The sequence below is a fragment of the Ruthenibacterium intestinale genome, from assembly GCF_040096265.1.
Lineage (GTDB): Bacteria > Bacillota > Clostridia > Oscillospirales > Ruminococcaceae > Ruthenibacterium > Ruthenibacterium komagatae.
Map to the genome: position 1 here is coordinate 1 of NZ_JBBMFA010000069.1, position 57,671 is coordinate 57,671.

General features: G+C 52.0%; 52 protein-coding genes (1 of these 52 running past the window's edge). 40 read left to right on the forward strand and 12 right to left on the reverse strand.

The annotated features are described in order from the left end of the window. Positions 1-149: 149 nt before the first annotated feature. From WMO24_RS04945 to hpf, 26 genes are all read left to right on the forward strand, one after another. Entirely contained in the window at positions 150-755 is a 606-nt protein-coding gene (locus WMO24_RS04945) for a stage II sporulation protein R (protein ID WP_349215212.1), read from the forward strand. 158 nt (positions 756-913) lie between these two features. Then, on the forward strand, positions 914-1,942 hold the full coding sequence (gene gap, locus WMO24_RS04950) for a type I glyceraldehyde-3-phosphate dehydrogenase (protein WP_349215213.1): 1,029 nt from the start codon (positions 914-916) through the stop codon (positions 1,940-1,942). Positions 1,943-2,314: 372 nt separating this feature from the next. Continuing rightward, the gene (codB, locus tag WMO24_RS04955) at positions 2,315-3,547 is read left to right on the forward strand and encodes a cytosine permease (protein ID WP_349215214.1); all 1,233 of its coding nucleotides are present in this window, start codon (positions 2,315-2,317) and stop codon (positions 3,545-3,547) included. A gap of 42 nt (positions 3,548-3,589) precedes the next feature. Continuing rightward, positions 3,590-4,825 carry a cytosine deaminase gene (codA, locus tag WMO24_RS04960; RefSeq protein WP_349215215.1) on the forward strand — a complete coding sequence of 412 codons (1,236 nt, stop codon included), beginning with the start codon at positions 3,590-3,592 and terminating at the stop codon, positions 4,823-4,825. A 117-nt stretch (positions 4,826-4,942) separates the two neighbouring features. Further along, positions 4,943-5,293, forward strand: coding sequence for a hypothetical protein (locus tag WMO24_RS04965; RefSeq protein WP_349215216.1), 351 nt, complete (start codon positions 4,943-4,945; stop codon positions 5,291-5,293). Positions 5,294-5,307: 14 nt separating this feature from the next. Next, positions 5,308-6,453, forward strand: coding sequence for a 2-C-methyl-D-erythritol 2,4-cyclodiphosphate synthase (gene ispF / locus WMO24_RS04970; RefSeq protein ID WP_349215217.1), 1,146 nt, complete (start codon positions 5,308-5,310; stop codon positions 6,451-6,453). A 78-nt stretch (positions 6,454-6,531) separates the two neighbouring features. Next, the gene (gene cdaA, locus WMO24_RS04975; protein WP_349215218.1) at positions 6,532-7,395 is read left to right on the forward strand and encodes a diadenylate cyclase CdaA; all 864 of its coding nucleotides are present in this window, start codon (positions 6,532-6,534) and stop codon (positions 7,393-7,395) included. Next, positions 7,385-8,668: a CdaR family protein gene (locus tag WMO24_RS04980; RefSeq protein WP_349215219.1), complete on the forward strand. Its 1,284-nt coding sequence runs from the start codon at positions 7,385-7,387 to the stop codon at positions 8,666-8,668. Before cdaA ends, WMO24_RS04980 begins: the two co-directional genes overlap by 11 nt. 5 nt (positions 8,669-8,673) lie before the next feature. Beyond that, positions 8,674-10,263 carry an NAD(P)/FAD-dependent oxidoreductase gene (locus WMO24_RS04985; protein ID WP_349215220.1) on the forward strand — a complete coding sequence of 530 codons (1,590 nt, stop codon included), beginning with the start codon at positions 8,674-8,676 and terminating at the stop codon, positions 10,261-10,263. 13 nt (positions 10,264-10,276) lie between these two features. Beyond that, positions 10,277-11,428: a 5-bromo-4-chloroindolyl phosphate hydrolysis family protein gene (locus WMO24_RS04990; protein ID WP_349215221.1), complete on the forward strand. Its 1,152-nt coding sequence runs from the start codon at positions 10,277-10,279 to the stop codon at positions 11,426-11,428. Positions 11,429-11,441: 13 nt separating this feature from the next. Beyond that, on the forward strand, positions 11,442-12,539 hold the full coding sequence (locus WMO24_RS04995; protein ID WP_349215222.1) for a 5-bromo-4-chloroindolyl phosphate hydrolysis family protein: 1,098 nt from the start codon (positions 11,442-11,444) through the stop codon (positions 12,537-12,539). Between the two features lie 16 nt (positions 12,540-12,555). Next, on the forward strand, positions 12,556-14,586 hold the full coding sequence (gene recJ / locus WMO24_RS05000; RefSeq protein WP_349215223.1) for a single-stranded-DNA-specific exonuclease RecJ: 2,031 nt from the start codon (positions 12,556-12,558) through the stop codon (positions 14,584-14,586). 6 nt (positions 14,587-14,592) lie between these two features. Beyond that, positions 14,593-16,764, forward strand: a complete 2,172-nt coding sequence (locus WMO24_RS05005) for a RelA/SpoT family protein (protein ID WP_349215224.1) — start codon at positions 14,593-14,595, stop codon at positions 16,762-16,764. Positions 16,765-16,781: 17 nt separating this feature from the next. Then, positions 16,782-17,237, forward strand: coding sequence for a D-aminoacyl-tRNA deacylase (dtd, locus tag WMO24_RS05010; protein WP_349215225.1), 456 nt, complete (start codon positions 16,782-16,784; stop codon positions 17,235-17,237). Positions 17,238-17,249: 12 nt separating this feature from the next. Next, positions 17,250-17,864, forward strand: coding sequence for an MBL fold metallo-hydrolase (locus WMO24_RS05015; protein WP_349215226.1), 615 nt, complete (start codon positions 17,250-17,252; stop codon positions 17,862-17,864). Then, positions 17,861-19,321 carry a coproporphyrinogen dehydrogenase HemZ gene (hemZ, locus tag WMO24_RS05020; protein WP_349215227.1) on the forward strand — a complete coding sequence of 487 codons (1,461 nt, stop codon included), beginning with the start codon at positions 17,861-17,863 and terminating at the stop codon, positions 19,319-19,321. Before WMO24_RS05015 ends, hemZ begins: the two co-directional genes overlap by 4 nt. After that, complete coding sequence (locus WMO24_RS05025; protein WP_349215228.1) at positions 19,281-20,225, forward strand: nucleoside kinase; 945 nt, start codon at positions 19,281-19,283, stop codon at positions 20,223-20,225. The genes hemZ and WMO24_RS05025 overlap by 41 nt, the downstream gene beginning before the upstream one ends. A 21-nt stretch (positions 20,226-20,246) precedes the next feature. Beyond that, on the forward strand, positions 20,247-20,621 hold the full coding sequence (locus WMO24_RS05030) for a zinc ribbon domain-containing protein (protein ID WP_349215229.1): 375 nt from the start codon (positions 20,247-20,249) through the stop codon (positions 20,619-20,621). Positions 20,622-20,837: 216 nt separating this feature from the next. Beyond that, positions 20,838-21,530 (forward strand): nucleoside triphosphate pyrophosphohydrolase, encoded by a 693-nt coding sequence (gene mazG, locus WMO24_RS05035; RefSeq protein ID WP_349215230.1) that lies wholly within the window; start codon positions 20,838-20,840, stop codon positions 21,528-21,530. A 130-nt stretch (positions 21,531-21,660) separates the two neighbouring features. Beyond that, on the forward strand, positions 21,661-21,939 hold the full coding sequence (locus WMO24_RS05040) for an HU family DNA-binding protein (RefSeq protein ID WP_349215231.1): 279 nt from the start codon (positions 21,661-21,663) through the stop codon (positions 21,937-21,939). Positions 21,940-22,019: 80 nt separating this feature from the next. Further along, positions 22,020-22,265, forward strand: coding sequence for an RNA-binding S4 domain-containing protein (locus WMO24_RS05045; RefSeq protein WP_349215232.1), 246 nt, complete (start codon positions 22,020-22,022; stop codon positions 22,263-22,265). A 90-nt stretch (positions 22,266-22,355) separates the two neighbouring features. Beyond that, positions 22,356-22,643, forward strand: a complete 288-nt coding sequence (locus WMO24_RS05050) for a YabP/YqfC family sporulation protein (RefSeq protein ID WP_349215233.1) — start codon at positions 22,356-22,358, stop codon at positions 22,641-22,643. Further along, a complete protein-coding gene (locus tag WMO24_RS05055; RefSeq protein ID WP_349215234.1) occupies positions 22,643-23,128 on the forward strand; it encodes a hypothetical protein in 486 nt (161 codons plus the stop codon). The genes WMO24_RS05050 and WMO24_RS05055 overlap by 1 nt, the downstream gene beginning before the upstream one ends. 48 nt (positions 23,129-23,176) lie before the next feature. Continuing rightward, a complete protein-coding gene (locus tag WMO24_RS05060) occupies positions 23,177-23,479 on the forward strand; it encodes an FtsB family cell division protein (RefSeq protein WP_349215235.1) in 303 nt (100 codons plus the stop codon). A gap of 70 nt (positions 23,480-23,549) precedes the next feature. Next, on the forward strand, positions 23,550-23,969 hold the full coding sequence (locus WMO24_RS05065) for a S1 RNA-binding domain-containing protein (RefSeq protein ID WP_349215236.1): 420 nt from the start codon (positions 23,550-23,552) through the stop codon (positions 23,967-23,969). 205 nt (positions 23,970-24,174) lie between these two features. Then, the gene (hpf, locus tag WMO24_RS05070; protein ID WP_349215237.1) at positions 24,175-24,699 is read left to right on the forward strand and encodes a ribosome hibernation-promoting factor, HPF/YfiA family; all 525 of its coding nucleotides are present in this window, start codon (positions 24,175-24,177) and stop codon (positions 24,697-24,699) included. 37 nt (positions 24,700-24,736) lie between these two features. Here the strand turns inward: hpf and WMO24_RS05075 are convergent, their stop codons facing one another. Then, positions 24,737-25,141 (reverse strand): hypothetical protein, encoded by a 405-nt coding sequence (locus WMO24_RS05075; protein WP_349215238.1) that lies wholly within the window; start codon positions 25,139-25,141, stop codon positions 24,737-24,739. A 136-nt stretch (positions 25,142-25,277) separates the two neighbouring features. On the opposite strand from WMO24_RS05075, the gene WMO24_RS05080 reads away from it, so the two are divergent. Both WMO24_RS05080 and WMO24_RS05085 read left to right on the forward strand, forming a co-directional pair. Further along, a complete protein-coding gene (locus WMO24_RS05080; protein WP_349215239.1) occupies positions 25,278-26,387 on the forward strand; it encodes a THUMP domain-containing class I SAM-dependent RNA methyltransferase in 1,110 nt (369 codons plus the stop codon). A gap of 12 nt (positions 26,388-26,399) precedes the next feature. Next, positions 26,400-26,993 (forward strand): hypothetical protein, encoded by a 594-nt coding sequence (locus tag WMO24_RS05085; RefSeq protein ID WP_349215240.1) that lies wholly within the window; start codon positions 26,400-26,402, stop codon positions 26,991-26,993. Between the two features lie 42 nt (positions 26,994-27,035). On the opposite strand, the gene htpG is transcribed toward WMO24_RS05085, so the two are convergent. Then, a complete protein-coding gene (gene htpG, locus WMO24_RS05090; protein ID WP_349215241.1) occupies positions 27,036-28,949 on the reverse strand; it encodes a molecular chaperone HtpG in 1,914 nt (637 codons plus the stop codon). A gap of 222 nt (positions 28,950-29,171) precedes the next feature. Between htpG and WMO24_RS05095 the strand changes: the two genes are divergently transcribed. From WMO24_RS05095 to WMO24_RS05115, 5 genes are all read left to right on the forward strand, one after another. Further along, positions 29,172-31,124: a M15 family metallopeptidase gene (locus WMO24_RS05095; RefSeq protein ID WP_349215242.1), complete on the forward strand. Its 1,953-nt coding sequence runs from the start codon at positions 29,172-29,174 to the stop codon at positions 31,122-31,124. A gap of 194 nt (positions 31,125-31,318) precedes the next feature. Next, positions 31,319-35,401, forward strand: a complete 4,083-nt coding sequence (locus WMO24_RS05100) for an efflux RND transporter permease subunit (RefSeq protein ID WP_349215243.1) — start codon at positions 31,319-31,321, stop codon at positions 35,399-35,401. Positions 35,402-35,403: 2 nt separating this feature from the next. Beyond that, positions 35,404-35,988 (forward strand): TetR/AcrR family transcriptional regulator, encoded by a 585-nt coding sequence (locus WMO24_RS05105; protein WP_349215244.1) that lies wholly within the window; start codon positions 35,404-35,406, stop codon positions 35,986-35,988. Positions 35,989-36,144: 156 nt separating this feature from the next. After that, complete coding sequence (locus WMO24_RS05110) at positions 36,145-36,894, forward strand: RICIN domain-containing protein (protein ID WP_349215245.1); 750 nt, start codon at positions 36,145-36,147, stop codon at positions 36,892-36,894. Between the two features lie 147 nt (positions 36,895-37,041). Further along, the gene (locus WMO24_RS05115; RefSeq protein WP_349215246.1) at positions 37,042-38,820 is read left to right on the forward strand and encodes a GtrA family protein; all 1,779 of its coding nucleotides are present in this window, start codon (positions 37,042-37,044) and stop codon (positions 38,818-38,820) included. A gap of 34 nt (positions 38,821-38,854) precedes the next feature. On the opposite strand, the gene WMO24_RS05120 is transcribed toward WMO24_RS05115, so the two are convergent. Together WMO24_RS05120 and WMO24_RS05125 are read right to left on the reverse strand one after the other, a co-directional pair. Further along, positions 38,855-39,319: a methylated-DNA--[protein]-cysteine S-methyltransferase gene (locus WMO24_RS05120; RefSeq protein WP_349215247.1), complete on the reverse strand. Its 465-nt coding sequence runs from the start codon at positions 39,317-39,319 to the stop codon at positions 38,855-38,857. After that, positions 39,319-41,409, reverse strand: a complete 2,091-nt coding sequence (locus tag WMO24_RS05125) for a glutamine synthetase III family protein (protein ID WP_349215248.1) — start codon at positions 41,407-41,409, stop codon at positions 39,319-39,321. Before WMO24_RS05125 ends, WMO24_RS05120 begins: the two co-directional genes overlap by 1 nt. 189 nt (positions 41,410-41,598) lie before the next feature. Here WMO24_RS05125 and WMO24_RS05130 point away from each other — a divergent pair, with 189 nt between their 5' ends. The 7 genes from WMO24_RS05130 to trxB all read left to right on the forward strand — a co-directional run bounded on the left by WMO24_RS05130 (position 41,599) and on the right by trxB (position 49,852). Further along, positions 41,599-43,578 (forward strand): LTA synthase family protein, encoded by a 1,980-nt coding sequence (locus WMO24_RS05130; protein WP_349215249.1) that lies wholly within the window; start codon positions 41,599-41,601, stop codon positions 43,576-43,578. Positions 43,579-43,646: 68 nt separating this feature from the next. Next, on the forward strand, positions 43,647-45,041 hold the full coding sequence (gene murD, locus WMO24_RS05135; protein ID WP_349215250.1) for a UDP-N-acetylmuramoyl-L-alanine--D-glutamate ligase: 1,395 nt from the start codon (positions 43,647-43,649) through the stop codon (positions 45,039-45,041). Further along, entirely contained in the window at positions 45,038-45,763 is a 726-nt protein-coding gene (locus WMO24_RS05140; protein WP_349215251.1) for a GNAT family N-acetyltransferase, read from the forward strand. Before murD ends, WMO24_RS05140 begins: the two co-directional genes overlap by 4 nt. Positions 45,764-45,774: 11 nt before the next feature. Continuing rightward, positions 45,775-47,055 carry a methionine gamma-lyase family protein gene (locus WMO24_RS05145; RefSeq protein WP_349215252.1) on the forward strand — a complete coding sequence of 427 codons (1,281 nt, stop codon included), beginning with the start codon at positions 45,775-45,777 and terminating at the stop codon, positions 47,053-47,055. A 12-nt stretch (positions 47,056-47,067) separates the two neighbouring features. After that, positions 47,068-48,465, forward strand: coding sequence for a cysteine--tRNA ligase (gene cysS, locus WMO24_RS05150; protein ID WP_349215253.1), 1,398 nt, complete (start codon positions 47,068-47,070; stop codon positions 48,463-48,465). Between the two features lie 132 nt (positions 48,466-48,597). Then, positions 48,598-48,912, forward strand: coding sequence for a thioredoxin family protein (locus WMO24_RS05155; RefSeq protein ID WP_349215254.1), 315 nt, complete (start codon positions 48,598-48,600; stop codon positions 48,910-48,912). A gap of 13 nt (positions 48,913-48,925) precedes the next feature. Continuing rightward, the gene (gene trxB, locus WMO24_RS05160) at positions 48,926-49,852 is read left to right on the forward strand and encodes a thioredoxin-disulfide reductase (RefSeq protein ID WP_349215255.1); all 927 of its coding nucleotides are present in this window, start codon (positions 48,926-48,928) and stop codon (positions 49,850-49,852) included. A 51-nt stretch (positions 49,853-49,903) separates the two neighbouring features. Here the strand turns inward: trxB and WMO24_RS05165 are convergent, their stop codons facing one another. The 8 genes in view from WMO24_RS05165 to WMO24_RS05200 are tightly spaced (at most 38 nt apart) and all read right to left on the reverse strand, a layout consistent with a single transcriptional unit that may run on beyond the window. Beyond that, on the reverse strand, positions 49,904-51,133 hold the full coding sequence (locus tag WMO24_RS05165; protein ID WP_349215256.1) for a hypothetical protein: 1,230 nt from the start codon (positions 51,131-51,133) through the stop codon (positions 49,904-49,906). A 15-nt stretch (positions 51,134-51,148) separates the two neighbouring features. Next, the gene (locus tag WMO24_RS05170; RefSeq protein ID WP_349215257.1) at positions 51,149-52,624 is read right to left on the reverse strand and encodes an MBOAT family O-acyltransferase; all 1,476 of its coding nucleotides are present in this window, start codon (positions 52,622-52,624) and stop codon (positions 51,149-51,151) included. A 38-nt stretch (positions 52,625-52,662) separates the two neighbouring features. Next, positions 52,663-53,064 carry a DUF2304 domain-containing protein gene (locus WMO24_RS05175; RefSeq protein ID WP_349215258.1) on the reverse strand — a complete coding sequence of 134 codons (402 nt, stop codon included), beginning with the start codon at positions 53,062-53,064 and terminating at the stop codon, positions 52,663-52,665. Beyond that, positions 53,061-53,789 carry a glycosyltransferase family 2 protein gene (locus tag WMO24_RS05180; RefSeq protein ID WP_349215259.1) on the reverse strand — a complete coding sequence of 243 codons (729 nt, stop codon included), beginning with the start codon at positions 53,787-53,789 and terminating at the stop codon, positions 53,061-53,063. The genes WMO24_RS05175 and WMO24_RS05180 overlap by 4 nt, the downstream gene beginning before the upstream one ends. Then, the gene (locus WMO24_RS05185) at positions 53,786-55,018 is read right to left on the reverse strand and encodes a glycosyltransferase family 4 protein (protein WP_349215260.1); all 1,233 of its coding nucleotides are present in this window, start codon (positions 55,016-55,018) and stop codon (positions 53,786-53,788) included. The genes WMO24_RS05180 and WMO24_RS05185 overlap by 4 nt, the downstream gene beginning before the upstream one ends. A gap of 34 nt (positions 55,019-55,052) precedes the next feature. Then, positions 55,053-56,180, reverse strand: coding sequence for a non-hydrolyzing UDP-N-acetylglucosamine 2-epimerase (gene wecB, locus WMO24_RS05190; protein WP_349215261.1), 1,128 nt, complete (start codon positions 56,178-56,180; stop codon positions 55,053-55,055). 14 nt (positions 56,181-56,194) lie between these two features. Continuing rightward, positions 56,195-57,331 carry a polysaccharide biosynthesis C-terminal domain-containing protein gene (locus WMO24_RS05195; protein WP_349215262.1) on the reverse strand — a complete coding sequence of 379 codons (1,137 nt, stop codon included), beginning with the start codon at positions 57,329-57,331 and terminating at the stop codon, positions 56,195-56,197. Further along, positions 57,321-57,671 carry the final stretch of a polysaccharide biosynthesis protein gene (locus tag WMO24_RS05200; protein WP_349215263.1) on the reverse strand. 696 nt of this gene lie beyond the right edge of the window, so only the last 351 of its 1,047 coding nucleotides appear in the window; the start codon falls outside the window, past its right edge; it ends in the stop codon at positions 57,321-57,323. The genes WMO24_RS05195 and WMO24_RS05200 overlap by 11 nt, the downstream gene beginning before the upstream one ends.

Below are 57,671 nucleotides of genomic sequence, written 5' to 3' on the forward strand. Positions count from 1 at the left end.
CCTTTAGGCGTGGCTAGTATTTTAGGGCTTTGCCCGCTTCTGAAGAACCACCAGCTTCGCTGGTGGGTTACTATTTGAAAACTTTTTTGACCGGGAATATTTTCCAAAAGAGCGGGGCACACTCAAAGGCAGAACAGGAGTGTGCAAAGATGAGAAAATGGAAGCGATGGGAAATTTCATTGGCGGTTGGTATGATGCTGGCGATTCTGTGGACCCTGTTTTCGCCTTTTGAAAAAGCTTGCGATCAGGTGCGGCAGGATACGTTGCGCCTTCATATACTCGCAAATTCCGATTCGGATGAGGATCAGGCGTTGAAGCTTGCAGTGCGTGATGCTATTTTGGAAACGCAGGGAAGCCTTTTTGGAGCTGCAGATACCAAGGCTGAGGCCGTGGAGACCGCGTCCCGTCAGCTGGAGGATATTCAGCAGGTAGCCCAGCAGACTGTGCGGGATGCAGGATATTCCTATCCGGTAACCGTAAAGCTGGAAAATATCTATTTCGCCACTCGGGAATACGAGGACTTTACTCTTCCAGCTGGCCGGTATGATGCGGTGCGCGTCGAGATTGGCGAACACGAAGGCCACAACTGGTTCTGTGTTCTGTTTCCACCGCTCTGCGTCCCTGCGGCAGTAGACGCAGATGACACAGCCCAATATTCCGACGAGGAAGAGCAGGTGGTTAAGTCGCCTTATAAAATCAAATTTGCAGCGGTAGAGTTTCTGGAACAGATAAAAGAGAGCTTGACATCCGACTGAGAATGGAAACAGAAAGATTTTCAGGAATTTTGTGTTAACTTTTTGTCAATGTACTTGCAGTTCTCGCATATTTGGGGTAAAATAGGAACAGATCTATAGGTGAATCAACGGCGCGGGTGCGTCGGGCTTTGCCTAAATATAAGGAGGATGTATTCATTATGGCAGTTAAAGTTGCAATCAATGGTTTTGGCCGCATCGGCCGCCTGGCTTTCCGTCAGATGTTCGAGGCCGAGGGCTATGAGGTTGTTGCGATCAACGATCTGACCAGCCCCAAAATGCTGGCTCATCTGCTGAAGTATGATACCGCGCAGGGCAGCTTCGTGGGCAGAATCGGCGAGAACAAGCACACCGTCGAGTCCACGGAAGACTCCATTATTGTTGACGGCAAAGAGATCAAGATCTATGCCATTAAAGACGCAAAAGAGTGCCCCTGGGGCGAGCTGGGCATTGACGTAGTTCTGGAGTGCACCGGCTTCTACACCAGCAAAGAGAAATCCATGGCTCACATCGAAGCTGGCGCTAAGAAAGTTGTTATCTCTGCTCCGGCCGGCAACGACCTGAAGACCATCGTTTACAGCGTAAACGAGAAGACTCTGACCAAAGAGGATCAGGTTATTTCCGCTGCTTCCTGCACCACCAACTGCCTGGCTCCGATGGCTGATACCCTGAACAAAGCTTATCCTGTTGTTTCCGGCATCATGACCACTGTGCATGCTTATACCGGCGACCAGATGATTCTGGACGGCCCGCAGCGCAAAGGCGACCTGCGTCGTGCCCGCGCTGGTGCGCAGAACATCGTTCCCAACTCCACCGGTGCTGCGAAAGCCATCGGCCTGGTTATTCCCGAGCTGAACGGCAAACTGATCGGCTCTGCTCAGCGTGTGCCTGTTCCCACTGGCTCCACCACCATCCTGGTTGCGGTTGTCAAGGGCAAGGACGTCACCAAAGAGTCCATCAATGCTGCGATGAAAGCGGCTGCTTCCGAGAGCTTCGGCTACAATGAGGAGCAGATTGTTTCTTCTGACGTCATCGGCATGCGCTATGGCTCTCTGTTTGATGCCACGCAGACCATGGTCACCAAGATCGACGACGACACCTATCAGGTGCAGGTTGTGTCCTGGTACGACAACGAGAACTCTTATACTTCTCAGATGGTCCGCACCATCAAATACTTCGCCGAGCTGTAATTTGATTTTCAGCTTGCGGATAAAGTATTATTTGCTTGCAAAAAGCCCTCTTTCCAATTCGGAAAGAGGGCTTTTCTACGTTTTACATTGAGAATAGATTTAAAAGGATTTGTCGCGTCTAATTCATAGACGGATTAACCAAAATGCTCTTTTGACCGAGGCACAGCAAGAATTTTTTGGCCGGTTTGCTGTTTTTGGAAAAGATAATTGACAAGCTTGTTGGAATTACATAGAATAGGGAAGGTATAGCTGGGCGCAGAAGGTCCTGCTTCGCTGTGTGCAATGAGGCACGCCGTTTCCTTTTGGGAAAGGCGTGCTTTTTTACGGCCTGCTGCAACCTGCGGTACACAAAGATTTTGGAGGAATCATTTCATGAGTAAACCTGAAAACACGCAGCCGATTGATCATGACTATTCGCTGGAATGTGTTCCGCACTCCGCCAGAAAAACGTTTGTCCCCATGTTCTTCATCATGCTGGGATTTACGTTCTTCTCAGCCAGTATGAGCGTCGGTGCAAAGCTGGGCAATGGTTTGGATCTGTCCGGGTTTGTCTGGTCTGTGCTGCTGGGCGGCATTCTTCTGGGAGCTTATACAGGTGTGCTGGGTTACATCGGAAGCGAAACGGGTCTGTCGCTGGACATGCTGGCGCATCGGTCCTTTGGAAAACTGGGGTCGTATCTTCCGTCTGCGCTGATCAGCTTTACACAGATCGGTTGGTTTGGCGTGGGCATCGCCATGTTTGCGGTTCCGGCGGCTGAATTGCTGAATATCAGTCCGGCCATTTTGGTAGCTGCTGCGGGAATCTGCATGACTGCCTCTGCTTACTTCGGCATTAAAGGCCTGGAGATTGTCAGCTATGTGTCTGTTCCGCTGATTGCCGTACTGGGCATTTATTCGATGGTGACTGCTACGGTGGAAGGCGGGGGTCTGGAGGCGATTTTCAACCAGAATGTCGGCTCCCTGACTATTTTCGGCGGTATCGGTTTGGTAATCGGTTCCTTTGTCAGCGGCGGTACGGCAACGCCGAACTTTACACGCTTTGCAAAAACCAACCGCGTCGCAGTGGTGACTACTGTGGTAGCGTTTTTGCTGGGCAATACGCTGATGTTTGCATTTGGCGCTGTGGGCGGTGCTTTTACCGGTAAAGAAGATATTTTTTATGTGATGATTGCACAGGGCCTCGCTGTTCCCGCGCTGATTGTGCTGGGCGCGAATATTTGGACCACCAATGACAATGCGCTGTATACTTCCGGCTTGGGCCTTTCCAATATCACCAAAATTCGTAAGCGTCCGATGGTGCTGATTGCCGGTGTGATCGGAACAGTAGCGGCCCTGTGGCTTTATAACAATTTTGTGGGCTGGCTGAATTTCCTGAATGCAACGTTACCGCCGGTAGGTGCTTTGATTGCGCTGGACTTTTTCCTGCACCGTGCCGATTATGTGGAAGGCGTTCCGGCAAAACGCAATTTCAATTGGGGTTCCATTGCGGGTGTTGCAGTGGGCGCCCTTGTGGGAAACTATGTCACCTTCGGAATTGCATCCATCAATGCAATGGTGGCGGCTTGTGTGTGCTATCTGCTTGCAGGGCTGTTTGAAAAGAAGTAAAATAGAAGAAATTCCGCTGTGGAAAAAGAAAGGGGAATTGCGATGCTTCTGAAAAATCTGTACATTGAAAATGCGCAGGAACTGACCGATATCCGTGTGCTTGATGGAAAGTTTGCTGAGATTGCGCCGGCGCTTGCTCCCAACGAAAGCGAGGAGGTCATTGATTTTGGCGGAAAACTTGCGTTGCCGCCGTTTATCGAGTCGCATGTGCATCTTGATACCTGCCTGACAGCGGGAGATCCGGTATGGAATATGTCCGGAACGCTGTTTGAAGGCATTGAGTGCTGGGCCAAACGGAAAGACAAGCTGACCAAAGCCGATGTGCGCGACCGCGTGCAGCGTGCGGTTCGCATGCAGGCGGCCAACGGCATCCAGCATGTACGCACACATGTGGATGTGACGGACCCAAAACTTACAGCCATGGAAGCCATGCTGGAACTGAAGCAGGAATTGAAAGACGTGATGGATATCCAGGTCGTTGCATTTCCGCAGGAGGGGATCCTCAGCTATCCAAACGGCAAAGAGTTGATGGAAAATGCGGTTCGCATGGGCGCGGATGTTGTCGGCGCGATTCCTCATTTTGAGTTTACGCGGGAATACAGTGTGGAATCTCTGAATTTTGCCATGAAGCTGGCGGAGAAGTATGATCGCCTGGTTGATGTGCATTGCGACGAAATTGATGACGAAGCCTCCCGCGGTCTGGAGACGCTGGCAGCCCGTGCCTACGAGATGCAGATGTTTGACCGTGTGACCGCCAGCCATACCACTGCCATGCATTCTTACAACAATGCGTATGTGCTGCGCCTGATGCGTCTGCTGAAATTATCGCGCATCAATTTTGTGGCAAACCCGCTGGTCAATACGCATCTGCAGGGGCGCGTGGATACCTATCCGAAGCGCCGGGGCGTTACCCGTGTGCGTGAACTGACACAGGAAGGGCTGAATGTTTCCTTCGGTCATGATGATATTTTTGATCCGTGGTATCCTCTTGGAAACGGCAATCTGCGCGATGTGGTTTTCATGGGACTTCATGTGTGTCAGATGATGGGGTACGAAGAAATCATGAATGCGTATCGCTTTATCTCAACCAATGCGGCGCGCACGCTGCATCTGGGGGACCAATACGGAATCCGTGTGGGGAATCCTGCGGACCTGATTGTATTGGATGCCAAGAACTATTACGATGCGCTCAACTACAATTCACCGGTACTTCGTTCGTACAAAAACGGTCGCCTGATTGCACAGGCCGAGCCGGAAAGAAAAAATGTTCTGTTTTGAAAAAGATCCCCTGGCATTGCCGGGGGATCTTTTTACATTTCAACGGGTTTTACTATGCAGAAATTGTGAAAAATGGTATACTAAATCATAAGAATGACTTTTGGAAGGAGTGCGCTTATGGCGCATCGAAAATTATTTCTGAAAACCTTGGGAATCAGTGCACTGCTGGTAATTGCCACAGGGGTTTTGCTGGCGTTGGCTGGTTATTTTTCGGCTGCGCGCGGCATCTGTATGGCAGTGGGATTTCTGGTCAGCACAGTGGCTCTTCGCCTTTTGTTTAAAGCCTGGGAAAGCGCGCCGCAGCTGTCTGCAGTAGGTGCTTTCTACATTCTTCGCCTTCTGGTGGAGTTTGGCGCGGTGCTGGTATCTTTGTTTATTCCGGGAGCAGACCCGGTGGGTGTGCTGATCCCACAGCTGTTTGGGCTCCCGGTTTTGGCAGTGCTTATGGCCGTTGACAAAAATGTATAAAAGGAGAGAACGCGATGATTGAAAATCGGACGGTAGCCGCGATCATAGTCGCGGCAGGCAGTTCTACCCGTATGGGGTTCGATAAATTGATGTATGATTTGGATGGGCAGACGGTTCTGGAAAAAAGTCTGCAGGCGTTTGATATGCACCCTGCCATTGACGAACTGGTGGTTGTTGTGGGAGAGAACGCCGAAAAGGCAGAGCTGCTGATCCGAAAGGTCCACAAGCCGGTTCGTTTGGTGCGTGGCGGTGCTACACGTGCCTTGAGTGTGCAGAACGGCCTTGCTGAGATCAAAGCAGATTTTGTGGCCGTTCACGATGCGGCCCGGCCCTTTGTCAGTCAGGCAGTTATTACCGCGGCGCTGAATGCGGCGTTTCGCATGGGGGCTGCTGCGCCGGCTGTTCCCGTAAAGGATACCGTAAAGGTGATCGGGGCGGACGGAATGGTGAAATATACGCCGGACCGCAGCGGGCTTTATGCTGTGCAGACACCGCAGTGTTTTCGTACGGACCTGTATCGGAAGGCTTTGCGGGCGGTTTCAAATGGGGATGTAACGGACGATTGTTCCATACTGGAGATGGCAGGGGTCCCGGTTCAGCTGACGCAGGGGGACTATGCCAATCACAAAATTACAACGCGGGAAGATCTTCCCGCGAAAAGGGAGGAACGCCAAATGCGCGTTGGGCATGGGTATGACGTGCACCGTCTGGTGGAAGAGCGCAAGCTGATTTTGGGCGGGGTGGAGATCCCGTTTGAAAAGGGCCTGTTGGGCCATTCGGATGCCGATGTCCTGACACATGCGGTTATGGATGCACTGCTGGGCGCGGCTGCGCTGGGGGACATTGGTCACCTTTTCCCAGATAACGATCCGTCTTATGAAGGGGCGGACAGCATTGAACTTTTGAAAAAAGTGAAAGAAGTGCTGGACGAACAGGGATGGCGTGCAGAAAATCTGGACGCGACCATCCTTTGCCAGGCTCCCAAGCTGGCGCCGCACATTGCTGCCATGCGGGAGAACCTTGCCGGTGCACTGGGGCTGGATGTGCAGGCGGTATCTGTAAAAGCAACAACCGAGGAAAAGCTGGGCTTTACCGGAGCCGGAGAAGGAATTGCCGCACATTGCGTATGCCTTTTGGAACGCAGGGGCACCCGTTTGTGAAAAATTTTTCCCTGTACGGCGTTTTATGATTATGGTATACTAAATAATGGCTTATTTTGAGAGAAGGGCGGTGCCAATATGGGTTTGAAAGGCATCTGGTATGATATGTTTACCCTGTTTCATGTGAACGTTGGGCTTTCCGATATTTTGGATATTGCGGTTGTGGCGTTCCTGGTATATGAGTTGATTCGCCTGATCAATCAAACACATACGGCACAGATCGCCAAAGGAATTCTGGTGCTGATTTTTACATTTGTCGTGGCGAAAATTTGCGATTTTCGCACATTGCAGTGGTTGATCAACAGTGTGATGAGTTTCGGGTTGATCGCAGTGGTTATTGTGTTCCAACCGGAACTTCGCCGTGCGCTGGAACAGGTGGGGCGTACCAATTTTTTTGGTATGCAGCTGTTTCGAAGCAAAGTAAATCCGGCGGATTTGCGTGAAGTATGGCAGAATGCCATTGTGTCGGTGTGCGATGCTGCCGAGCAGATGTCTGATACACGGACAGGAGCGCTGATGGTGTTGGAGAGGCGCACCAACCTGTCGGAAATTATCAAGACAGGCACTGTCCTGAACGCAGATATTACGCCGGAAATTCTGGAGACGATTTTTTATGAGGGAACGGCGCTGCATGACGGAGCGGTAGTTGTGCGCGACGGACGCATTGAGGCGGCAGGCTGTGTGCTTCCTTTGTCCAATAATCTGGAGATTGGCAAGGACATGGGAACGCGGCACCGCGCTGCGCTGGGAATGAGCGAGAACTCCGATGCAGTGGTTGTGGTGGTCAGCGAGGAAACAGGAATCATTTCTATGGCCAAAAACGGCGTTTTGATTCGGCGGCTGGATCGTCAGAACCTGTTCAATATGCTGCAGGGAGATATGGTCCCGCCGCAAACCGAAGAGAAAAAGCAGCCTTTCTGGAGGAAAAAGCATGAAAGCTAAGAAAAATTATTTTGAAAAGCTGTTTTCCGACAAGCGTTTCACCATTGTTTTCTCTATCTTGATCGCAATTGGGCTGTGGTTTGTCGTGCGTTCGATCATCAATCCCAACAGCATTGCGACGATCCGCAATGTGAAAGTGAATTACGACTACAATTCAGCTGCGTATCTCAGTCAGGGACTGGATATTGTGGAAAAAGACACGGAAGACAAAAGCGTTACCATTTCGGGAGACGATAACCAGATCAGCGGGGTGGAGGCGGAAGATATTCTTCTGTATCCCAATTATTCGCAGGTCAACGGGCCTGGCACTTATACGCTGAAATTGGTGGCAACACAGGCGGACTCCCTGCTGAACAGCCGTTCTTACGATTTTAACGAAATCAGCCCCAGCGCTTATGTGCAGGTCACCTTCGACAAGGTATCTACAAAGAAATTTACAATTACGGTCAATGCCAGCGGGATCGATCCCGAAGACGGCTATTATGTGGATACTCCGGTGGCATCACCTGCGGAAGTGACGGTGCGCGGCCCGGAAAGTGTCGTCAACAGCATCGATAAGGTGATGGCCAATGTCACGCTGAATGAGAAGAGAACGGAATCTGCTCTGACCACGGCGCAGCTGGAATTTTTGGATAAAGAGGGCAATCCTGTGGATTCCACCTATCTGACCACGGATGTAAGCCAGGTGGAAGTGACCATCCCGGTGCTGAAAATCAAGGAGGTCCCGCTGACGGTGGAGTACACGCATGTACCTGTGGGATACGATGTGGAAGTGCTGAATCCTACATTATCGCAGGAGACCATCCGCGTGGCCGGTTCCGCCGAGCAGGTGGATGCACTGGAGAGCATCAATGCCGGCTATATTGATTTGGCAAAATTGCAGCTGGGAACCAGCGTTGACCTGAGTATTGAGTTGCCGGACGGGCTGCGAAACATTGATTCGGTCCAGAAAGTGACGGTCAGTTTCAATACCATGGGCTTTACCACACGTACTATTTCGGTCAGTGAAATTCGCGTGGTCAACGCCGCCAGTGGAACCACGGTGACGCCCTCGGTGGGACGCATCAACAATGTGACGCTGATTGGACGCGAAGATGAATTGGAAGAGTTGAGCGAGTCCAGTGTAGTGGCACAAATCGACGCATCACCCACCAATGTCAGTGTGACCAAAGGGCAGCAGAACATGGAAGTGGAAATCATTGTCCCGGGTACAGAGACCGTGTTTGCCACAGGAACCTATACAGTGCTGTGCGACATCAGCACAGGAGCGTAACAAGAATGCTTTTGGTAAAAGAAATTCGCCTGCCCCTGGAATGCGGGCAGGCACAGGCCGTGGATGCAGCTTTGAAGCGGCTGCATCTGACACAAGGGCAAATCGCCGGCGCGGAGATTTATAAAATCTCTGTGGATGCCCGTCGCGGAAGACCGGTGCTGGTCTATACAGTGGCGGTAGAGCTGGGACAAAAGGGTGCAGAGCGTTCCTTTGAGGGCTTTGCACCCTCTGTTTCGATTTTGAATAAGCAGGCGTTTTCGATTGGAGCCGGCAGTACGGTGCTGGAACATCCGCCGGTGGTGTGCGGGCTGGGACCGGCTGGGCTGTTCGCGGCGCTGGTGCTGGCCCGGCAGGGATTTCGTCCGGTGGTGCTGGAGCGCGGCCCGGAGATGGAACGTCGGATGAAGCAGGTGCTGGGATTTTATGAGAGCGGCTGCTTAGATGAAAATGCAAATATCCAGTTCGGAGAAGGAGGCGCGGGAACCTTTTCCGACGGCAAGCTGACGACCCGCATTCATGATCCGCTGTGCGGGTTTGTGATGGACACGCTTTTGGAGCATGGCGCGCCCCGAGAAATTGCGGTGCGCCAGAAACCGCACATCGGTACCGACCGTTTGCGGGATGTGATTGTTTCGATTCGCAATGAGATTCTTTCTCTGGGCGGTCAGGTGTTTTTTGACACAGCTTTGACGGGTTTGTGTGTGAAAAATGGCGTGTTGACCGGCGTGCGCACATCATCCGGAGAAATTCCTTGTGAAACGTTGGTTTTAGCAGTAGGCCATTCGGCGCGTGACACGTTTGAGATGTTGTTTGAAACCGGCCTGCGCCCGCAGGCCAAACCGTTTTCGGTGGGGTTCCGGGCAGAGCACTTGCAGAGCCGCATCGAAGAGAGCCTGTATCATGAGGCAGCGGGACATCCGGCGCTTCCGCGGGGCGAGTATCAGCTTTCTCATCACGTAGGAAAGCGGTGCGTGTATACATTCTGCATGTGCCCCGGCGGTCAGGTGGTTGCCGCCGCCAGTGAGAAAGACCGAGTGGTGACCAACGGAATGAGCTTTCACGCCCGGGATGGCAAAAACGCCAATGCCGCCGTGGTGGTCAGCGTCAGCGACGCAGATTTCGGCGGTGATGCGCGCGAGGCAATTGCGTTTCAGCGTGCATTGGAGACGCGGGCGTTTCAGGCGGGCGGCGGTGGCTATACTGCTCCGGCGGAAAACGTGCGCAGCTTTCTGAATGGCGAGGGCAGACTGCGCATCACCAGTGTGCAGCCGACTTATCCGCGCGGGGTTCACGCTGCCGATTTGGGGGCGCTGCTCCCGGATGAGCTGGCAAGTGCACTTCGAGCCGGCCTTTCCGTCTTTGAACGAAAACTGCGGGGCTACACGGCGCCGGAAGCTGTTTTGACGGGTCTGGAGACACGCACATCCAGTCCGGTCCGCCTTGTGCGCGGTGAGAATATGGAGAGCGTGGATCTGCCGGGGCTGTATCCCTGCGGGGAAGGCGCTGGCTATGCCGGCGGAATTGTTTCGGCGGCGGTAGACGGAGTTCGTGTTGCACGGACCATTGCGGAATATTATCGGCCAAGCCGGGCCTGATGGAGGAGTCGGAATGTCTGGCAAACGACAGGATTGGGAAAAAGATTTGGAACGGGAACTTTCTGATGCGAGAAGAGAACTGGAATCGGCCATGCGGGATTTTGCTGGTGCCTTCCAAAGCAACGTTGCACCTGTGCTGAAGAATGCATCGCGCTCCTTTGGAAGAGCGGTGCGGGACGCAGCGCTGGAACTGGGCGATGCGGTGCAGGAGTCTACGGCCCCTGCCAGAGCGCGCCGGAAAAAGGAAAAACGCATGAAGCAGTTGCGGGATAACTATAAGGCGCTGGAAGGCACGGCTTTGGGGCTGGGGATCACAGCGTTTATTATGCTGGCTGTTTCAGGAATGGTTCTTTTATCAGGCGAGACGGATGTCAGTGCCTGGGGCGTGACGACAGTGATGGCGGCTGCATTTGCCATTCCTGCGGCCATTTGTCAGGTGAAAAGTTACCCGGCCCGTCGTCTGGTGGCGTATCATCAGCTTCTGGAGGGGCGCAGTTACTGTAAGATGGAAGAGTTTTCGGCAGCGGTGGACCTCCCGGTGGAAAAGACGCGCCGGGAGATACGCCATATGATGCAGCAGGGGAATTTTGAAGGCATGTTTCTGGCGCCGGACGCTTCCCGGATTTTCACCAATCGTGCGGCGTACGCTGCTTATCTGGCACAGCAATCGGCTCAAAGCGAGGCGCAGACGGTACAGTCTCAGGCACAGCCTGCCAGCGCCACACTGGCCGATCTTCGCTCTTTTTGGATAGGGCTTCGCACTGAAAAACAAAAACTCAGCGACGAAGCGGTATTGGCCGAAGTGGAAAAGCTGGATGCGCAGACAGCGCAGCTGATTGCCTGGCTGGAAATGCATCCGGCGGATGAGAACGATGTGAGAAGATTTACGACGTACTATCTGCCGACAACGCTGAAACTTCTGCGCACCTACAATGAAGTGGGGGACAAAAGCGGCGAAAGCCGTGCGGCGGCGCAAATTGAGGCGGATATTATGCGCATCCTGGGAACCATCAATACCGCTTTCCGCACGCTGCAGGACGGTTTGCTGCAGGATACGGCGCTGGATGTTTCCGCTGAGGTGTCTGCCATGGAGACGGTCCTGGCGCAGGACGGGCTGACACCGGATGAATTATCACGTACACTGGAAAAAGGACAGATGTCCTGAGGAGGGAATCAGAGTGGAAATCTTCTTTTTGATTGTGATTTTGGCGGTGGTTTTGCCCCGCCTGAAGAATGTGTCCACTCCCAAAAAGTTTACCGATTGCGGCGCAAAGTATTATGCGCCCCAGCTGAAGACGGCGGCTTCTGCGGCGCATTTGTTCACAGATGACAAGAATCTGAATCAGAAAATGTTGCTGGCCGGACTGGTCGGAGTCGGCGGGGCGGCCATGGCAGTGCTGATGCTTTGCGTTCTGTTGTTTCAGGCCGGAAATGAAGCGTGGCTGCTTTATTCCGTTCCGTCTGCCATTGAGTATGTGGCGGGGCTGGCCGAATTTGGCCTGTTGACGGCAGTGTTTGGAAAAGTGTCGCGGATCGGCTTCAAATGGCTGGAGCGCATGAAGAATTACAAGCTGTACCGTGAGATCATCAATGTGCAGGAGATGTGCCCGCTGGCGGATATTGCACGGGCCAGCGGTCGGTCGGTGGAAACAGTGCGGCAGGATTTGAAAGATATGGTGCAGCGCGGTTATTTTCCCTTTGGTTTTGTGGACGAAGACAGCGGCTGCTTTTATGCGAATAATACTGTTTGGCGGCTGCAAAATCCGGAGCGCGCCAAGAAGCAGGACGAGCAGAGTCAGCGAAAAAAACGCACCACGAAGAAAACAGCGCAGAAAAAGCAGGAGCCCGTATCGGACAGCGAGGAGTTCTTGAAAGAGATGAAGCGGCAGCTGGCCGACATTGACAACGAGGAAATCCGGGAGAAGGCACAGGATATCTACAATCAGGCGGAAGGCATTTTTGCCTGGGTAAAAGCACATCCGGATTGCGATGACGACGTGCGCCGTTTTTGCGATTACTATTTGCCTACAACCATCAAACTTCTGAAAACATACAATGAGGTGGAACCTCACGCCGCCAGCAGTGAAGTGGCCGCCGGCATTCAAAAAGAGGTGTCCGGCGTGCTGGACCCGGTGACTGCGGCATTTCACAACCTGCTGGATAATTTGCTGAAAGATACGGCCATGGACATATCGGTGGAAGTGAGTGCCCTGGAAAGCGTATTCAACCAGGATGGCCTGGCACAGGACCAGATAAAGGTGCCTGTGAAGAAATGAGAAGGAGAGCAATGTTATGATCTATCATCCCTGGCGGGTAAGCCGTCCCGATGCACAGACTGCGGCCCGGCTGAGTGCGGCTGTGGGACAGCCGCTTTTGGTGGGAAAGGTGCTGGCAGCGCGTGGTGTGTGTGATTTGCAGGAGGCGGTTCGCAGATGTGGAGATGGTCAGCTCCTCAGCGATCCTTTTTTGCTGGCGGGTATGGAACAGGCTGTGGACAGAATCCACAGAGCCATCGATGACGGCGAGAGAATCGTTGTGTTTGGAGACTATGATGTGGACGGTGTGACGGCCACAGCCTTGCTGTATATGTATCTGGACGCTGCGGGAGCAGAAGTGTATTACAAACTGCCCAGCCGTGATGAAGACGGCTACGGCCTTTCTGCCAACGCAGTAGAGCAGATGGCGGAGAAAGAGGTCGGACTGGTCATCACGGTGGACAATGGAATCTCCGCCAACGAAGCCATTGCACTGGCAGTGGAAAAAGGCATGGATGTCGTGGTGACGGACCATCACCTGCCGCCGGCCGTTCTTCCGCAGGCAGCAGCGCTGGTCGATCCGCAGCTACCTTTTGACAAAAGTCCCTGCAAAAGTCTTTCCGGCGCGGGTGTGGCTTTTAAGCTGGTGTGCGCGCTGGATGCGGCCGACCCGGCGGAGATGCTGCCTTATTATGGTGATTTGGCAGCCATCGGCACGGTGGCGGACATCATGAATCTGGAAGGAGAAAACAGAACCATTGTCAAAGCGGGTTTGTCTCTTCTTCAGAACACAGACCGCCCGGGGCTGGCTGCCCTGATCTCTCAGTGCGGGCTGGAAGGCAAGGAGCTTACCGCAGAAAATGTGTCCTTCGGCCTGGCACCGCGTTTGAATGCGGCAGGTCGGATGGACTCTGCCACAGTGGCGCTCCGGTTGCTGCTCAGCGATGACGAGGAAGAAGCAACGCTTTTGGCACAGGAACTGGATGATAAAAATGCTGCCCGGCAGAAGGCGGAGCAGGAAATTTCACAGATCGTACTGGAGCAGCTGACCGCAGATCCTACGTATCAGTCGGATCGGATTCTGGTGGCCTGGGGCGACGGATTCCACCCGGGTGTGATTGGAATTGTAGCTTCGCGCATTGCGGAACGTATGGGAAAGCCTGCGATTATCATTTCTGTGGACGAGAACGGAGAGGGAAAAGGTTCCGGGCGTTCCCAGGAAGGTATTTCACTTTATGAGGCCATCGCTTCCTGCGAGCAATTGTTGATTCGGTTTGGCGGGCACGCCTCGGCGGCCGGCCTCTCGATCCGTCGGGAAAATTTGCCCGCATTTCGGAAAGCCATCAATCTTTGGGCTGCCGCGCACCATCCGGTGGTCGATGTGCCGGCAATTGTGGCGGATGCGCCGGTCGCGCTGAACGAGATTTCTGAGCAGGAGGTCGCTGCACTGAGTGTGCTGGCGCCTTTTGGAAACGGCAACCCTGCCCCGCTGTTTTTAGTGGAAAATGCTTTGGTGGATGCGGTTTACCCTGTCAGCGAGGGAAAGCATTGCCGCGTTCGGCTTCGGCAGAACGGCAGTATTTTGAATGCGGTATTCTTCGGGAAGGGGCCGGATGCGCTGGGATATGTGCCCGGAGATACCGTGGATGTATTGGTGGCGCTTTCCATTTTTGAGGGGAGAAACGGTGCCATGGTTTCCGCCCGCATCAAGGATCTGCGGCCTGCGGGAATGGGCGAAGAGCATGCGCAGCTGGCCCAGTGGGCAGACGCATTTTGCAGCGGCGCCGCGCTGGAAGAAGCACAGCGCCGGGCGATTACCCCTGTTCGTGCGGACACGGCCGGCGTTTATCGGTTCCTGGCGGCGCATCCGCAGGGCCTTTCGGAGAGCGATTTGCGCCCGTTGTTTGCAAAATTCGGGGCGGGAAGCGCTGGGAAAGTAATCATTTCGCTTAAAGCTCTGGAGCAGCTGTCTTTGATCGAGAACAAAAACGGATGCTGGCGTCTGCTTCCGGTGAAAGAGAAAAAAGATCTTTTCAGTGCGCCTGTGTTAAAAAAATTAGAGGAGTGACTTTGTATGGAAAAGCCGTCTGTGCTCACATATGAAGATTTGAAGAAATTGACGGAAGAGTCCGGCAAACCATACGACATGGAAAAAATTGAGCGTGCCTACGAAATGGCGCGCAATGCGCACCAGGATCAGCGCCGCCTGTCGGGCGAGCTGTACATCAGCCATCCCATTGCGGTGGCCTGCCTGGTGGTGAACCTTGGCCTGGATACGGATTCCGTGATTGCCGCGCTTTTGCATGACGTGGTGGAGGATACGGGTCTGTCTTTGGACACACTGCGCCAGAATTTTGGTGCAGACGTGGTGCTTCTGGTAGATGGCGTGACCAAATTGGGCAAAATCAAGTTTTCCTCCATGGAAGAACAGCAGGCGGAAAACCTGCGCAAGATGCTGATGGCCATGTCCAAAGACGTACGTGTCATGCTGGTGAAGCTGTGCGACCGGCTGCACAATATGCGCACCGGCGATGCATGGCCGGAACAGAAGCGGCGCGACAAAGCTCTGGAAACCATGGAAGTGTATGCTCCCATTGCACATCGTCTGGGAATCAGCAGTATTAAGGAAGAGCTGGAAGACCGAAGCCTTCAGTATCTGGATCCGGTGGGATACGAGGAGATTCGGTCCTACCTGGCGAAAAACGGAAGCGCCGAGCAGTTTATTGCGGGCATTGTAGAGCGCATCCGCGAACATCTGGCCCAGAACGGAATGGAAAAATGCTTTATTAAAAAGCGCATCAAAAGTGTATATGGCATTTACCGGAAGATGTACATGCAGAATCGCACTTTCGAGGAGATTTACGATGTTTACGCGGTGCGCATCATTCTGGACACGGTGAGCGAGTGCTACAATGCGCTGGGTGTGATTCACGACATGTATCATCCGATCCCCAGCCGCTTTAAGGACTATATTTCAACTCCGAAGCCCAATATGTATCAGTCTCTGCATACCACGGTACTGGGACATGAAGGAATCCCTTTTGAAGTGCAGATCCGCACCTGGGAGATGGATCAGACGGCGGAATATGGCGTTGCCGCGCACTGGAAGTACAAAGCGGGTGTTACGTCGGACAATAAGCAGCTGGATGACCGTGTTGCCTGGGTTCGCCAGCTTCTGGAGAGCCAGAGGGAGAGCGATGACGCAGGTGACCTGCTGCGTGAGATCAAGTCCGAACTTCTGCCGGAAGAGGTGTTTGCCTTTACGCCAAAAGGCGATGTCATCAACCTGCCTACCGGAGCGACGGCCATTGATTTTGCCTATGCCATTCACTCGGCGGTGGGCAACCGCATGATCGGTGCCAAGGCCAACGGACGCATTGTTCCCATTGATCACAAGGTGGTAACAGGCGAGATCATTGAGATCATTACAGGTCCCAAGGATAAAGGTCCCAGCCGTGACTGGCTGAACATCGTCACGACCAGTGAGGCGAAAAACAAGATCCGCAACTGGTTCAAAAAGGAGCGCAAGGAAGAAAACATCGCCGAGGGAAAAGCGGCGCTGGAAAAAGAGATGCGCCGCAATTTGATCACGGTGCCGGAAGATAAGTACGACGAGTTTATGACGGAGATCGCACACCGGATGCGCCTCAATACCGTTGAAGAGATGTATGCGGCGCTGGGGTACGGCGGCATTCAGCTGTCCCGGTTGATGATCCGTGTAAAGGACGAATATTCCAAGCTCGTACGGGAAAACACGCCGACAACGGTGTTCAAGGTCCCGTTGAAAAAGCATAAGTCCAGTGAAGGCGTTTTGGTGGAAGGTATGGACGATTGTCTGGTTAAATTCGCCAAGTGCTGCAACCCGCTGCCCGGAGACGATATCATTGGCTTCGTCACCCGCGGGTTCGGCGTGTCCATTCACAAGCGTGATTGCCCCAACGTTCGCATGGGACTGGAAGGCGAAGATGCGCCGCGCTGGGTGCGGGCACATTGGGCCGAGGGCGTAAAAGAAAGCTTCAAGTCTTCGCTGGAGATCTCGGCTATTGACCGTGACGGCCTGATGGCAGATGTTGCAGGACTGATTGCAGAGATGCATCTGCCCTGCTATGCGATTTCGGCCCGCCAGCTTTCGGACGGACGGGCCACCATGTCGCTGACGGTGGGTGTAAACAATACAGAGCATTTGAACACGGTGATCGCGCGGCTGAAAAAAATCCGCAGCGTTACAAGTATCATCCGTGTGTGATCGCTGAGGGGGAAAGCATGAAGGCAGTTCTTCAAAGAGTTCGTTCTGCCAGTGTGGTCATCAATGGAGCGGAAACCCGTTCCATCGGCCCGGGACTGGTCATTTTGCTGGGGGTTTCCGATACGGACTCCACGGCAATGTGCGAAAAGCTGGCACACAAATGTGCCGGATTGCGCATTTTTGATGATGAAAACGGCAATCTGAATGTTTCCGCTGAAGAAAAGAGATACGAGGCAATGATTATCTCCAATTTTACTTTGTATGGAGATACCAAAAAGGGCAAGCGACCCAGCTTTATTCGTGCCGCCAAGCCGCCGCTCTCGGTGGATTGTTATGAGGAGTTTGTGCGGCAGATGCATCAAACGGGTCTGCGCCGTGTGGTCAGTGGCGAATTCGGAGCGGATATGCAGGTTTCGCTGGTCAACGACGGCCCGGTCACCATTGTGATTGAAACAGATGACTGGAGCCGGTAGGAGGAAGATGCAATGAAGGTTTTTCACATTCAGGCAGCGACGCCATTGTGTACCAATACGTTTCTGCTGATCGGGGATCAGGGGCATGCAGTTGCGATTGATCCCAATGCGCCTGCACAGCGCTATCTCGATTTGCTGAGAGAGCATCATGCTCACTTGGCTGCAGTTCTTTTGACCCATGGTCATTACGACCACATGGGATCGGTCGCTGAACTTCGGAAGGCGACGGGTGCCTCGCTGATGGTCAGCGAGCTGGATGCCGCGCCCCATGTAGATGAACGCTTGTTCCCGCCCTTGGATCAGGTCAGCTGTTATGGCGATGGTGATCATTTTTCTGTGGACGACATGGATTTTCAGGTGATTGCCACGCCGGGCCATACCTCCGGCTCCGTCTGCCTTTTGTGCGGAGAGTACCTTTTCAGCGGAGATACTCTGTTTTGCGGGGATATCGGACGCACAGATCTGGAGACGGGAAGTATGGCGCAAATGAATGCCAGCCTTCGGAAATTGGCGGCGCAAGTGCCGGATGATGTACAGGTGCTTCCCGGTCATGGCCCTTTTTCCACTATGGAGCAGGAGAAAAGCCGTAATTATTACTTGCGCGCGGCAATGGAGGATCCGAAATGAAACTTTATTTGGCAGGTCTTTCTTCCGGTTATGAGCCGGAGCATGTGGCACGTTTATTCTGGCCGGCTCTTCAGCTGGTAAAGGAATATCCGGCACATGGGCAGGATGCCATTGTTTTGCATAAGAGTGGCAACTGCGTGCTTTGTGCTGTGCGGTGGGAGAAAGAAATTACTGCCCGCAGATTCTCTTTGACAGACGGTGCCGATAAAAAGCAGGAAGAATATGAAATTTGCCATGAGCTGTTTTGCATGCTGCGGCAGAGAACCGGCAAACAGCCGCCTTGGGGTATGCTGACGGGCGTTCGTCCTGTGCGGCTCGTACGGAACCTTTATGCCCGTGGAATGAGCGAAGAGCAGGCTGCGCAGCATCTTCAAAATGACTGCTTTGTCAGCGAAGAAAAGCTGCGTCTGGCCACGCGCATTGAAAAGCTGCAGCGGCCTGTTTTGGCGCAAGTAGAACCTCGCAGCTTCAGCTTGTATATTTCCATCCCGTTTTGTCCCTCCCGGTGCAGTTATTGCAGCTTTGTCTCACGAACAACGGGTGAAAGCGCCAAACTGATCGAACCGTATGTGACACACCTGTGCGCAGAGTTGCGTGACATTGCGGCATTGGTTCAAAAATTGCATCTCAAACTGGAATCCATTTACATTGGCGGCGGCACGCCCACTGCGATTTCTGCGCAGCAGTTGCGCACGCTGATGAATACCGTGAAGGAGTGCTTCGATCTCTCCAGCGTGCGGGAATATACGGTGGAGGCCGGTCGGCCGGATTGCACGACGCCGGAGAAACTTGCGGTACTGAAAGAATTGGGCGCCACAAGAATTTCCATCAACCCGCAGACGCTTTCGGATGAAGTTCTCCGCGCCATCGGGCGTCGGCACACAGCTCAGGATGTGCTGGACTGTTTTGACACAGCCCGCAAATTGGGGCATAATAATATCAATATGGATTTGATTGCAGGGCTGCCGTTGGATACAGTGGACGGCTTCAAGAAGAGTCTGAAAGGCGTGATGACCCTGGGTCCGGAAAATATCACCGTGCATACGCTGACGCTGAAACGCGCTTCTACACTGGTGGAAGATCATGCGCCGGACCGTTACGGAGATGTTGTACAGATGCTGTCGGCCTGTGCCTGCCTGGATCAGGCGGGCTATGAACCCTATTACATGTATCGCCAGAAGGGAACGCTGCAAAACCTGGAAAATACGGGATATACCAAACCAGGGTTTGCAGGCCTGTACAATATCTATATCATGGAAGAAGTGCATACAATTTTGTCTGCAGGTGCAGGAGGTTCCACAAAACTGGTCGCTCCCTGCGGGCACATCAAGCGCATTTTTAATCACAAATATCCGCTGGAATACCTGCGCTGCTACGATGTTGTGCAGCAGCGCAAACAGGGAATCGAGGATTTTTATGGGCAATACGTTGATATGGATCCCCAAACGTCTCGTTGAACTGGATCTGCTGAGCGTTGCGGCCTTGTCTCCGCAGGCCTTTGTAGATTATTGCGAAAAGGACTACCGCGACCGGATCGATGCCGCGGCCCGAAGCGTCTTGAACAGCGGAGCAAGGGTCGTTATGCTAACAGGTCCTTCTTCTTCCGGAAAAACGACGACTGCGCACAAGCTGGCACTTCAGCTTCAAAAGCTGGGAACGCATGCAGCGGTCGTTTCGTTGGACAATTTTTTTAAAAATCTGGAAGAATATCCGCTTCTGCCTGACGGCACGCCGGATTATGAAAGCGTGGATGCGTTGGATGTGAAGGAGATCAATCGCTGCCTTCTGGAGCTGACGCAGACCGGATGCACGGAAATCCCGAATTTTGATTTTTGCCGTGAACAGCGCCGAATGGGACGCATCCCGGTTCAAATCGGGCAGGGAATCGCCGTGGTGGAAGGAATCCATGCGCTCAATCCCCGTCTGACGGCACTTTTGCCGCCGAAAAGTGTGTACAAAATTTACGCAGGTCTGCGGGAAGAGTATTCCACGGGCGGACAGCGTTCTCTGCCCACTCGGGACGTGCGTCTGGCACGGCGCATGGTGCGGGATTATCAGTTCCGCGGTCACAGTGTGGAAAAAACGTTGTCTATGTGGCCGGCTGTATGCGAAGGGGAAGACAAAAATATCAAGGTGTTCAAGCCGGAAGCGGATCTTCTGCTGGATACAAGCTTTTCCTACGAGGTTTGCTGCCTGGCGCCGCTGGTCTGCGCGCACCGCGGAGCTTTGCCGGCGCAGAGCCCTTATGCGCAGCGGTTGAAGTCACTGTGTGATACGTTTGCAAAGTGTCGCACTATTCCGCTTTCACTGGTCCCGGAAGATTCGATGCTTCGGGAATTTTTGGGAGAAAATCCGCAATGACAAAACGATGGAGGTGTTGTTGTGATTTCATTTGATAAGCTGAAAGAAAGCGCTGCCACTCTGGCGGACGGCGCTGCCCGGGTGACAGAAGACCTGGTACAGAAAGGGAAAAAACAGGTCGATCAATTGGCACTGGAGAATAAACTGGCGAAAGCGCAGCGGCAGCTGGGTGCACTGGTTTATTCTTTGCGGAAAAACGGTGAAACCAATGAGGAGCTGATCGATCGATACGTCCAGGTCGTGGCACAAGTGGAAGCCGAACTGGCAGCGTTGGCACAACTGCCAAAGGAAGAACAGCCCCAGCCGCAGCAAACGGTGACTACCTACTGTCCCCAATGCGGCGCGGAGGTCGACCCGGGGGCCATATTTTGTCCTCGGTGTGGGAACGGCCTCTGATAATCCAAGCGTTCGCGCATGGATTTGGCAGAAGAAAAAACGCTCGTCTGTGCACAAAAAGAGGCAGAAAAGATAAGTTTTAAAAGTTTGTCGATTGCAAAAGCACTTCGGAATGATTTATTTTCGTGAAAAAACGGAAAAACCCTTGCATTCAGAGGGGCTATCATGTAGAATAGACCAGAAAGGGCGGAACCGGCCTTGAAGCAGGATTTTGAAATGAAAGAACGGTATAACATGGAGGACCTGCTGCGCATTGTGGCGCTTTTGCGGGACCCAAAGGACGGGTGTGCCTGGGACAAAGTACAGACGCATTCATCGATCCGTAAGAATTTCATTGAGGAAACGTACGAGGTAGCGGACGCGATTGATTTGGAGGATGCACATCTTCTCTGTGAGGAATTGGGCGATGTTCTTTTGCAGGTGGCGCTCCACACGCAGATGGAAACGGAGCAAAGCCGCTTTACCTTTGAAGATGTGTGCACGGGTATTTGCAAAAAGCTGATTTACCGTCATCCTCATATTTTTGGTGATGTGAAAGCGGACAACCCCGAGCAGGCGCTGCAAAATTGGGAGGCGCTGAAACGTCAGGAAAAACATCGCGAGTCTGTTGCGGAAGATTTGGCCAGTGTTCCGCAGGCGATGCCAGCGTTAATGCGGGCAACAAAACTTTCCAAGCGGGCTGCTTCGCATGGAATGGGTCGCAGCACACAGGAGACCACAGCTTCGCTGAAGAAAAACGCAGATGAATTCTGCAAAGCAGCGGAGCAGGGCGATGTGCAGAACATATCCGATGTGTTGGGTCGCCTTTTGTTCGACGCAGCGGATTTGGGCCGCCAGGTCAAATGCGATGCAGAGGAAGCGCTGGAGCGTGAAAATCGGGCGTTTTTGTACAGTGTGTCCCAGCCGTGAACTTATGTCGATTTGTTTGAGTCAATACAGTCTGGTCCACACTAAGAAACAGAACAGGTTTATCCAAGGCGCTCAGCGCTTTGTGGATATAAACGAAATCATCAATGCTTTTATTTGGAGGTTTTTCAACATGACAAAAGTTGAACTGATTGCGAAAGTTGCTGCCGATGCAGAGTTGACCAAAAAGGATGCAGAGAAGGCAGTTGCAGCTGTTTTGGACGGCATTACCAATGCGCTGAAATCCGGCGATAAAGTTGCTCTGGTGGGCTTTGGTACTTTTGAGCCCCGTCAGCGTGCTGCTCGTACGGCTGTGAACCCCCGCACCGGCGAAGAGGTTCAGGTTGAAGCGACGGTTGTGCCCGCGTTTAAAGCAGGCAAAGCTTTGAAGGACGCTGTTTCCGGTAAATAAGCTGCTTTTTATGCCCGCTCTGCGCATTGCCGCGGTGCGGGCTTTTTGTTATGTTATCCCGCATAGGGAGGAGAGTGCATATGCGAATCGATAAATATTTAAAGGTAAGCCGTCTGATCAAGCGCCGCACCGTTGCCAATGAAGTGGCGGATGCCGGTCGCATTTTGGTGAATGGCCGTCCGGTGAAGGCAAGTTACGCCGTCAAGGAAGGCGACATCATTGAAATTGCTTTTGGTCAGCGCCCGGTTCAGGTAAAAGTGGTCTCTACAGAAGCCCCTACGGGGAAGGATGTAGCAAGAGAAATGTACACTGTTCTGTCGGAATAAGAAAAGTCTATGGAAGATATCTTCCATAGACTTTTTTGCATAGAGCACCTGCTGTGCGCATAGAATGAACGGAAGGCAGGTGAAAAGAACATGAATGAGAAAAGCATGACAGCAGGTGGAAAGAAGCCGCATAATGTAATATTGGAAAACCGGAACATGCTGACGGCCACAGGAATCCAGGCGATTTTGTCCTATGATGAACTCACGGCTTGCTTGGATACGGAATATGGAATGCTGACCATCGGCGGAGAAGGTTTGAAGGTCAGCGAACTCAGCGTACAGACGGGAGAAGTGCGAATCAGCGGTGCCATAGAATATGTGCAGTATACAGTCAAAAAGGAAAAAGGCACATCATTGTTCAAAAGGTTGGTGCGGTAATGGTCGCGGCCATTCCCGTTCAAATGGCGCTCAGAGACGCCTTTTTGGCAGCAGGTCTCGGGTGCCTTTTGTGTCTGATATATTCGGGGCTTCGGTTTGTGCTGGGCCAAAGTGCGGTTGCCTTGGCCTTTTCTGATGTGTTCTGCTGTATAAGCGGCGTTTTAATGCTGCGCAGTGCTGCCGTAAGCCGTTTCTATTCCGGCCTTCCGCGTTGGTATGATCTGCTTGCTTGTGTGAGTGCTTTTTTGATCTGTCGTTCTGCACTGGGGCCGTTTTTAGAAAAAATGAGGGCGATGTTTTGGCGGGCTTTGACTTTTCCGGTCCAATGGATTGGGCGCTATGTGTTTGCGCCTTTCTGGCGGAGACTTTTTCGATGCGCAAAAGCACGCGGGACAAAAAGGCATGTAAAGAAACTGGAAAAAATGAAGCAGGTCAACAAGAAAAGGTTGCAAAACACAGGCCGAGTGTTGTATAATTCTAAATAATGCAAAAGACAAAAACCTTGCAAAACAGGGAAAGGCGATCCATCGGTAATGCAGCGTACGGCGAAAAAGAAAAAGAAAAAGTTTTCAGCTTGGGCAATTCGGCTTGGGCTTGTTTGCGTTTGCGTATATCTGGGTGTATCGCTGATTTCTGTACAGATGGAAATTATTGCCAAGCGCCAGCAGCTTGACAATGTCAATCAGCAGGTTTCGGCACAGCAAGCCGAAAACGAGGAGTTGCAGCGTACGTTGGATACAGATGATGAAGCGGCTTATATGGAGCGCCTTGCCCGCACAAAATTGGGTTATGCGTTACCCAATGAGCGTGTTTTCATCGACATGTCGGGCAATTAAGGTCCGTCTCCACCCCCACTTTAAAAGCCGTGCGGCTTTGCATTTTAAATAAAAGGAGTTCTATCATTCCATGGCAGTAGAGGTAGGAAGCATCGTAGAGGGTAAGATCACCGGCGTAAAAAAATTCGGCGCATTTGTTTTGCTGCCCGGTGGAGAGACCGGAATGGTTCACATTTCCGAAGTCTCCAATGAGTACATTCAGGAGCTTTCGGATGTGCTCAATGAAGGTCAGATCGTTAAGGTCAAGATCCTGAGCGTTTCACCGGACGGAAAAATTGCGCTTTCCATCAAACGGACGGAGCCGCGTCCTCGTCCCACACGGGCAGATACGGGCCGCGTATGGCAGCCGCGTACACCGGCTCCCCAGACCAATCTGTCCTTTGAGGACATGATGAGCCAGTTTAAATCTCGCAGTGAAGAAAAAATTTCCGATCTGCGTCGCGTGACAGAGGCCCGGCGCGGCGGCGGGTATTCACGCAGAGGTCATTGATTGTTTTTAAAAGGATGCATCGGCGGGTGCATCCTTTTTTGTTTGAACCGCGTGGATAAATTAGACAAAAAAATTGTATAAATAAAGAATAAACTGTAAACTATGCCTTTGCCTGCCTTGCGTATGGGAGATAGGAGTGTTATAATGAAGATAGAAAAAGAAAGCATGAGCGTTCTTTTTCAAACCGCAAAGGAGGCTTTGGTTTATGAAAATCACATGCACAGGACGCAAGGTCAATCTGAAAGAGGCGTTTCAACAGCGCGTGGAGACAAAGCTCGCAAAACTTGATAAATTCTTCTCTTCGGAGGCGCAGGCACAGGTGACTGTAACCGTTGAGAAAGATTGGCAAACGGTGGAATTGACCGTACGCGACCGGGGGTTCGTAAGCCGGGCAGAGAAGTCAGCCGACCGCATGGAAGATGCGTTCGATGCGGCCGTGGATCTTTTGACGCGTAGAATTGTCAAGAATCGCAAGAAACTGGAAAATCGTGTATATCAGCCGGCTGTAGAGGCCTTTGCTCAGGAAGAGGAAGAGCCGGAGGAGAACGAGTACCACGTGATTCGCGAAAAACATTTTTCGGTGAAGCCGTGCACAGTAGATGAGGCTATTTTGGAAATGAATATGCTGGGTCACGCGTTTTTCCTGTTCCGCGATGGCGATACAGGGGAAGTACAGGTGGTTTATCGCCGTAAAGACGGCACATACGGCCTGTTGGTTCCAGAGCGCTGACCTACTCAAAAAAACAAGGGGGCGAAAGCCCCCTTTTTTATGTGGGAATGTGTTGGTTGGCAAATTGGTTCAGTGCTTCGCTTGGTTCGTAAGCGGTTTGGTAAAAGATTCCGTCAAGGGAGATGAGAGTTCCGAACGGCTGTACCGTGTGTACGGTCCCGTCCTGAAAAGTAAGCGTGAATTCTACAAACTGACCTGCCATGGGCTCGGGCGAAAATGTGCGATATATGACGACGGATTGCATCTGACGGCAAAGGTCTTCAATCTGATCGGCAGAAAGCTCATATTGTACGCTGGGTGGGATGAGACGCACGGATGCGCTCTGTATTTGATCCGCACGAAGATCTGCGTACGGATGGCGCCCGCTCAGCAACCACCAGAGAATTCCTGCGATAAGAATCAATGCAACGAAAATAAAACCGATACGCCGGCGAACTTTCATACAACGGCACCTCCTTTGCATGAAATACGGATGAAGCAAAGAATTTATTTCATTTGATTGATTTGGCGCTTGGAAAACTGGTCAGTGACGTGGTTTTATGTTATACTAAAACAAAAATGAAAACGAGGAATCTGATTTGCAGTATCATATGATTGCTCCGTGCTATTTTGGAACGGAGAGCGCGGCCGCGTACGATTTTAAACGCATTGGGGCACAGAATGTAACCGTTACGGATGGACGAGTTTCTTTTGACGGAGACGAAGACATTCTGTGTGCGGCCAACTTGTGGAGCCGTTGTGCAGAGCGCGTGTTGCTTTTGTTGAAGACAGGGAAGGTCACAAGCTTCGACGAGTTGTTTGATTTGACGGCCAGCATTCCCTGGGAGGAGCTGCTCCCGGCAGATGCAGCTTTTCCAGTGAAGGGCAGCAGTCTTTCCAGCCAGCTGTCCAGTGTCCCGGCGTGCCAGAGCATTGTGAAAAAGGCGGTAGTGGAGCGGATGCGCCGCGGCCATCATACGCAGGTCCTGCCTGAGACAGGGGCCGTTTACAAAATTCGCTTTTCCATTCGGAAAAACATAGCGGAAATTCAGTTGGATACTTCTGGTGACGGCCTTCATAAGCGCGGGTACAGGCGCAACAGTACACTTGCACCCATCAAGGAGACCTTGGCTTCTGCAATTGTGGATCTGGGACGCATATATCCGGATACAGTTGCGCAGGATCCGTTTTGCGGTTCCGGCACGTTAATGATTGAAGCAGCCATGAAAGCGATGAATTTGGCTCCCGGCATGCGCAGACGTTTTGCTGCAGAACACTATGCTTTTATTTCCCCCAAGGCATGGGCGCGGCAGAGAGAAAAGGCGCTGAGTGAAATCCGAAAGGATTGCACCTTTGAGGGAATCGGCTTTGACATCGATCCGGCGGCGGTACGTTTGGCAACAGCGAATGCTAAACTGGCGGGGGTGGAAAAGCATTGCCGCTTTTTTGAGGCAGACGTAAGTCGTTTCGCGCCCGCAAAAGGAAGTATGGTATTTACGAATCCGCCGTATGGTGAACGCTTGGGTGATTTGCAGCAAGCGGCTGAACTGGAGCGGATTCTGGGCCGCCGCCTGGAAGAAAATCCTGTGCGTGGTGCCTATATTATTACCGCTGATGCGGATTTTGAGACACATTTTGGCAAAAAGGCAAAGCGACGCCGCAAACTTTACAACGGAATGATTCCCTGTCAGGTCTATATGTATTTTTGAGGAGGGCGTACAATGCATTATTGTATTTATTGCGGTTTCCCAATGAAAGACGAGGATGCGATTTGTCCTCGCTGCGGAGCTAAAAGTGAAATTCAGCCAGACGTGACTGTGCCGACTGCGACTCAGGCCCAACCAGATTCCGTCGCGCAGCCGACACCGGACGCATCGAGTGCGGCTCCTGTCCAGCCAGAGCCTGCCACGCAGCCGGACCCGAACGCATCGGCCGTACCGCCGGTCCAGCCGGAACCCGCAGCGGCCCGCCAGGAACCACCGAGAACGGCACCTCAATATATGCCCGGCGGCTACCCGCCGGTTCAGCAGCCGCCGTATTATGAACAGGGGCGTCCTATGCCGTATCCGGTTCAGCAGCCGCCAGAGCCTTTGAGCCTCGGAACCATTGTAGGTATGCTGGTACTTGGCAATATTCCTTTGGTAGGATGGATCGTCATGTTGATTTGGGCATTTGAGCGTTCCATGCGGCCCAATCGGCGCAATCTGGCACGTGGAATTCTGATTGTAAAACTGATTGGTTGGGCACTTTTTATATTCCTGTGGGTTTTGTTTGCCATTTGGGGATACAGCGTATCACGTTTCTATTATTATTAAGACAAAAACCGCCGCCCGAATTCGGGCGGCGGTTTTTTGTTGTTATTCCGTCATCAGTTTGCAAACAGCATTTGCATAGGCGACAGGGTCCTCCAAAGTGAGGCCTTCAATCAGAAGTGCCTGATCATACAACAATTCGCTGTAAGTTGCCAGCTTTTCTTTGTCGCCGTCGCGCATCAGTTTTTGCAATGCAGCAAACACCGGGTGCGTTCCGTTGATTTCTAAAACTTTCTGGCTTTTTACTTTTTCCTGAGTGGGCATATTGTTCAATACCTTTTCCATCTCAATGGAAAGCGGTCCGCTGCTGGACAGGCAGACCGGGTGGCTTACCAGTCTCTGCGACAAGCGCACCTCGCTGACCTTGTCACCCAATGCCTCTTTCATAGCCGCAAACAGGTCTTTGTTCTCTTCATTTTGGGCTTTCAGCTCTTCTTTTTCGCTCTCGCTCTCCAGCCCCAGATCATCACCGGAAATGTTGCGGAATTCTTTTTTGTCGTATTCGCGCAGCATCTGCAGAACGAATTCGTCTACATCATCCGTCAGATAGAGAATGTCAAATCCCTTGGATAACACGCGCTCCGCAGCGGGCAGTTTGGCCAGCTTTTCGCAGCTTTCGCCGGCGGCGTAATAAATGTATTTCTGCTCTTCGGGCATGGCGTCCACGTATTCACGAAGCGTGACATATTTGTTCTCTTTTCCGCTGTGGAACAGAAGCAGGTCCTGCAGCTGGTCCTTATTGGCACCGTAGCCGGTATAACAGCCCATTTTCAGCTGGAGACCGAAGTTTTTGAAAAATTCTTCGTATTTTTCACGGTCGTTTTTCAGCCAGGCAGACAGTTCATTTTTGATCTTGCGTTCCAGCGTGGTCTTGATCAGTTTCAGCTGGCTGTCGTGCTGCAGCATTTCGCGGCTGATGTTCAGGCTCAAATCCTGGCTGTCTACCAGACCTTTTACAAAGCTGAAATGGTCCGGCAGGAGATCGGCGCAGCGATCCATAATCAGCACGCCGCTGGCATAAAGCTGAAGCCCTTTTTCATACTCTTTGGTGTAGTAGTTGAACGGCGCACGGGACGGAATGAACAGCAATGCGTTGTAAGTGGCTGTGCCTTCGGTCTTGGATTGGATGACCTTGGCAGGATCGGACCAGTCGGTGAATTTCTGCTTGTAGAATTCAGCGTATTCTTCGTCCGATACTTTCTTTTTATCCCGCTTCCAGATGGGAACCATGCTGTTCAGCGTTTCATCTTCCGTATAATTTTCGTATTCCGGAGTTTTGTAATTTCCGTCCGCATCCTTGTCGGTTCCTTCCACCATGCGGCTCTTGGTGCGGAGCATCTTGATGGGATAACGAATGTAATCGGAATACTTTTTCACGATTTCCGCAAGGCGCCAGTCGTCCAGATATTCGTCATAATGTTCGTCGCCTTCGTTTTCCTTAATAACCAGAATAATATCCGTACCGGCGGTGGCTTTTTCGCAAGGAGTCAGGGTATAACCTTCTGCTCCTTTGGATTCCCATTTCCAGGCTTCCTGTGTGCCAAAGGCGCGGCTGATCACCGTTACTTTACTGGCAACCATGAACGCAGAGTAAAAACCAACACCGAATTGTCCGATGATGTCCACTTTATTGTTGGCTTCGTTGTTCTGCTTGAAGTCCAGACTTCCGCTTTTGGCAATGGTGCCAAGGTTTTGCTCCAACTCTTCTTTGGTCATACCAATGCCATTGTCGGAGATGACAAGCGTACGCTTGTCCTTGTCAGGGGAAAGGCGAATCTCGAAGTCTTTTTTCTTCAGCGCAACGCTGTCATCGGTGAGGCTGCGGAAATACAGCTTATCAATGGCATCGCTGGCATTGCTGATCAGTTCGCGCAGGAAAATTTCTTTGTGCGTATAGATGGAATTAATCATCAAATCAAGAAGCCGCTTGGATTCGGCTTTGAATTGCTTTACTGCCATAAAACATGCCTCCTAAATCTTAGCACTCTAAAAGCATGAGTGCTAATTCATAATACAACAATCAAAAGGAAACTGCAAGAGATTTTAGCAAAATTAAAAAAATCTTCATAAAGAGAAGAAAAAGGCCGGGCTGTATGCTTCATTTCTGGAAAAATACTTGCTTAACATAAACCAATGCGCTATTATATATAGTATATAAACTTAGAAAAAGGCGGTGTTTTTGTGCCGAATCCCAATATAGATTTTTTCTCCGGTGAGCCGGAAAGCGGCGCTGGTTCCAACGGCAACGACAAACCGATGGACGATGCGTTTGCGGGGATGCAGGAGTTGAATCTGTTTGACGACGCACCCGAAGCCGAAACCACAAGTACCAGTGATGCGACACAGGTTTTCGATGTGAAACAGCCTGTGGCAGCGAAGCCCGCTGCCCCCAGTGTGCCGCAGGATAAGGAAAAAGAAAAGAATATCGGAGAGATGGTCTTCCAGAGCTTATTTGCGGAGGAAGAGTCGAACCAGCCGGTGGCGGAAGATGCAATTCCTTTGGATTTTGCTCAGCCGGCAGAAAATGTTCCATCTGCACAGGCTGCAGATGAGGCAGAACCGATTTCTGTTGAAATGCCTCATGCGGCTGCTCCGGCAAAACCGACGGGTTCTTTGCCGGTGTTTAATTCTACCAATCGTCAGGAACCGCTTCGGCGTCAGGTAAAGGCAAAGCCGATTGATTGGAACGTAGATCATTTCCGGCAGGCCAAAGCGCAACCGGTTGTTGTCGATCAGCCTGCCCCGGTGGAGCCGGTGCAGCAGCCGGCAATGACCAGTGCTCCGATTGAGCCGATTCCGGCGCAACCGGTTCAGCAGCAGGCAGAGCCTGAGTGGAAACAGCTTTTGGACCAGGCAATTTCCGATCAAAAGGATGTTCCTTCTCAGGCGGGCGAAGAGGCTACCCGTGTGTTTGAACCGGCCGCGCCGGTTCAGCCCATGAGTTTTGAGCCTGCTGAATTGCACAAAACGACTGCCTTTGATTTTGATGCACAGCCTCCGATGCCGGAGAAAACACCGGAACCCGAGGTTCAGCAGCCGGTTTCCCAGACAATTCCGCTGGACTTCTCTCAGCCGGAACCGGAACCTGCAGTAGAAGAGCTTTCGTTTGATATGCCCCTGGAGCCGGTGCAGCCGCAGGAGCCCAAGTCTGAGAATTTGGGCGGAATCGCCCCCATTGATTTCAGTGCTTTTGATCAGGCGGTTTCACAGGCGAGCGAAGAAAGCTATGGCGAACCGGCACCCTCTGACGTGAAAGACGATTTGTTTGCAGGCTTGTACGATGCGGATCCCGATGAGGACGAGTACGAAGACACAGAGGACGATGAAGAGGACATGCCGCGCCGCGGCCGCAAAGGCGGTTCGGGCGGTGGCCGTAAAGGCGGCAACAAAATGCCGCTGATCATTGGCATTGCGCTGGTGATTCTGGTTCTGGTCGTTCTTCTGGTGACCAAACTTTTGGGCGGCGGAGATGACAAGGGGAATTCTACTTCTCAAACCACTTCCAGCAGCATGGCCAGTTCTTCTGTTCCCGATGCTTCTTCGACAAGTTCCGTTGTCACGGAGCCGGTGGATACGATTCCGCGCGATGAGTGGTATATGCGCTTGGTAAATCGCAGCAATGTGTTGTCCAAGGAAGAGACCGATGCCATTACGACTGCAGATGTAGGTGGCGTCCCGGTGGACAGCCGTGCGGCGGATGCTTTCAATCAGCTCTTGAGCGCGGCAAAGGATGCGGGATATACGCTGACCCTGAAGGTGGGTTACCGCACTTATGATACACAGGCGACCAACTACAATGCTGGTTATACGGATTGCCCGGCGGGTGCGTCGGAGCATAACCTGGGCCTCTCTGCCGACATTTTCTCCAGCTCTGTCTCCGGTTATGATGATGCCGCTTATCGTGCCAGCGCCGAGTATCAGTGGCTGACGGAAAATGCAGCCAATTATGGCTTTATCGAGCGCTATCCGGAAGGAACCAAGGAGATTACGGGCTTTGATCCGGAACCCTGGCATTGGCGCTATGTAGGTGTGGAGCAGGCACAGAAAATTAAGGCCAGCGGCCTGACGTTGGAACAGTATCTGGCGCAGGATTCCACCGCGCCGGCATCTTCTGACGCAAGCTCTGCAGCCTGAGGCTATTTTTATCTGAATGCAATCTGCCGGAACGGATGTTCCGGCAGATTTTTTAGTGTATGGGCGGAAAAATCGACAAACAGAATCAGCGTGTAAAGGAGCGCATCCCAGATGCCGCTCCTTTTGTTTTGCAATAAAATTTTTACATTTTTTCGTGGAAAAAGTGCTTTCTATTCATCTTGGTGGGTGCTATAATGAAAAAGCCGACCGACTGGTCGGTCAGTTTTTCTTTAAGCCGAATATGCGGCAGGGAGGTAATTATGCTGTCTCATTACAGCGTCAAAAAACCGTTTACTGTTTTGGTAGCAGTCGTTTTGGTTTTGGTATTGGGTGTGGTCTCTTTTATGGGAATGACGACCGATCTTCTGCCCAGTATTGAACTGCCGTATGTGATGGTAGTCACCACATACGCCGGTGCGAGTCCGGAAAAAATCGAAATGACTGTGACAAAGCCGCTGGAGGCGGTGCTGGGAACAACAGGCGGTGTTAAAAACGTGCAGTCAGTCTCCAGTGAAAACTCCAGTTTGGTCATTTTGGAATTTGAGCAGGGGACCAATATGGATTCTGCTATGATCGAATTATCCAGCAATGTGGATCTGGTGAAAGCGCAGCTTGACGATGCAGTCGGTACGCCGATGCTGCTGCAGATCAGCCCGGATATGCTGCCCGTAATGATCGCCAGTGTGGACGTAAACGGAATGGATGTCGGTCAGGTTTCGGATTACGCGCAGGAGTCCGTGATTCCGGAATTTGAGCGGTTGAGCGGCGTGGCCAGCGTGGATGCAACCGGTTTGGTAGAGCGGCAGGTCTCGGTGACATTGGATCAGAGCAAGATCGATGCGCTGAATGACCGCGTTCTGGGAAGCGTGGACAGTGAGCTGGCAGACGCCCAGCAGGAACTGCGTGACGGACAGGCAAAACTGGACAGCGGAAAAGCTCAGCTGGAGCAGGGAAAGCAGGCGTTGAACGAAAAGAAAGATTCTACACTGAGCCAGCTGGCAGATGCGAGTGCACAGGTGGACAGCGCTTCGGCACAGGTTTCCGCCATGCTCAGTGAGGAGACATCGCTGACAGCCAATCAGAAAGCATTTGAAGCGGAAAAAGCAGGATACCAGCAGGCGCTGGATGGTTACAATACGCTGAGCAGCGCATTGTTGGCTGCAAAGCAAGGTGCTCAGCAGCAGGTGGTTGATCAGGTGAACCAGGCTTTGGCGGCGTTGGGCGTGCAGGTACAAAACTTTGATGAGGTGCTCGCGCTGCTGGAAAATCCGTCGATACCTCTTCCGGAAAAAATCTCCAGTGCAATTCGGTCGGTAGCCACCATGCCGGAAAGCGTGGAAGATCTGTTGGCGATGGACGCCGCGACTTTCGAAGCCTTCCGCCAGCAGGCGATTTCCAGCGGTGTTTCGCAATTGGCTGATTTGACACAGGAGAGTTTGCGTCAGCTGAAAGATGCGGCCGACAAGGCTCCTGCGCGTATGGCGGAAATTGATACAGAATTGAGCAACATTGCTACGAGACTTGCTACTATTTCCGCAATGAAGCCGCAGCTGGAAGAGGCGCTGAAAAAGGCACAGGAAGGATATGCTGCGCTGGAGAGCGGTAAAATGACCGCGGTGAATGAACTGACCAAGGGCGAGGTGACACTGTCCAACACAGAAAGTCAGCTGGCGCAGGCCGAAGAGCAGCTGAAAACAGCACAGGAACAGTTTGAACAGGCGCGGGATCAGGCGTACAAGCAGGCAGATCTTTCCGGCGTATTGACGCAGGAAATGCTGGCGAATATCCTGATGGCTCAAAACTTTAACATGCCGGCCGGCTATATCAATGAATCCGGGGAGCAGTATCTGTTAAAAGTGGGTGATGCGTTCCAGAGTGTAGAAGAATTGGGGAACACCGTCTTGATGCATCTGGATGTAGACGGTATCGGCGATGTTCGTCTGCGTGATGTAGCTGCCGTAGAATTGACGGACAACGCGGGAGAGACCTATGCCAAGGTAAATGGAAACGACGGTGTGGTACTGAGTTTTCAAAAACAGAGCACGGCGTCGACAGCAGATGTGTCCGGTAAAATCAACGATGCAATTGAAGAACTGCAGCAGGAAAATCCGGACCTGCATATTACCCCGCTGATGGATCAGGGCGATTACATCGATTTGGTGGTCAGCAGTGTGTTGTCCAACCTGTTGTGGGGCGGCCTGCTGGCAATTCTGATTTTAATTTTGTTCCTGCGCGATGCGCGTCCCACGCTGATTGTGGCGTGCAGCATTCCCTTTAGTCTGATGTGTGCCGTTACACTGATGTATTTTTCAGGCGTCACATTGAATCTGATCAGTCTGTCCGGGTTGGCACTGGGCGTTGGTATGCTGGTGGACAACAGCATTGTAGTCATCGAAAATATTTATCGTCTGCGGTCTGAAGGAATGCCTGCCACGAAAGCGGCCGTACGTGGAGCCACGCAGGTTGCCGGTGCAATCTTTGCCTCGACGCTGACGACCATTTGCGTTTTCCTGCCCATTGTATTTACGCAGGGCCTTTCCCGCGAACTGTTTACCGATATGGGCCTGACCATTGCCTATTCGCTTCTGGCCAGTTTGGTAGTGGCATTGACGCTGGTACCGGCGATGGGGTCGAGCTTCCTGCGCAGCTCCACACAGAAAGAGCACAAGTTGTTCGATGGCTTTGTGAACCGGTATGAAAAGGTTTTGCGCTGGGCACTTAAGCATAAGGCGCCGGTTCTGGGTGGTGCTTTCGCGCTGCTGGTTTTCAGCGGTGTTATGGTCACACAAATGGGGACCGCTTTTATTCCCAGCATGGACAGCCCGCAGATGTCCGCGACGCTTACCATGCCGGAGGAATCCACTCAGGAGCAGACCTATGCCATGGCCGACGAAGTCATGGCCCGAATCACACAGGTGGAAGGTGTGGAGACCGTAGGTGCCATGCAGGGGTCTGGCATGGGAGGAATGACAGGCAGTTCTTCCGGGAGTATTCAATTTTATATTCTTTTGTCTGATGATCGGGATGTTACCAACGTAGATGTGAAAAATCAGATCGATCAGTCTGTCAGCGACCTGGATTGCACGGTGGATGTGACGGAATCCACCATGGATCTGTCCATGCTGGGCGGGTCCGGTATCGAACTGGTAATTACAGGGCAGGATCTGGACCAGATGAATGCGATTGCGGAAGATTTGCGGTCGATTTTGCACGAAACAGAAGGCGTGTTGGATGTTTCGGAAAAAGAAGTGACCGGAAACCCGGAAACGCGCATTACTGTGGATAAGGAAAAGGCCATGCAGTATGGGCTGACGGTCGCTCAGGTTTACAGTGAACTGGCAACGGCACTCCAAAGTGAGACCAGTGCGACAACGCTGACCATTGGGGCAGATGATGTTCCGGTCGTTGTGATTCAGGACGCTGCTTCGTTGCCGGGGCGTGACAGCATTATGCAGTACACATTTACAGTGACCGGTCAGGACGGAGAAGAGAAAACCGTGGCGCTTTCCGAAATTGCCACCAAAACAGAAACGGACAGCGTTCCTGCCATCAACCGTGAAAACAACGTGAGAACCATGTCTGTGACTGCGGGTGTCGATGAAGAACACAACATTGGTCTGGTAAGCAGAGAACTTCAAAAAACACTGGACGAATACGAGGTCCCGGATGGCTATACGGTCACCCTCTCCGGCGAGAACGAAACCATCAACAGCGCGATGCTGGATTTGCTGAAAATGATGGCGCTGGCCATTGTGTTCATCTACTTGATTATGGTCGCACAGTTCCAGAGTTTGATGAGTCCGTTTATTGTTATGTTCACCATTCCCTTGGCATTTACGGGTGGTTTGCTGGCACTTTTGGTGACGGGAAAAGAACTGTCCATCATTGCAATGCTGGGCTTCCTTGTTTTGTCGGGTGTGGTTGTCAACAACGGAATCGTATTTGTGGACAGTATCAATCAGCTTCGCCTGGAAGGGATGACCCGGCGGGAAGCCATTGTAAAAACAGGACGCACCCGAATCCGTCCGGTGCTCATGACGGCGCTGACTACCATTCTGGCCATGTCCACGATGGCCTTGGGTGTCGGCCAGGGCGCGGAAATGACGCAGCCGATGGCCATTGTCACCATTGGCGGCTTGAGCTATGCCACGTTGCTCACATTGGTGATTGTGCCGATTTTATACGATATTATGATGAAACGACCGCTGCATGATCCGCAATTGGACGATGCTGCGGAAGACGCGGCCCGTGAAGTGAATGGCCTTCAGGAGGAATGAGCATGCAGAACAGACGCGCTCAAAGAGAAGAGCAGATTTACGAAGGACTCCTGCGCCTTTGGACGCAGAACAGCGACCTGCACACAATCACGGTACAGCAGATTGCCGATGCCTGCCGCATCGGCAAAGGGACCCTGTATGAATATTTTTCGTCCCGGGAAGAGATTTTTGCAAAGGCTTTTCTGTACCGCTTGGAAAATGAGTTTTCGCATTTGGAAGAATCGCTGCGCAAGACGCAAAGCTTTGAAGAGCGGCTCAAGGTCCTGTTAAGAGCGGCGGATCGTGTTCTGGAAATGCAGAATGTAGGCGCGCAGGTATTGGCTGTTTGTTCGGGCGAGACAAATGAACTGGAGCAGTTTTGCACACGGATGAACCGCTCATATGCGCAGCGAGTGGAAGAGTTGCTGGCACTTACCGTGCAACAGGGCGTGGAGGAAGGTGTTCTGCGTAAACCGGAAAGCATGCGCTATGCAGTGCTTGCCATATTCAGCGGACTGACCGGGTATATTTCTTATCGGCGTGCACATCCTTCTGAAGAGGGAGTGGAGCAGGATACCATCCAAATTTTGCTGCGTTCTTTACGCTGATTTTTATGATTTTGTAACTTTTTCTGAAAGCATTTTAGCTAAATCCCGAGCGAGGTTTTTGTCGACTTTGTTTAAGGGTGCCAAATCGATGTTTAAGCGATTGACAAAGCTGCGGGATGGGGTGTAGTGTTTAATAGTATTAGGAGGTTGATTTTTATGAAAGAAGCGACGAGTAAAAAACCTGTTTCAAATACATGCTATACCATTGCTGCCAAGGACGGACGTGTGCTGGAGGTGGCCGATTTTGATCATGCCAGCGGTGCGGCAGTGCAGCTGTGGGAGAGCACCGGCGTGGACAGCCAGAAGTGGCTGGCGGTCGAAGTGGCCGAAGGTGTGTATAAACTGGAGAATAAGCTGACCGGGAAAGTGCTGGATGTTGCGCAGGCCGGCACGGAGAACGGCTGCTGGATTCATCAGTGGGATTACATCGGAAAAGACAATCAGCTGTGGCAGTTTGTAGCTGTGCGCGGCGGTTATAAAATTGTGTCCAAAGCATCCGGGAAAGTTCTGGATATTGTTGATATGAGCATGGAAAACGGTGCGCGCGTTCAGATTTGGGATGATGTGAACGGTGCAATGCAGACCTGGAAATTGACTGCAGTGAAAGAGCCGAAAAAGGCGGCGGTAAAATCCGAGTCTGCCAAGCCGGCGGCAGAGAAAGCCGCTCCCAAGAAGCGTGTTGCAAAAAAAGCGCCGGTGGCTAAACCGGTAGAGAAGACAGTGGCTCAGCCTGTGAAGGAAGAACCTGCGAAAAAAGCAGCGAAAACGGCAAAGCCTGCTGCTGTTGCAGAAAAAGCGGTTGAGCCGGTAAAATCCGCCGTTGAGAAAAAAGCAGCGGAACCTGCCAAGGCACCGGAGAAAGAGCCTGCGGTAAAACGCGGAAACCGTAGCAAACAGCGCAAATAATTTGATGAAATCCCTCTCTCATATGTATGAGAGAGGGATTTTTTGTTGAAGGGGGGGTTAACCAAAAATTCTTTCGCCATGGCCTAAAAGCCTGACGTATGCACGGGTTCACGCTCGTCTATATAAAAGACGAGGAGGATGCGGGGCATGAATTACCAAATTATAATCCCGGCATATGAACCGGAATTCTGTTTGATCGACTATGTAAAAGAGCTGGAAGCAGCCGGCTTTTCCAAGCCTTTGATTGTGGACGACGGAAGCGGTGCTGCGTATGAGACGATATTTTCAACGCTGAAACAGATGGGATGTACGGTACTGACACATTCGGTCAACCGGGGCAAAGGAGCGGCCTTGAAAACAGCGTTTCGGTATCTTTTGGATGCGGAAACCGATCTGCCCGGTGTGATTACGGTGGATTGTGACGGACAACATACCGTAAAGGATGTAACGGCGGTAAAGGTTTCTCTCAGCGCCCACCCGGATACGCTGGTATTGGGGTGCCGCAACTTCGGTAAGAATACACCGGGGCGAAGTGCGCTGGGAAATCGAATGATGTCCTGGGCCATGCGCGTGGTATATGGAATTGACCTGAAAGATACGCAGACGGGCCTGCGCGGCTTGCCACCGCGGTATCTTGCGCAGATTGCCCAGTTGAAGGGAGACCGCTACGAGTATGAGTTGAATATGCTGCTTTTTGCACGTCAACAGGCGCTGGACTTTACGGTCGTTCCCATTGACACAGTCTATTTTGACAACAATTCCGGCAGTCACTTTCGCACGATTCGGGATGCGCTGCCGATTTTGAAATGTGTTTTCAGCGGAATTGTGCAGTACAGTACTGCTGCTGCGCTCTCCGTGGTGGTGGACGTGTTTGTATACTGCATGCTTGTCAAACTGCTTTTGGCGGGGATGCCGCTGGCCATGCGGTTGACTTTGGCGGCGGCATTGGCCCGCACCATCTCTTCCGGCGTCAATTATCTGTGCAATCGGCAGCTTCCGTATGTGCAGGATAAATCCTTCAGCGGTTCATTGCCGCGTTATTACCTGCTTTGGCTGTTTCAGCTTGCAGCGAGTATTGGCGGAGCTTATCTTCTGTGTGTTTTCGCACAGATGGATGAAATGGCGGCAAAACTGCTGGTGGACATCGTGCTGGCTGTGATCAGCTACCAGATTCAATTGCACTGGGTATTTGCCAGAAGAAAGGAAACGATGCCCCACTGGAACACATTTGGGCGTTTGTTCAAAAGGCTTGTCCGATTATTTCTCTTTCGCTGGAAATGCGAAGGGACGTCACCTGCCGCACCGGTGGTGTATGTGGTGCATCATCAGAATCTGTATGGCCCTGTCCACACAGTGGCGCGGTTGGATAAAACGGTTCATGTGTGGGCGCTGCATGTGTTTTGCGATCGAACGGAATGCTTTCACCAGTATTATCATTACACCTTTACAGAGCGTTTCGGCTGGCCGAAACCATGCGCATTTTTGGCGGCAGGTTTTTTATCATTGGTGGTACCGTCGCTGTTACGAAGCGTGGGTGCGGTTCCGGTTTACCGTGGCAGTGCTGCAGTGCGCAAAACGATGCGCCTTTCTCAGGAGCTTTTGTTAAAGGGGGAAAGCATCGTTATCTGCCCGGATGTGGATTATGCCAATACAGGTTCCCTGATGGGCGAGACGTACGCAGGATTTCTGGCTTTGGATCAGTATTACCGCAAAGAAACCGGGCATCCGCTGGCATTTGTTCCGGTTCATTGCAGCTCGGCATATCGAAAAATCTGCATTGGAGAACCAGTCTACTGCACGGGCTCCAGCCGTAAAGAGCGCCGAAAAGCTGCGCAGATATTGGCGCACCGAGTCAATGTGATGGCTTGCAGTTGCGGAGACGCCTTCCTTCGTGATACGGAACGGCAGAATCCCGTATTGGAATAAAAATCCCCTCTGTTTCAACAACAGAGGGGATCTTTTATTTTGTGCGATGTGCTGCTTCCAAATCCAGCAAAAACTGCTTTAACGAAAGTCCACAGGCATAACCGGTCAAACGGCCGTTTGAGCCGATGACCCGGTGGCAGGGAACCAGGATAATTATCGGATTCACATGATTGGCCATCCCAACAGCACGACAGGCTTTGGGGTTGCCTACGGCTGCTGCCTGCTGTGCATAAGTACGGGTTTCGCCATAAGGAATCGCACACAGCGCATCCCAGCAGGCACGCTGAAAAGGAGTTCCTGAAAGAGAAAGCGGAAGCTCAAAGTCTTTTCGGCGTCCGGCAAAATACTCTTCCAGCTGAATGGAAGCAGTCTGTAAAAGAGGCGTCTGTACCAGCTGCGCACCGGATGGCGCGTCGCCCGGACGCAGCCAGCAAATGCCGCTGTCATCCGCACCCAGTACAAGCCGGCCGACCGGAGTGGAGAGATATTGGATGTTCATCACAGATCAAACAGCAACGTGCAGTAGTCGGGAATGGGCCAGTGCGCCTGCGGAACCTGCAATTCCAGCTCATCGGCAGCACAGCGCAGCGCGGCCATTTCATTACGGGCCAGCGCGCGGCAACGCTCCGCACGGGCACGTTCACCCAAGTGAGAGGAATCCAGTTCAGCCAGGGCGCGGCGCAGTGCTTCCAGTGCTCCCACGGTCCGGTCGATGGTCACACACAATTTTCCGACACTTGCTTTGGCGCTTGCGCAGGCAAATCCGTTCTGCTCCGTATAATATTCCGCACGGCTCAGGCTGGAAAGATATTCGTATCCGGCGGGAACGATGTGGCGGCCAACCATGGAGACCATTGTAGAGGCATCGATATGAATATGCTTGGCATAGTCCTCCAGCATGATCTCATAGCGCGCGTGGCATTCCGTACTGGTGAATACTTTGGTGCGCTGGAACATTTCCACGTTTTTGGGGTCGATGAATGCACCAGCCGCATCTACCATGGAAGGCAGATTGGGAAGACCGCGGCGCTGTGCCTCGGCGGCCCATTCGGCGCTGTAGTTGTTTCCATTGAAGATCACGCGGCTGTGGTCGCGCCAGGTTTCAGCAATGATCTCATGGACAACCGCTTCGACATCCAGTGCGCCTTCCAATTTGTCCGCAAAGTCATGGAACACGTCGGCCACAATTGCGTTGGTCACGGCGTTGGCAAGGCCGATGCTCTGGCTGGAGCCAACCATGCGGAATTCAAACTTGTTGCCGGTGAAAGCAAACGGAGAGGTGCGGTTGCGGTCTGAATCATCCAGCGCAAGCAGGGGAAGGCTTTTTACGCCCGTATGCAGTTCTCCGCGTGCAGCTTTGGCAAAGGTGTGGCCTTCCGCCAGCTCTTTCAGCAGATTGGTGATGGTATTTCCCAAGAAAATGCTGACAATGGCGGGCGGCGCTTCGTTGCCGCCCAGACGCGCCTCGTTGCCGGGGCACGCGGCGGACATGCGCAGCAGGTCTGCGTACTTGTCAACGGCAGTGATTACCGCGCAAAGAGAAACCAGGAACACAAGGTTCTTTTCCGGTTCTTCACCCGGGTCCAGAAGATTGCGGCCCGTGCTGCTTACAATGCTCCAGTTGTTGTGTTTGCCGGAACCGTTGATGCCTGCGAACGGCTTTTCGTCCAAGAGACAGGCAAAACCGTGGCGCAGTGCCACCTTGCGCATCAATTCCATCATGATCTGGTTGTGGTCACAGGCGATGTTGGCAGTGGCAAAAACGCTGGCCAGCTCATACTGCCCCGGAGCGACCTCGTTGTGCTCTGTTTTGGCAGGGACACCCAGACGCCACAGCTCTTCATCCAATTCACGCATAAAGGCGCGAACACGCTCGTTGATGCTGCCGTAATAGTGGTCTTCCAGTTCCTGACCTTTGGGCGGCAGCGCACCCAGCAGCGTGTGACCTGCTACTTTCAAATCCAAACGCTGATCGAACAATTCCTTATCCACAAGGAAGTATTCCTGCTCCGCGCCTACAGTGGGCTGCACAGATACGCTCTCTGTGTCACCCAGCGCACGCAGAACACGCAGAGCCTGCTTGTTCAGCACCTGCATGCTGCGAAGCACAGGTGTTTTTTGATCCAGTGCCTCTCCGGTGTACGCGCAGAAAGCGGTGGGAATGTACAGGGTGGTTCCCAGTACAAATGCGGGAGAAGTGGGATCCCAGGCAGTATAACCGCGCGCCTCAAAGGTGGCACGCAGTCCGCCGGAAGGAAAACTGGAAGCGTCGCTTTCGCCCTTAGCCAGCATTTTGCCGGAGAAGCGCATAATGGGCTCACCTTCGCGTACGCCGTCAATAAAACTGTCATGCTTGCCGGACCCGGTTCCGGTCATGGGGCTGAACCAATGGATATAATGCGTGGCGCCCAGTTCGATCGCCCAGTCCTTCATCGCCCCGGCAACCACATCGGCTACCTGTGGGTCCCAGGCCTGGTTTTCATCCCGAATTTTGCGCAGACAATCGTATACGTTGCGCGGCAGGCGTTCCCGCATGGTGCGGTCATCGAACAAATGGCTTCCGAACAGGCTGAACGTATCCTTTTCCAATCTTTTTCCCTCTCTCTTCGTCGCTGTGCGCGCAAGGCGCGTTAAGCTGCTTTACACGAAAAATATTTTACCATGATACAAGCGCCCGCACAAGTGAAAAATAAGCGTTCAAAAGTCCCGGGAAATGGACGGAATGCACAGAATCTGCATACAATGATACAATGATGCGAATCAAAGAGGGCGGTTGTTTTGAAGAATAGGAAACAGGAACAATTGGAAATACTGACGGCCTGCAAGCGAACGCTGTTCATGGTCGGTTATCTTTTGTGGGATGAACTGGTATTGTCTGTAACCATGGATCTTGGATTTACCTTGGCGAAATGTTTGCTGGCGTTGTGCGGCGGCGCACTTTTGCATGCGTTGGGGGCTTTACCGCAGCGGAAAACAGCTGCTTTTGGGCTTCAAAGTGCGGCTTGCATATGCGTTTCCGTGCTGTATGTGTCGCAGAGTATCTACTTCAGCATTTTTCATACTCCCTATTATCTGAAATCGCTTCTTGGCTTGGGAAAAGCTTTGGAATTTTCAGATGTGGCACTGCGTGCAGCAGCAAAAAACGCAGGGATGCTAACAGCGTTTGCAGTGCAACTCCTTTTGCTGTTCACCGTATATCGGAAATGGTTTTGGCAGCGCGTGCAGCGCCCGCCGTGTGCCTTTTCTTTATTGACCGCGATTTGGCTGTGCACATTGGCACTTTGTCTGAGTTTGTCCGATGGGCGGGGTCCCGTCAGTCCCAGAATGCAGTTGCTTCAGTCGTTCGTACCATCTGCATCTCTAAGAACGTTTGGACTTTTGCCTACCATGGCGCTGGACGTAAAGTTCAATTTTTTGCATCTGATGCAGGAAACACCCAAACCTGTGGAAGATCTGCCGGATGATCCGGTATCCGTGTCGTCCCCCGAGACAGTGTGGGGAGAAAATGTTTTGTCCATTGATTTTAATACCGAGGAGACAGATGCGGTTTTTCGAGAGATGAATGCTTGGTTCGGCAGTCGCACTCCGACACAGAAAAATGAGTACACAGGCTTGTTTCAGGGGAAAAATCTGATTCTTCTTACCTGCGAAGGCTTTTCGGACGCGCTGATCGACCCGGTTCAAACGCCTACGCTGCACAAATTGTATTCCGAAGGATTTCGGTTTCACAATTTCTATACGCCCGTGTGGGGCGTCAGCACTTCCGATGGCGAATTTGTAGCCACCACGGGACTGCTGCCGAAAACCGGGGTTTGGAGTTACACAGAAATTGCTGACAACTCCATGCCGTTTGCACTGGGCGTTCAATTTGCAAAGCAGGGCAAACCGGCGTTTGCCTTCCATGGACATGATTACACCTATTACAATCGAGACCGTTCCTATCCGGCAATGGGATATGTCTATTACGGACAGGGAAACGGGCTCGATCTGACCAAGCAATGGCCGGAATCAGATGTAGAAATGGTTGAGGAAAGTCTGCCGTTCTACATTGAGGAAGAGACGTTTCACGTATACTACATGACCATCAGCGGTCATCTGGGGTACACGTTTTCGGGCAATCGAATGGCTTCCAAACACAGAGAGCAGGTGGAAGATCTGCCCTATGGAGAAGAGGTACGCGCATACATCGCCTGTCAGATGGAACTGGAGGATGCACTGGCGCTTCTTGTGAGCAGATTGGATCAGGCAGGGCAGCTGGAGAATACCGTGATTGCGCTGAGCGCAGATCATTATCCTTATGGTCTGACCAATGAACAGTATGCGCAGCTGCGGGGAAGAGAGGCACTTGCGCCTCCTTTCGAACTTTATGAAAACGGTTTTTTGCTCTGGACACCGGGCATGGAACCGGTGGATGTAGAAGTGCCTTGCTCCAGTCTGGATATTCTGCCAACGCTTTCCAACCTGTTTGGTCTGCCTTACGATTCCCGCCTGATGATGGGAACCGATGCGTTTTCCGGTACTTCTCCCATGGTGTTGTTTGCCGACCATAGTTTTATCACAGAGCGGTTCTGTTACGATGCAGGCAGTGGTCAGATTCAGCCTCTGAACGATGCGGTTGTTTCACAAAAGGAAGTGGAGCAGTGCATCCGGGAAATGGAGCAGCGTTTTACCTACTCAGCGCGAATCATCGAAACGGACTATTACGGTTATCTTCTGCGCAGCGGGCGCATGAAAGAATCTGCGGAAAGTATCCGGTGAACCTTTTAAATGACGGCTCAATATGCTATACTATAACTACTTATGGGATGAAGGAGTGCTGTTTTCGTATGAGTGAAGCGATTACGCAGTTCTACAAGGACTTAAAAGGGAAAAAAGTAGCTTTTATTGGAGCGGGTGTGAGCCATCGGGAATGCATCGAGTTGTTTGCAAAAGCCGGTGCACAGGTAACTTTGTGCGATAAGAAGCCGAATTTGGATGCATTTGGAGCGTTTGGGCCTGTTTTGGAACAGCTTGGAGTGCGCCTTTCTTTGGGAGAAGTGTATCTGGAAGGCCTGAAAGGTCAGGACATGATCATGCGCACGCCCGGTTTTGAATTTTATACACCGGAACTGCAGCAGGCGGCGCAGAACGGTGCCTGTGTGACTAGCGAGATGGAATTGTTTTTCCAGTTGTGCCCCTGCAAAAAAATTGCAGTGACCGGTTCGGACGGAAAGACCACCACTACGACGTTGATTGCGGAGATGCTGAAAAAAGCTGGTTATACGGTGCATTTGGGCGGAAACCTGGGGCGTGCGCTGCTGCCGGTGGTGGACAAAATTCAGCCGGAAGATTTTGCCGTTGTGGAACTGTCCAGTTTCCAGCTGATCAGTATGCGTCAATCGCCGGAGATTGCGGTGGTCACAAACGTGACGCCCAATCATCTGGACCACCATAAGGACATGCAGGAGTATATCGATGCGAAGCGCAATATCCTGCTGTACCAGAACGAAGCGGGCAAAGCGGTTTTGGGATATGAGAATGACGTGACCCGGGCCATGGCTGCGGATGTAAAGGGAACCTGCAAATGGTTTACCCGCTTTTCCGTGGTGGATAACGGCGGTTTCCTGCGGGAGGATGGCATGCTGTGCATGGCGGAAAACGGACGTGTGACACCCATTGTCCGGAAAGAGGATGTGGGCCTTCGCGGAGAGCATAATCTGGAGAATCTTCTGGCAGCTATGACCGCTGTCTGGGGCTTGGTGGATGTAGCCGATATGGCATATATAGCCCGTACCTTCAGGGGCGTAGAGCATCGCATTGAACCGGTTCGTACCTTGAATGGGGTTCAATGGTTCAATGATTCCATTGCCACCAGTCCTACGCGCGTTATTGCAGGTCTGCGCGCTTTTGATCAGAAGCTGATTATCATTGCCGGCGGTTCGGATAAAGGCATCAGTTTTGCTCCCTTGGCGCCTGAACTGATCGCCCATGTAAAAGTGCTGATCCTGACCGGTGCCACGGCGGACAAGATCGAGACAGCCGTGAAAGCCGATCCGGGATATGCGGAAAGCGGTCTCGTGATTCGGCGCGCTGCTGACATGGAGCAGGCGGTTCACATGGCCTATGAAGAGGCGAAACCGGGTGATATTGTTTCTCTGTCACCGGCCTGTGCGTCTTTTGACTGCTATCCGAATTTTGAGGTGCGCGGCCGTCACTACAAAGAATTGGTAAACGCCCTTTGATTGAGCGGATAGAAGACCGAAACAAGCTTCTGACGGTTTTAAAGCAGGCGCCGTTCTTTGCGGCCGAGATGCGTGCGGCGTGGGATGCCCAGGGGCAGGAGCAGTTTTTTCGGATAGAGGAAAAAGCGGTGCTTTTGCTGCGCGGCGGTTTCGCAATGCTCTATGGTGAGGTGACAGATCGGCCGGAACTGGAAATGTTCCTTCGCTTTCAGAATGTGCTCTGTCTTCAGTCATCCGACTGGGTCCCGGGAGGTTTTGAAGCGCAGGAGCAGTGGATCATGCGTTATCAGACGAGACCGTTGTTGCCGATAAAACCGGACGGATATGTTTTGGAGCGGGAGCCGAGTATGTATCAGGCTGCCCATGTGTGCATTACGCCAGATGTGACGGATACACCGCCGGATTTTTGGGCTGCACAGGCTTGTGCCCGCAGAAATAAATGCGGCGGTGAAATGATGGCTTTGAAGCACAATGGGGAGTACGCAGCGATTGCGGGGATTTTTGCCCAGACAGAAGATCAGGCGTATTTGGCCGGCGTGGTCACTGCAAAGAAGCATCGGGGAAGGGGTTGTGCTTCTTATTTGACGGCGTCACTTGCTCAAGAACAGGCTGCGGCCGGAAAACAGGTTTTTCTGGTTTGCGCACCGGAGCTGCGGCCATTTTATAAACGTTTGGGGTTTGTGGAAGAACAGAAAATTCAGCAGAGCAGAAAAACGGAGTGAATGAAATTTTTATGATCGAACAGTTTTACGATTTGTCGCCTGAGTTGCTTCAGGCGGATCAAAAAACACTGGAGCTTTGTACAGAGCCGTTTGCACGTCTGGAAAAGATCAAGGAATACAATCAGCTGAAAATGCTGCGGGCGTTTACGGACTGCGGTGTCGGCGCGCACCATCTGGTGGGAACCACCGGTTATGGATACGACGATGCGGGCCGCATCAAATTGGAAGAGGTGTTTGCCAAAGTTGTGGGGGCAGAGGCGTCGCTGTTTCGCTACAACTTTATGTCGGGCACACATACACTTACGGTGGCGTTGTTTGGCGTTCTTCGGCCGGGTGATACGATGGTGGCGGCAACCGGCCGTCCCTACGATACGCTCTTGGGTGTGATCGGGCTTGAGGGAGAAGGATACGGAAGTCTGAAAGAATGGGGCGTTCACTACGATGAAGTTCCCCTTCTGGCGAACAGCCAGCCGGATCTTGCAGGCATTGAAGAAAAATGTAAAAACGCAAAAATGTGTTATATCCAGCGCAGCCGGGGATATGCGGCGCGCGGTGCGCTGAGTCTTGATCAGATCGAGGCCATCAGCAGGGCAGCAAAACGCGCCAACCCAGAGATCATTGTGATGGTGGACAACTGCTATGGCGAATTTACGCAGATGCAGGAGCCGACCCAGCGCGGAGCGGACCTGATGGCCGGAAGCCTGATTAAAAATCCGGGCGGCGGCATTGCTCCCACAGGCGGTTACATCGCAGGCAGAAAAGATCTGGTGGAAAGCTGTGCACATCGCCTGAGTGCGCCCGGAACCGGCGGCGAGATCGGATGTACACTGGATGTGTTGAGAGAATTGTACTTAGGTTTGTATTATGCACCTGGTGTGGTGTGCGACGCGCTCAAAACAAGCGTCTATGCCAGCTGTCTGTTTGAAGTTCTGGGCTATCAGGCTACGCCGGGATATAAAGAGGATCGAAATGATATCATTACCAGCGTGGAGACGCATTCACCGGAAGGGATGATCGCTTTGTGCGGCGGCGTGCAGGCGGGCAGCCCGGTCGACAGTTATGCGGCTCCCTTGCCGGGGGATATGCCGGGTTATGAGGACCAGGTCATTATGGCGGCTGGTGCCTTTACCATGGGCTCCAGCATCGAACTTTCCGCCGACGGACCGGTTCGGCCGCCGTATACCGTATACATGCAGGGCGGAATCAATTTTCACGCCAGCCGGGCTGGTGTGATGCTGGGGGCCGACCGGATGCTGAAGCTGGGAAAAACTGGCGAAAAACAGGAACGATAAAGGAGAAGGAACATGAAAGTATTCAATACCCTGACCCGTACAAAAGAGGAACTGAAACCGCTTCATGAAGGGGAGTACCGCATTTATGTGTGCGGTCCCACGGTATACAATTTCATTCATATTGGGAATGCGCGGCCTGTGTGCGTGTTTGATACGCTGCGCCGCTACTTGATGTACCGGGGCAATGAAGTGAAATTTGTGTCCAACATTACGGATATCGATGATAAGCTGATCAAACGAGCCGGCGAGGAAGGCGTTTCCATGCAGGAAGTGGCACGCAAGTATGAGGCCGAATTTATCAAAGATTGCGAAGGCCTGAATGTGCTGACGCCCACGGTGCGTCCCCGCGCCACAGAGCATATTCAACAGATTTTGTCCATTGTGTCGGATTTGATTGAGAGCGGCCATGCCTATGTTGCAAAAAACGGAGACGTATATTTCCGCGTGAAATCAGATCAGGATTACGGCAAATTGTGCCATCTGAATTTGGAAGACCTTGAATCCGGCAACCGGGAGCTGCGCCATCAGATGGATGATGATTTAAAAGAAGATCCTGCGGATTTTGCAATCTGGAAAGCAGCCAAGCCCGGAGAGCCCTATTGGGACAGCCCTTACGGCAAGGGGCGGCCCGGCTGGCATATTGAGTGCAGCGCCATGGCGCGGACTCATCTGGGCAATACCATTGACATTCACGCGGGCGGCGAGGATCTGATCTTCCCGCATCACGAAAATGAGATTGCACAGTCTGAGTGTGCCAATGGCTGCACCTTTGCGAATTATTGGATGCACAACGGCTTTTTGAACATTGACAACCACAAAATGTCCAAAAGTGCCAATAATTTCTTTACGGTGCGCGAGCTCAGCGAGGTGTATGGTTATGAACCTATTCGCTATTTTATGCTGACGGGTCATTACCGTAGCCCGCTGAACTATACGGCTGAATTGCTGGCCGATTGCAAGACGAGTCTGCAGCGTTTGTACACCTGCCGGGAGAATCTGGATTTTGCTCTGGAAAATGCTCACGGCAAGGACGAGACACTGAAAGAGAAAGCCGTCGGCGCCAAAGAGAAATTCTGTGCGGCGATGGATGACGATTTGAATACGCCTGCCGCGCTGGGCGCGCTGTTTGATTTTGTGCGTGAGATCAATACGCTGTCCGGCGAGTCCAGCCGGGAGGCACTGGAACAGGCCGCGAAAACCTTTGATGAGCTGACCGGAGTCCTGGGTATTTTGTACAACCGTAAAAAGGACGAAATTCCGCAGGAAATTCTGGATCTGGTGGAGCAGCGTGCACAGGCCAAAAAGGCCAAGGACTGGGCGAAGGCCGACGCCATTCGCGCGCAGCTGACGGAGCAGGGCTATGTGGTGGAAGATACACCCAAGGGACCGAAGGTCAGTCGTGCAAAATGATTTTGATACAAAAGCCAGCGTTAGAAATACGCTGGCTTTTGTTTTGTGATTTTGTCACGGAGAATTTCTTTTTACGGGATATAATAAAAATAGAATCATACAATAAAGCAAAACGAAAAGGAGACGGTGAGTATGGCAATCCAATCTGCAACAGGAAAAGATTTTGAACAAATCGTTTTAACGGCGCAGCAGCCGATTTTGGTGGATTTTTGGGCACCTTGGTGCGTGTATTGCCGTCGAATCGCTCCGGTGCTGGAGCGCATGGACGGACAGCCAGATGTGCCACAGATTGTGAAAGTGAATATTGACGAGGCGCCGGAACTTGCGCAGAAATATCAGGTCGATACGATTCCAACGCTGCTTTTGTTCCAGAACGGAAAACAGGGACAGCCGTTGGTAGCCCCGGGTTCACAGGCGCAGATTCAGGATTGGCTGAAACAGCATTGAGAGGAAGAACAATATGGACGTGAAAAAATATGATGTGGTAGTGGTTGGGGGCGGCCCTGGCGGCTACACGGCAGCGTTGTACGCGGTGCGAGCGGGATTAAGTGCGCTGGTAATCGAAAAATTGTCTGCGGGCGGCCAGATGGCTACAACCAGCTGGATCGACAACTATCCGGGTTTTGACGAAGGAATCGACGGGTTTGAATTGGGCCAGCAAATGCAGCGTGGTGCTGAGCGTTTCGGCGCACAGACGCTGTATGCTGAAGTGACCCAGCTCTTTTTAAACGAGCAGCCGAAGCGAATCAGAACCAGCGAAGGGGAAATTTTGGCGGGCACGGTTGTAATTGCCACAGGCGCGGCTCCCCGAAAAATCGGTTTGCCCGAAGAAGATGCATTTCAGGGACGCGGCGTGGCATATTGCGCCACTTGTGATGGAATGTTTTACCGGGATAAAATCGTGGCGGTAGCAGGCGGAGGAAATTCTGCAGCAGAAGACGCACTGGTTCTGTCCAAGTTGTGCAAAAAGGTGTACCTGGTACACCGGCGTGATCATTTGCGTGCAATGAAAAGTTATCACACGATGCTGGAGCAGGCAGAGAACATTGAGTTTGTCTGGAATCAGAAGATTATTGGACTCGTGGGCGAAGAAAAACTGCGAGGACTCTCTCTGGAAGATACACAGAGCGGACAGCAGAAAGAACTGTCCGTGGACGGTCTGTTTGTGGCGATCGGGCGCATTCCCAATACCGAACTGGTGCGGGATCAATTGAATTTGGATGAACAAGGGTATATTCTGGCCGATGAAACGACCCGAACCAATATTCCGGGTGTGTATGCCGTGGGAGATGTACGCACCAAGCCGCTGCGGCAGGTGGTTACCGCAGTCGGGGATGGCGCAGTAGCGATTAAGTATGCACAGGAGTTTTTGGAGAACAACGGATAAAAAAAGAGGATCTCGCTTACAAAGCGAGATCCTCTTTTTTTCGTTCAATCGTTACACAAGGCTGGAGTCCTCATCGAGACCGCTGTCGCGCAGCTCTGCCTGCTCAGCGGTGGTTTCGTAATCCAAACTTACATCCACATGATTGGCCATGTTTTCCAATGCCTGGGGAACACCGGGAAAATAGCTGGCAATGCATTCGCCGCGCACATGAATCCCGTCGAAAAAATCTGCGCTGGTGGTATTGGGAATGGCATAGGGATTGTAGCTTCCATAAATGGGGATTTCCAGCTTATCCGCAAGCCGGTGCAAGGCTGGTTCCGTGGCGAAAAAGCCTGTATAGTGATCGGATTTTTCCAATGCATTGCCGTACACAATTGGGTGATACGGCGTCAGAACCAGAATGACATTGATATCGCGTTCCTGAAGATAGACGAGAAATTTTTCAAGAATTTCCAGACGTTCTGAATCCGGTTTTTCATACTCTTCCATCCGGAAGAAATTTCCCGTCTGACCAAGGGCGTCCATGTCTACATCCGACTGGTCGCGGTTGCGGTAATCATAAGAATATAAAAGACTTCCGTCGGAGCGCTTTACCTCTGTGGTTTGATGGAATACATCGCCTTCCGCGGGCTGCGGCTTTTTAACCCCGTCTTTTGACTCCATCATATAAGCAATATTCCCCTGAAAATAGCTTAGAGAATAGAGAGCCTGCCATTTTTCATTGGGGTCCTGTTCCTCATACTCGGTGGGGATACCCAGTCGCGTAGACAGAAATTCTGCATAAAGCTGCTTGTTGCTGCGTGCATCTGTGGAGTCCGGGCTGGTATCCAAATACCATGGATCAAACCCGATAATCACCGTCTGCGGCAGTTTATCCAGCCGGTCAAACAGATAAAAGGTACCCAGCAGATCATACCAGTCTGCACCAGTCAGAGCGCAGTTGAACAAGCTTTCTGTTTGCGCAATTTCCGTGTTCATTTGCATAATACGGCTGGAGCCGAGAACAATGGTGTCAGGAGCGGTTTCCATCTGATTGACGATCAGCTCCATCACGTCACGCTGTCGTTCATTTAACTGCTCGTAGCCGACAACATCCTGCCCGGAAAGCAGCATATTGGCAACTTCACGAAGATACTGATCTCCCTGAAAGGTGCCTGAACAGTCGACTGTGTAATTGACCCAAATTACATAAAAGACGATGGGAAGGAATGCCAACGCGCCAAGCAGAAGACGTATACCGGAAAACAGACGACTGAAAGTTGTTTTAAAAAAAGATTTCATTTCGGGCAGCCCTCCTTAGTACTGTTGATAAATGAAAGAGGACTGACCAAAGGCGCCAAAAAAGACAATCAGCAGAACCAGCGCATAATACAAAGGCCAGCGAAGCGGCAGCGGAATTTTACGGATCAGAGATTGAATCGGCATTTGGAAACATTCCAATCCTTCCACCAGGATAAAGCCAAATAAGAGTACCAGCGTGGCGTTCCGGTCAAAGCCCAGTGTGACAAGCGTAGAAGGAACAGCGGCCAGAAGGTCCCATCCGGTAAACAAATGGCTGTAAACGTACAGCGCTTCGGTCAGCACGCCACCGCTGTATGCACCTACGGCAAAAAAGACGATGCAGCTTGTGAACAGCAGATAAGTAATGCAGATCTGGATACATTTGCGGATCGGAGCAAATCGATAAAGAGGGTTGTACACTTCCGCCCGGCGGCGCAGTGTCTGTGTTGCTTTGCCCACACACAGATACAGCCCGTTCAGCAGTCCCCAGACCAAATAGGCGAGGGAAGCGCCATGCCACAGGCCGCTGACCAGAAACACAATGATCTGATTCAAATACTGCCGCAGTTTTCCTTTTCGATTCCCTCCCAAAGGGATATAAAGATAGTCCCGGAACCAGCTTGTGAGGCTGATATGCCAGCGGCGCCACAACTCGATAAAGCTTGTGCTGGCGAGAGGACGGCGGAAGTTTTCCATGACATCTATGCCGAAAATTGCCCCGATGCCGATGGCGATGTCGGTACAGGCCGAAAAATCACAGTACAGCTGATAACTGAATAAAAGGCTGGCAATCAAAAGAACCGGACCGGTATAATCGGCGTAATGAAGATTGGAATAAACCGTGCTCACCATTCCGCCAATGGTATCGGCCAAAACCAGTTTTTTAAAAAAGCCCCATAAAATTCGGAACATACCGCCAGTTACGCGGTTGTAGTCAAATGCGTGTTCTGCCCGGAACTGAGGCAGCATGCGTCCGGCACGGCAGATGGGGCCGGTCATCATGCAGGGGAAAAAGCTGACAAACAAGGCGTAGTCGAAAAGATTGTGTTCCGCCGGAGCACCGCGGTAAACATCGATCACATAGCCCAGCGCGGCAAATGTGAAATAGCTGATACCCAGCGGTACCGCCAGGCTGAACGCGGGAACATGCAGGTTGCCGCCGAACAGGGAAACCAGTTCGGAAAGGCTTTCTCCCAAAAAGGAAAAGTATTTGTAAAAAGCAAGAACACCCATACAGGAAACGGCGCTGAACGCAAGGCAAAGACGGCGCCAAAGAGGTTTTTGCAGGCGTTCAAGTAAAAGTCCGGTTCCAAAAGTAATCAATGTAGCGGATAAAAGTACCGGCAAAAAGGTTGCATTGGACGGATCATAAAGATAGAAAAGATAGCTGCAAATCAAAAGCCCCCCGGTGCGGGCAGCTTTTGGAAGAACAAAGTAGGCAAGACAGGCCCCAAGCAAAAATAAAATAAATGCCAGGGAAATAAAATTCATGCAGCAAAACTCCGTTTCCAATAGAATGCAGAGAGACGTCAGTTCACAGAATCAGAATCTTTCGAAAGTTCCTCCAGTTTCCGCTCCAACTCGCGCACACGATGCTCCAGCAGCGCGTTGTGTTGTGAAAGACGCTTGATTTTTTCCGAAAAACCGGAAACAACGCTGGACAGACTCAGCAGAATCAGCAGAACAAAGGCCAGTACGATCATGAAAACCAGATTGACGGCCATTTCCACATGAAGCAGATCCCGCAAGACCAGCACGATGTAGGGGAACAGGGCGAAAAGCAGCAAAACAAATCCGCTCATAAACCAAATGATGGAATAGCGGACCGTGAGTTTGTTCTTTTTCAAAAGCCAAAGAATCACACCCAGATAGAGCAGAACGCCCACGACCAGGTCCACGCGCAAAAAAAGGCTCAGTCCGGCATTGTTCACAGGCGGTCACCTCTTTCTTTGCGGTTGCTGGTCAGACGAAATACGACCAAAGCAAGACCAACTTTCAGCATATAATAAATGGACTTGAACGGACTGATGGAAGACGTGCCGCCCATGCGTTCCTGCATAATGACAGGGACTTCCCCCACACGGTAGCCATTCAGAACCGCCGAAATGATTGCTTCGGGTTCCGGATAATCCTGCGCATAATGATCGGCAAAATAAGCGGTCAGTTCCCGGCTGCACGCCCGAAATCCGCTGGTTGTATCCAGTACACGCACACCGCATAGAACGCGAATCATGAAACTGAGGATATTGATTCCAAACCGACGCATGAAGCTGGTTTGAAATCCTTCTTTGGTGATGAAGCGGCTTCCGACACACATGTCCAGGCGGCCTTGTGCAACGGGGCTGATTACAGCGTCCAGATAGGCGGGGTCGTGCTGTCCGTCTCCATCCAGTTGGACTGTGATGTCATAGTCATGATACCGGGCGTACATGTAACCGCTTTGCACGCCGCCGCCAATTCCCAGATTGATTGGGAGAGAAAGATAAGAGAAGTTATGTTCCTGACAGATTTCGGCACTTCGGTCTGTGGAACAGTCGTTCACGATCACGTAATCTACCACGTAGGGGAGATCTGCGGTGACGCGCGTCAGCCGCGCGACCACCCGTTCAATGTTGGCCTCTTCGTTGTAACAGGGGATAATTACAAGAACCCTCAAGGTGTCACCTCGTTCGAATCGAAAATAAACTGCTCTAATTTTTTGAGCAGTTTTGAACGGCGAAAATGCTGTTCAAAATAGGCACGGCCGGCCTGCCCCATTGCTGTTCGCTGTTCCGGAGACATTGCCGCCAGAGCCAGAAGATTTTGATACAGAGCATGTGCATCACCAGCCGGACTGGTCAAACCGCAGCCAGCCTCATCCACCACCCGGGATGCCTCTCCGTCCACGGCCACCAGGCAGGGCCGTCCGGCAGCCATATAGCTGGTGATTTTGGCGGGGACGGTCAGTCCCAGCTCGTCGCTTTTGGCAAGAGCGGCAAAAAGTGCATCTGCCATGGTGTGATATGCAGGGATATCCGTTACAGGATGCTGCCCTTCAAATGTAAAATAAGAAGAAAGGTCTTTCCCGCGAATTTCCTCTTCCAGGTTCGTGCGGCTCATTCCATCTCCTACGATGATGAAATGAATATCGGCTCGCTTGTCCTGTCTCAGTTTTTCCGCACATTGCACCAGAAGCCCCAGATCCTGTGCCGGGCTGATGTTTCCGGCAAACAGCACGTTGAAGCGCCCCTTGAAACGCTTCTCCAAATTGGCGTCAAAGACGTCACGGGCGTATAAATCTTCACAATACTGGGGAATGGTTGTCAATTGGGCACGAGGGGCAACTGCCCGCAGCTTTTCTTCCAATGCCGGGGACATCGCAATCAGTTTTTCACAGCGGCGATAATGCCAATGGGATACTTTTTCGGCGATGGTCCGAAGAAGACGATTGTGAACAGGAAGAACCGAGTACAGATTTTCCGGCCAGAGATCCAGCACGTAGCAGGTGAGCGGCAAACGATGAAGTTTTGCGTATAAAATTGCAGGAAACAGCATCAAAACAGGGCTTGTTTCGTAACAGAAAACGGCATCGTATTTCCGGCCATGCAGTCGTGGAAGATTCAGAACTGCCGTGAGGGGATAGGAGATATAATTGAGAAAAATCCGCACAGAAGTGTTGCCTTTGCGTCGAATTTCACCGGCACGGAATATTTCCACGCCATCGTGTGTTTGACGGCGTGGTCCGGAATAGCGGTATCCGTCGAACCATTCCCCTTTGGGGTAATTGGGCAAACCGCACAGCACATCCACTTCAATCTGATCTTCCGTAAATCCACGGCAGATGTCGGCAATGCGAAAATTTTCAGGCCAGTAATGCTGACTGACCACCAGAATGCGTTTCGGCAAACACAAGCCCCTTTCTGAAAAGCAAAAATTTGCCTCAGTGTTTCAACCAAACCGTCTCGTTGACGATTTTGGCATAACTTTGAATCAATTTCACCACTTTGATGCTGACGTTGGTATCCGCGTAGTCTTCTGCCATCACATAGGGCTCGTTGGCGTCACGCATGGCAACGGCCAAGTTCATAGCCTGTTCCACGTCGTGCCCTTTGATGCCGCCGATGACCACACTGCCTTTATCCAAAACTTCAGGCCGCTCGGTAGAAGTACGGATCAAAACGCCGGCAAATCCCAGCATGGCGCTTTCTTCGCTGAGCGTGCCGGAGTCGGAAAGAACACAATAGGCGTTCATCTGAAGCTTATTGTAATCCATAAACCCAAAAGGCTTCATCTCCTGCACCAGGGGATGAAATTGAAAATGCCGTTGTTCAATGTATTTTTTAGAGCGGGGGTGACAGGAATAAATGATGGGCATACCGTATTTTTCGGCAATGTTATTAACCGCGTTCATCAGGCTCATGAAGTTTTCTTCATTGTCGATGTTTTCTTCGCGGTGCGCAGACAGAAGAATGTACTTGCCTTTTTCCAGATTCAGACGCTCAAGGACATCGCTGCGCTCGATGGTTGCCCGGTGCGCATTAAGAACCTCACGCATGGGGCTTCCGGTGACAAAAATGGTCTTTCCGTCAATTCCTTCACTCAGCAGATAACGGCGGCTGTGTTCCGTATAAGGAAGATTGATATCGGAAATATGGTCTACAATTTTGCGGTTGATCATTTCCGAAACATTCCAGTCCCAGCAGCGATTGCCGGCCTCCATGTGGAAAATGGGGATTTTCAGGCGTTTTGCGCTGATGGCCGCCAACGCAGAGTTGGTGTCGCCCAGAACGAGCACTGCCTCAGGCTTTTCTTTGGCCAGCAGCTCATAACTTTTGGCGATGATGTTGCCCATGGTCTCGCCCAGGTCTTTGCCGACTGCGTTCAAGTAGTAATCAGGCTGCCGCAGCTGAAGATCCGAAAAAAAGATATCATTCAGGTTGGGGTCCCAGTTCTGGCCGGTGTGGACCAAAATATGCTGGAAGTATTTATCGCAGCATTTGATGACCTCGGACAGACGGATAATTTCCGGCCGTGTACCGAGAATCGTCATAACTTTCATTTTCTCCATGGGAAAAGCGCTCCTTATACTTTTTCAAAAAAGGTGTCGGGATGCTGAGGATCAAAGGGCTCGTTAGCCCACATTACAGTGACCATCTCTCCGTCGCCCACATTTTCGATGTTGTGTGTATAACCGGTGGGAATATCCACAACTTCCAGTTTTTCACCGGAGACAGGGTAGGAGAGCACCTTGTCTGTGCCGATTTTCCGGAAGCGAATAATGCCCTGCCCTTTGACCACAAGGAATTTTTCATTTTTGGTGTGATGCCAGTGGTTCCCCTTTACGATGCCCGGCCGCGAAATGTTTACGCTGACCTGGCCGCGTTCCGGAGTGCGAAGAAACTCGGTGAAACTTCCGCGTTCGTCACAATGCATCGCAAGCGGGTAGGAAAAGCTGTCTTCGGGAAGGTAAGAAAGATAAGTCGCATACAACTTACGGGAAAAAGCGTCTCCCATATCGGGAACCGCAAGCGTTTTGCGGCTGTCGCGGAATTGTTCGATCTGTTCTGCCAAACGCCCCAGCGTTACCGTGTAAACATCGCAGGTCAAATGACAGAAACCGGGAATCGCACGATCCCGGACCGCGCCCTCTTCCATAGCAGAGATAAAGGTGTGAACAACATCATCGATATAAACCAAAGGCAGGGAATAGGCGGGATCACGTACCTCAATGGGAAGACCATGTGCAATGTTATAGCAGAAGGTGGCTACCACACTGTTGTAAGAGGGGCGGCACCACTTCCCGAATACGCCAGGCAGACGATACACCAGTGCCGGCGCACCAGTGGCGCGTTCATGGGCAAAGAGAAGTTCCTCCGCCTCACGCTTGGATTTGCCGTAATCGTTGTCCAGCTCTGCCTGAATGGAGGATGTGATCAGAACCGGCGCCTGATTGCCGGCCTGAGCCAGAAGATGCAGAAGCTCCTCTGTCAGGCCCCGGTTCCCGGAATAAAATTCACTGGGGTCTTTGGGACGATTGACGCCGGCCAGATGAAAAACAAACTGCGCCTGCCGTGCATATTCCGCCAGCATTTCCTTCGGCGTGTCCAAATCGAACAGCAGCAAATTTTCATAACCGCGATTACGCAGTTCGGCCACCAGGTTTTTTCCCACAAATCCGCCGGAGCCGGTAATCAGGATGCAGCGCGCCTCAGTGCTCAAAGTTATTCAGCTCCTCTTTGATGTAATCCAGCGTCAAAAGCTTGTCCACTACTTCATCTACACTCAGACGGCGCGTGTTGTGACTGGTGTATTCATCGTCCGCCTGCGTATGGACCTTGCCCTCTACAAAATATTTATCGTAATTCAAATCGCGGCCATCTGCGCACACGCGGTAATAACCGCCCATGTCCTCGCTGCGAACGCGCTCTTCCCGCGTCAGCAGAGTCTCGTACAATTTCTCACCATGACGTGTTCCGATAATGCGTGTGCCCGTGTCACCGAACAACTTTTGAACTGCTTTGGCCAGATCGCCGATGGTGGAGGCAGGGCTCTTCTGTAC

Bases quoted from the DNA above. Each gene is read 5' to 3' on its own strand.
- WMO24_RS04945 (WP_349215212.1), top strand. From the start codon at position 150: ATGAGAAAATGGAAGCGATGGGAAATTTCATTGGCGGTTGGTATGATG.
- gap (WP_349215213.1), top strand. From the start codon at position 914: ATGGCAGTTAAAGTTGCAATCAATGGTTTTGGCCGCATCGGCCGCCTG.
- codB (WP_349215214.1), top strand. From the start codon at position 2,315: ATGAGTAAACCTGAAAACACGCAGCCGATTGATCATGACTATTCGCTG.
- codA (WP_349215215.1), top strand. From the start codon at position 3,590: ATGCTTCTGAAAAATCTGTACATTGAAAATGCGCAGGAACTGACCGAT.
- WMO24_RS04965 (WP_349215216.1), top strand. From the start codon at position 4,943: ATGGCGCATCGAAAATTATTTCTGAAAACCTTGGGAATCAGTGCACTG.
- ispF (WP_349215217.1), top strand. From the start codon at position 5,308: ATGATTGAAAATCGGACGGTAGCCGCGATCATAGTCGCGGCAGGCAGT.
- cdaA (WP_349215218.1), top strand. From the start codon at position 6,532: ATGGGTTTGAAAGGCATCTGGTATGATATGTTTACCCTGTTTCATGTG.
- WMO24_RS04980 (WP_349215219.1), top strand. From the start codon at position 7,385: ATGAAAGCTAAGAAAAATTATTTTGAAAAGCTGTTTTCCGACAAGCGT.
- WMO24_RS04985 (WP_349215220.1), top strand. From the start codon at position 8,674: ATGCTTTTGGTAAAAGAAATTCGCCTGCCCCTGGAATGCGGGCAGGCA.
- WMO24_RS04990 (WP_349215221.1), top strand. From the start codon at position 10,277: ATGTCTGGCAAACGACAGGATTGGGAAAAAGATTTGGAACGGGAACTT.
- recJ (WP_349215223.1), top strand. From the start codon at position 12,556: ATGATCTATCATCCCTGGCGGGTAAGCCGTCCCGATGCACAGACTGCG.
- WMO24_RS05005 (WP_349215224.1), top strand. From the start codon at position 14,593: ATGGAAAAGCCGTCTGTGCTCACATATGAAGATTTGAAGAAATTGACG.
- dtd (WP_349215225.1), top strand. From the start codon at position 16,782: ATGAAGGCAGTTCTTCAAAGAGTTCGTTCTGCCAGTGTGGTCATCAAT.
- WMO24_RS05015 (WP_349215226.1), top strand. From the start codon at position 17,250: ATGAAGGTTTTTCACATTCAGGCAGCGACGCCATTGTGTACCAATACG.
- hemZ (WP_349215227.1), top strand. From the start codon at position 17,861: ATGAAACTTTATTTGGCAGGTCTTTCTTCCGGTTATGAGCCGGAGCAT.
- WMO24_RS05025 (WP_349215228.1), top strand. From the start codon at position 19,281: ATGGGCAATACGTTGATATGGATCCCCAAACGTCTCGTTGAACTGGAT.
- mazG (WP_349215230.1), top strand. From the start codon at position 20,838: ATGAAAGAACGGTATAACATGGAGGACCTGCTGCGCATTGTGGCGCTT.
- WMO24_RS05040 (WP_349215231.1), top strand. From the start codon at position 21,661: ATGACAAAAGTTGAACTGATTGCGAAAGTTGCTGCCGATGCAGAGTTG.
- WMO24_RS05045 (WP_349215232.1), top strand. From the start codon at position 22,020: ATGCGAATCGATAAATATTTAAAGGTAAGCCGTCTGATCAAGCGCCGC.
- WMO24_RS05050 (WP_349215233.1), top strand. From the start codon at position 22,356: ATGAATGAGAAAAGCATGACAGCAGGTGGAAAGAAGCCGCATAATGTA.
- WMO24_RS05055 (WP_349215234.1), top strand. From the start codon at position 22,643: ATGGTCGCGGCCATTCCCGTTCAAATGGCGCTCAGAGACGCCTTTTTG.
- WMO24_RS05060 (WP_349215235.1), top strand. From the start codon at position 23,177: ATGCAGCGTACGGCGAAAAAGAAAAAGAAAAAGTTTTCAGCTTGGGCA.
- WMO24_RS05065 (WP_349215236.1), top strand. From the start codon at position 23,550: ATGGCAGTAGAGGTAGGAAGCATCGTAGAGGGTAAGATCACCGGCGTA.
- hpf (WP_349215237.1), top strand. From the start codon at position 24,175: ATGAAAATCACATGCACAGGACGCAAGGTCAATCTGAAAGAGGCGTTT.
- WMO24_RS05075 (WP_349215238.1), bottom strand. From the start codon at position 25,141: ATGAAAGTTCGCCGGCGTATCGGTTTTATTTTCGTTGCATTGATTCTT.
- WMO24_RS05085 (WP_349215240.1), top strand. From the start codon at position 26,400: ATGCATTATTGTATTTATTGCGGTTTCCCAATGAAAGACGAGGATGCG.
- htpG (WP_349215241.1), bottom strand. From the start codon at position 28,949: ATGGCAGTAAAGCAATTCAAAGCCGAATCCAAGCGGCTTCTTGATTTG.
- WMO24_RS05100 (WP_349215243.1), top strand. From the start codon at position 31,319: ATGAAAAAGCCGACCGACTGGTCGGTCAGTTTTTCTTTAAGCCGAATA.
- WMO24_RS05105 (WP_349215244.1), top strand. From the start codon at position 35,404: ATGCAGAACAGACGCGCTCAAAGAGAAGAGCAGATTTACGAAGGACTC.
- WMO24_RS05110 (WP_349215245.1), top strand. From the start codon at position 36,145: ATGAAAGAAGCGACGAGTAAAAAACCTGTTTCAAATACATGCTATACC.
- WMO24_RS05115 (WP_349215246.1), top strand. From the start codon at position 37,042: ATGAATTACCAAATTATAATCCCGGCATATGAACCGGAATTCTGTTTG.
- WMO24_RS05120 (WP_349215247.1), bottom strand. From the start codon at position 39,319: ATGAACATCCAATATCTCTCCACTCCGGTCGGCCGGCTTGTACTGGGT.
- murD (WP_349215250.1), top strand. From the start codon at position 43,647: ATGAGTGAAGCGATTACGCAGTTCTACAAGGACTTAAAAGGGAAAAAA.
- WMO24_RS05145 (WP_349215252.1), top strand. From the start codon at position 45,775: ATGATCGAACAGTTTTACGATTTGTCGCCTGAGTTGCTTCAGGCGGAT.
- cysS (WP_349215253.1), top strand. From the start codon at position 47,068: ATGAAAGTATTCAATACCCTGACCCGTACAAAAGAGGAACTGAAACCG.
- WMO24_RS05155 (WP_349215254.1), top strand. From the start codon at position 48,598: ATGGCAATCCAATCTGCAACAGGAAAAGATTTTGAACAAATCGTTTTA.
- trxB (WP_349215255.1), top strand. From the start codon at position 48,926: ATGGACGTGAAAAAATATGATGTGGTAGTGGTTGGGGGCGGCCCTGGC.
- WMO24_RS05165 (WP_349215256.1), bottom strand. From the start codon at position 51,133: ATGAAATCTTTTTTTAAAACAACTTTCAGTCGTCTGTTTTCCGGTATA.
- WMO24_RS05170 (WP_349215257.1), bottom strand. From the start codon at position 52,624: ATGAATTTTATTTCCCTGGCATTTATTTTATTTTTGCTTGGGGCCTGT.
- wecB (WP_349215261.1), bottom strand. From the start codon at position 56,180: ATGGAGAAAATGAAAGTTATGACGATTCTCGGTACACGGCCGGAAATT.